The sequence below is a fragment of the Corynebacterium sp. HMSC28B08 genome, assembly GCF_001806865.1.
Classification (GTDB): Bacteria; Actinomycetota; Actinomycetes; order Mycobacteriales; family Mycobacteriaceae; genus Corynebacterium; species Corynebacterium auriscanis.
This window is the reverse complement of sequence record NZ_KV786153.1, coordinates 1-57671: the sequence shown is the minus strand read 5'-3', so window position 1 is coordinate 57671 and position 57671 is coordinate 1. Positions and strand designations below refer to the sequence as shown.

Sequence of the window (57671 nt, the reverse complement as noted above, 5' to 3'; positions counted from 1 at the left end):
GGATTATCGGGCGCGATCACTCAATCCCTCACCAGAAACGGCCTGGCCAGCCCAGATATTTTAGGCGTGACCGCCGGGGCTTCAGCCGCCGCGGTCACCGTCATCATCGTGGGTCCCACTACGGGCGTGCTGGGGTGGCTCTCGGGTGCGGGAATCCCCGTCGTAGCATTCTGCGGCGCCACCGCGTCCGCGGCTGTCGTATGGTTCTTGTCATTTCGAGGTGGGCGCCCCGACCCCGCCCGGTTGGTCGTCATTGGCCTTTTGCTCACGGCGATGCTGGGCGCATACATCAATTTCCTCATGGTGCGCGCCAAACTGTTGGATGCCGCCGCCGCGCAATTCTGGCTGACCGGATCCCTGACGAACTCCACGTGGGCACGCACATGGCCCGCTGTCATCGTGGCCCTCGTCGCCATCCCGGTCGCATGGTGGTTGGCGTTCCAGTTTCGTGCATTGTTGCTGGGCACCGAACTAGCCCAGAGCCTAGGCCAACGGACGCGTGCCACCCAGTTGGTAGCTTTGGGCGTCGCTATAATCCTTGCAGCCGTGGCCGTTGCGGCGGCGGGGCCGATAGGGTTCGTAGCGTTCGCAGCTCCTCATGTGGCGCGATTGTTGGCGGGCACGTCTGCCCCGCCACTGGTCACGAGCATGCTGACTGGCGCCGTATTGTTACTCGCGGCGGACCTTTTCGTGCGCACAGTCACGCCCACCGATATTCCCGTTGGTCTTATCACCAGTTTCTGCGGGGGTCTATTCCTCATGTTCCTGCTCATACAACGGCGGCGAAAGGAGGTCCTGGCATGAGCGCCCTATCCGTGGCGATGCTGGCCCCTTCACACACGTACTCAGTGACGCGCAGGGAAGTGAGTGTGCTGTGGCATCTTTACCCGTGGCGATGCTGGCCCCTTCACGCACGCACTCGGTTACATGTAGTGAAGTGAGTGTGCTGTGAATGTTACTTCTGGGCCGACGCCCCCTCTATCCACCCACGAACTCTCCGTAGGCTATGGCCATGCCGGGTTGGTGTTGCAAGACATCAACGTGCAGATTCCAGCCGGGAAAACCACGGCCATCGTCGGGGCAAACGGCTGCGGAAAGTCCACGCTGTTGAAGACCCTCGCGGGGTTGATCAAACCTACAGGTGGCTGCGTACAGCTGAGTGGGACATCGATCTCACGGTACTCACGCCGGCAGGTCGCCCAAACATTGGCCTACCTGCCGCAATCTGCTGTCGTCCCTGATGGGGTAACGGTACGAGACCTTGTGGCCAGGGGTCGGCACCCCCACCAGTCGTGGCTGCGTCAGTGGTCTCCGACTGACGACGCAGTGGTAGAGCGCGCCATGCAACACGCGGGATGCGCGGGCTTGGCGGACCGGTTGGTGGCGAAGCTTTCCGGTGGTCAGCGACAACGCGCGTGGCTGGGGTTGGTCCTCGCACAGGGTGCGCAGACTTTGCTATTGGACGAACCGACAACGTTTTTGGACCTTCCCGCTGCGCTTGAGGTGCTAAGGACGGTGAAGATGCTGACGGCCGCAGGGCAGGGTACTTTTCCTGATAGTCCGATCCTCGGTGGCGATCCCACGGAGGCGCCCGCTACGGCCCGGACCGTCGTCATGGTGCTGCACGATATCAACCTAGCGGCGCGGTTTGCTGACCACATGATCTGCCTTGGCAGCCACGTGCATTCCCCAGCTTCCCGCATCATCGCTGAAGGGGCGCCTGCACAGATCATCACCCCGGAGCTGTTGAATGATGTCTTTGGGCTGCGGGCCCGCGTGATTCCCGATCCTGTTACCGGTGGCCCACTGGTCGTTCCGGAGGAATAGGCAAATCTCCGCCTACGCCGCTCCTGCGCCGGCTCCCCTTCGCCGCCCCTGGATACAGAAATACCCGCCACCTACCGACATGTTGTCGGCGGACGGCGGGTTTTCAATCCGGCGGGTTTACACCGGAGCCCAAAAGCTTCCGTGACTAATTAGTCGTTGGAGCCCTGGGTCTTGAATGGGAAGCCCAGCTCACGCAGCAGTGCGCGGCCTTCGTCGTCGTTCGAAGCGGTCGTAACAACCGTGATGTTCATACCACGTGGACGATCGATCTTATCCACGTCGATTTCGTAGAACATGGTCTGCTCAGACAGACCGAAGGTGTAGTTACCGTGGCCGTCGAACTGGCGATCGGACAGACCGCGGAAGTCGCGAATACGTGGCAGAGCAACGGTCAGCAGGCGATCCAAGAATTCCCACATACGGTCGCCACGCAGGGTAACGCGTGCACCGATTGGCATGCCTTCACGCAGCTTGAAGTTAGCGATGGCCTTCTTCGCGGTACGGATCTGTGGCTTCTGACCGGTGATGAGGGTCAGGTCGTTGATGGCACCGTTGATCAGCTTGGAATCACGAGCAGCGTCGCCGACACCCATGTTGACCACAATCTTGGTCACACCGGGGATCTGCATAACGTTGTCGTAGTTGAACTCGGTGTTCAGCTTCTCGCGAATGTCCTCACGGTAGCGAGTCTTCAGGCGTGGGGTGTAGTTTTCGCTCATCGTTAGATGTCCTTCCCGTTGCGCTTGGAGACGCGGATCTTCTTGCCGTTTTCGTCGAAACGGTAGCCGATACGGGTCGGATTACCATCGGAATCCACAACCATCACGTTGGATACGTGGATTGGGGCTTCCTGGGTGACAATGCCGCCGGATTCTGCGCCGCGCTCTGGAGCAGAGTTTGCAACGTGCTTCTTAATGGGATTTACGCCCTCAACGAGGACCTTGTCCTGCTTCGGGAAAGCCTGGATGACCTTGCCCGTAGCGCCCTTGTCTGGGCCCGAGATAACCAGTACGGTATCGCCCTTGCGGATCTTCATTTAGAGCACCTCCGGAGCGAGAGAAATGATCTTCATGAACTTCTTGTCACGAAGTTCACGAGCCACTGGGCCGAAGATACGGGTACCACGTGGATCGTTGTCGTTTGCCTTGATGATGACAGCTGCGTTCTCGTCGAATGCAATGTAGGAACCATCTGGACGACGAGTTTCCTTCTTGGCGCGAACGATGACGGCCTTGACGATGTCGCCCGACTTTACGGTGCCACCTGGGGTAGCTTCCTTTACCGTGGCAACAACGATGTCACCGATACCAGCGGAGCGCCGAACAGAGCCTCCGAGCACGCGGATGACCAGGATTTCCCGGGCACCGGTGTTATCGGCAACTCGCAGGCGCGATTCTTGCTGAATCACTATGAGTCTCCTTGTTTGACCTAGTTAAGTTTCACGTGCGTGGGATTACCGACCCTCGCGCACACGGTCCGTTGACCTGCAATTCCATCTACCCAGCGCACCTCAGTAAGAACACGTAAGCCGAAGCAGACGGTGGGAGCGCTCATTGAATTAACGGCGGTTCCACGCAGGCAACTTGGTAATTATTCCATGCCCTGGGGTGGCCTTCCAAATCCGGCATTCACCGCCACATGGCCACACCGCAGCAGGACAACACAGCGGCAGGACAACACACCAGCTTGGCGACAACGCAGTGACTCGGCGACGACACAGTGACTTGGCAACACAGCGAAAGACACACTCCGACTGATGCAGCTGTGGGGCACGCGGCACAACACCGGAGCGGTCGAGCCGCACGTTCTGCTAGCGGGCCACCTTCTCGGATTCGCAATTCCGATGAATATATATATGACTTATGTCACACTTTTGACGGATTGTCTTACAATTTGCTTTTTTACCCGCTAGATTAAAACACGTCCGAGGCACTACCCCGCTTCGAACAACCTGAAGCACATAGTGCTGGCATAGCCCCTCTCTCGCGAACCCAATGATTAGGCTACGCCAGCATTCACATCACGATCGATCTTCATCGCTTCGATGTCGACACCCCTCCCGAAAGGATCACCATGGCTACTAAGAAGAACCTGGTTGCAGTTGCTGCAGCCACCGCTCTGGCACTGACCGCTACCCCTACCGCTTTCGCAGCAGACGCTGCTGAAGCTCCAGCTACCACCTCTTCTTCTGCTTCCTCCTCTTCCCAGGATGACGCAGCTACCACCGAAGAGGGCGCAACCGGCTCCTCCAACACCGAGGCACCTGCAGGCTCCTCCGAAGAGCAGAAGGCTGAGCTGAAGGGCTCCTCCGACAAGTTCTTCGGCTGGGACGAAAACACCAGTGGCCTGGACAAGTTCAAGACCATCTTCAACACGATCGTGAGCATCGTCAAGACCATCTTGGGCATCCCTTCCCTGGGTTCCTCCAACTAATTTAAGGTTATTAGCTCACGCTGAGGAGCTAACTACTTTTGTTGAACACCAAACCGCCGTCGCAGGTTCGCAGCCCGCGCCGGCGGTTTTGCTTTCTTCCCACACGCCAGCACCACACCCACTCCCCTTTTTTTCTCGACGCCACTCCGCACCCCACCCCACAACGCTCCGATGGGGCGCTCAAGATCCCCGAGAACGCAATCAGAAAATGAATCCACTCCAGCAGGTCGGGATTGCTATTGATGGTTTCCCCGTCTACCCCACCACGGTACGGCACACGGTAGCTCCACGGCAGACGCTGAAGACTTCGGTCAACGACCGGATTTTTAATGCTCTATCATTATCTCGCCCCGATTACTCCTACTTAGTTTTTAGTGAATGTTAATTGAATTAGAAGCATGATCTTCGTCACTGGGGGTGTGATCTGTTGATAATCGTGCTAGATTATCTTTCGTACCTAGGCCGTGGATGACTAAACGCCACGTGCCACCACGTTTCATTCACTTCAGAGGATTAATATGAAGAAGACTCTCTTGGCTCTGGCCACCGCTTCCACCGTTGCATTCGCAGGCACCTCCGTTGCCGTAGCTGAAAACGAGGATCCAACCCCCGGCTCCGCGTCTGCCGCTCTTTCCGGCAAGAAGGACGAGGCTCCAAACACCGAGGCTCCAAACACCGAGAGCTCCGACACCTCCAGCTCTGACGAGTTGTTCGGCTGGGATGAGACCGTTAAGCCCTTGCAAAAGCTCGAGCAAATCGCGAAAGCGTTCGGCATCATCGTAACTGTCGTTGGTGGAATCGCCACGCTGATCGCTAGCTTCCAGAAGATCGCAGATTCCTTCAAGAAGTAAGCGCTTCTGCGACCCACGTCGTGGCCCCAGCACTCTTTAAAGCGCTGACACCCGAAACTCGCTAGGCACACATGCTGCTCTAGCGGGTTTTTCATATTTCTAAGCTCTCACCTCAGGGTTAAACGACCAATTAGGGGTTTTATCGTTGAACCCTCACTTCATTCCAACGAAGGGGTTTCATTCCAGGGTAGGTAAGGGTAAGCTAACCATCGCTATGAATGTTGCCACACCGCAGGTCAGCAAACTGACCGTCTCCCCCACCCGGCGGAACGCCTTCACCGACCACCAGCTGGTCGATCCCCCGCAAGCCGCGGGGCATGAGCTGTTCCGAGCCACCATTCACGAGATCACGTCTCCATCACACCGGTTGCGCCGCATCACGCTCCACTCCCCCTCCTTCGCGACGTATCAACTCTCCGGTCCTGACGAGTTCTTCGGCCTCCTCATGCCACAACCCGGCACCCCGTTACACCTCCCACAGCAAACTAAGGGCGAAAACCTTCGCGCCGCAGTGGCCGAGATACCCGCGGAGATCCGGCCCAACCTGCGTTGGTACACAGTACGGCAGTTCGATCCCCTGAACTGCACACTGACTTTCGACATCGTGACACACGGTATCACCCTGGAAGACCTCGAGGTCGGGCACGACATTGGCCCTGGGCTGCGCTGGTGCCTGACAGCCCAGGTGGGTTCAGAAGTTGGACTATGGACCGCGCACGGACTGTGGCATCGCGCCGCTCCGGCGCAGACTCTTATCGCCGACCCCTCAGCGCTGCCATCACTGCGTGCGATCTTGGAATACACCCAGACCTTTGCCCCGAAACAGCTGCGCGACATGCACGTTATCGCAGTTGCTGAAACCGCCGAAGATATTGAGCCACATCTGCTTTCGGAATGGCAGGAAAAACTAGGGAGCGTGGAACTGCTGTTTTGCCCGGTCGCCGAGTTCACCTCGCAGACCGTGCGGTTACTGGAGCGCATCGATGCCCTCGAGCATCCCGCTCGGTTCTCCCAGTACGTCTGGGTTGCCGGTGAGGGTGACCTATGCAAGAACGTCCGCCGCCACTGTGTTTCCACATGGAAGCTTGAGACCTCCGCCGTGCAGTGGTGTCCATACTGGTTCCTGGGGAAAGCACGACCTTAGCGACCAACCACCCCCTGCATTGGGGGTGTTTTTATAACTAAGCCATCCGAACACACGCCACATAACCGCAGGACACAGACCCCTATAGGGATTCTTAGGATACCCTCGACTTTCTTTTATATTAGGTAAGCCTACCCTTGCTACGCTGCGGGACATGCTCAATTCAACTCACGAGTCAACCCACGTCGGGCCAACCCAGGAAGGCCCACCGGCCGCCCCCGGGCATTCCCGCGGCACAATCCCCGAACGCATCAGCTTCACAGATGACCTCGTCGGAATGTCACCCACGCGCCTTGGCGACGTGCTCGCTGCAGCCTCACACGTAGCCACGGACTACCTCACCGAGGAACACGGTCCCTGCAGTGCCACCCCGGTGAAGCAACTCGAGGCCGCAGTCCACAACATTGACCTCACAAACCCGCTCGGCTCCTTCCGCGCAAGCATCGCGGAACTGCGCACACTCTGGCTCGACCACGCAGTCTGGTACCACCACCCGCGCTACATCGCCCATCTCAACTGCCCCATTTCCTCAACTGCCGTGGCCGGGGAAACGATTGCCAGCGCAGTCAATACAGCGGTGGAGTCGTGGGATCAGGCCTCATCCGCGGCGCTCATCGAGCAGAAAATCATCCACTGGTTGTGTGAAAACCTCCGCTGGAAGGTCACGGGCATCCACGGAGTGTTCACCTCCGGCGGAACTCAATCGAATCTCCAAGCACTGCTCGTTGCCCGTAACAAGGCGCTGGCAGCCCACGGGTATGACACGCTTTCCCGCCTGTGCATCCTGCACACGGCCGACACGCACTATTCAGTGGCCAGGGCAGCCAACATCCTGGGCCTTCACCCCGCCACCGGATCACGAGTGGTGGGCACGGATCCCCACCATCGGATGTCACCCGCTGCACTAGAAGAAGCCATCGCTGAGTGTTCCCGCGACGGCTTAGTTCCCATGGCGGTGGTTGCCACCGCCGGCACAACGGACCTCGGTGCCATCGACCCTCTTGATGACCTCGCCAGCATCACCCGTAAACATGCCCTGCACCTGCATGTGGATGCCGCCTACGGAGGTGCCATGCTGGTCTCCCCCACCCAAAGGCACCGCCTGGAGGGAATCGAATCTGCCGATAGCATCACCGTGGATTTCCACAAGACCTACTTCCAACCCGTGGCGTGCTCTGCCATGTTGCTGCGCACCCCGGAGGATTTCCGCCACATTTCGTGGCACGCGGACTACCTCAATCCGCAGGGCTCCGGCGAGCTCAACCTCGCCGACTTCTCCCTGCAGACAACCCGCCGCTTTGATGCGCTGAAACTCTGGCTTACCTTGCGCACACACGGAGCCGAAGCGATCGGCACTGCCTTCGACACGTGCTGCAAGATCACCCGCGACTCGGCCGCACTGATCGAGAACAACCCCCACCTCGAACTACTGGAACACCCGCAGCTCACCACGCTCGTTTTCCGTCCGACACACCCCGATGCCCCCTCCCCGCAACACATCAAGCGAGTGCTGCACAACCGAGGAGAAGCCGTCATTGCCACCACGGTCATAGACGGTGACAGCTGGTTGAAGTTCACCATCTTGGACCCAACTCTTTCCACCAACGACATCCAGCTCATCCTCGACCTCATCGTGGGTTGCGCCACCTCGGCTGCTGCCAACCCAACCGGTGGCACCCCAGCTGTCGACAACTCAACAATGGAGGCTCCAACTCATGCCTAATTCCCTGTCCCAACCGCAGTCTGCATCCCACGCACAGCCCAAGCCCCAACCACGGCCTGCATCCCACGCACAACCCACGTCTCAACCACGGCCCACATCGCAGCCAGAACCTGCATCCCAACCCGACCCTCGCCCATCCCATCCCGCACCCCAGCAGGTGGATGTCCTCGCGATCGGCGCGGGCCCTTTCAATCTGGGTTTCGCGGCCCTCGCCCAGCCCCTCGTGGAGTCCGGGGAGCTCAGCCTCGCCGTGTTCGATAAGCGGGACGGATTCTGCTGGCACCCAGGCATGATGCTGCCCACGGCAACCATCCAAGTGCCGTTCATGGCCGACCTCGTCACGATGGCCGATCCCACCAGCCCGTATAGCTTCTTGAATTACTGCAAGCAGCAGGGCCGTATACACCACTTCTTCATTAAGGAAGATTTCTATCCTCTCCGCGCGGAGTATTCTGACTACTGCGCGTGGGTCGCCAGGCAGCTGGGCACCCTGCACTGGAAACACTGCGTAGATCACGTGGATCAACTCGCAGATGGCACCTTCGCCGTCACCTATTCTCACCCCGGCGGTACGGGCCAGATTCACGCCCGGCACCTCGTGATCGGTGTGGGCACGGAACCCTTCGTACCCGACGATCTCGCCGCCGCGCTCAACGCACCTAACGTCCTGCACTCCGCAGATTATCTGCATCGCAAGCAGCAGGTTCTTTCGGCCAACTCCATCACCATCATCGGCTCCGGCCAATCCGCTGCGGAAATCTACTTGGACCTTATCGAAGAGCGAGCCCAGCAGGGCAAGCGCCTGGACTGGTTCACCCGCTCCCCGCGCTTCTTCCCCATGGAATACACCAAGCTCACCCTGGAAATGACCAGCCCGGATTACGCCCGTTACTTCCACGCGCTACCGGAGGCCACCCGCGATCGTACGAATCGCGAACAACGCAGCCTCTATAAGGGCATCTCGGGTGACACGATCAACGAGATCTACGACACTCTCTATCGCCTCTCCCGCACGGGTGACCTGCCCTCGACTCTGCGCGCGGGATGCGCGGTGGCGTGGGCTCCCGGCGCGGAACCTACGGACGGGTCCACCGGGGTTCATCGGCTGCGAGTAGAACACACGGAGTCCGGCTCCACCGGTGTACACGCTTCCGATGCTCTCATTCTGGCCACCGGATATCGCGCTCCCACAATTCCCTCTTTCCTCTCCTCTGTGCACGGCTCACTCAATGTCGATACTGCTGGTCGTTGTGCGGTGGGCACTGATTTCTCTATTAACGACGCCGGCACGGTTCACGTTCAGAACGCGGAAGAACACACTCACTCATTGATTTCTCCGGACCTCGGCATGGGCCCGTGGCGTAACTCAATCATCTTGGCCAGCATCACCGGTCGTGAGGTTTATCCGATAGAAAAGGACATCGCGTTTCAAACGTTCGGAGGTGAGGGCCTGTGATGCGGGGAATCCTCACACCTCACGGTCGCATTACGATCGCGCCTGTGCGGATACCGCGTGATGTGGCGCTGTTGCACAGCTGGCTTACATCACCACACGCTGCTTACTGGGGTTCGCTGAATGCGAGTGTTGACGAGGTAGGCCGGGAGTACCGGCGCATCGCAGACGCCGCACACGAGGCAGCATGGTTGCTGCACCTCAATGACGAACCCGTGGCGTTGGTTGAGACGTATGATCCCGCCGAGGTCGTTGTGAATGATGTTCCGGGTGTTGGCCATGTGGCCGGAGACATGGGCATGCACATTCTCGTGGCGCCGCCAGGCACAGAGCCCCGCCCCGGTTTCACGAACTCGATCTTTGCAGCAACGATGCGTTGGTTATTCGATGAGCGCGGTGCTCAACGGGTTGTGGTTGAACCGGATGCGGGCAACCACAAGATCCTGGCCAAAAATGCCCTGGCTGGTTTTGTGGACATCCCTGGGTTAGAACACACGCCGTTGACCCTCGGGGGCGAGGAAAAGATTGCCCGCATTCAGCACTGCCACGCTCTGCGATTTCGGGCGTCGGAACTGGCCAGTCATGCGGTGGCCGAGCACGCGGTGGCGGCGACACCCGCCGAACACCTCACCTCCGCAGCCATGGAGGAAGCCAACCGCCAGCTCCTCGCCAAGGCCATCCGTGAGTTTGTCCACGAGCGCCTACTCACCGCCACCTGCATGGACAGTACGTCGGACGATCCCGGTGCGCCAACCCATGAGGTCCGATTCGGCTCCCGTGTGATTGCATTCCGTGCCACCCCGCACCGGCTGGAGCACCTCAGTATCGATCCATCCAGCCTCCGCTGCGCGGATTCCTCCGCCCTTCCGATGCTGCCCGACCTTCTGGCCGAGGCGAGCGAGGAACTGCGCATCGCCCCGGAGTTCTTACATATTTACCTCGAAGAAGTGCAGGCCACCTTGGCTGCCCGCGGTCGGGTGTTGCACCGTGAACGCCCCACGGCCCGCCAGCTCAGTGGCCGTGATCTTCCGGAACACATGAGCCCGCAGATCCAAGCCGACCATCTGCAGTTCGTGGAAGCATCCATGGTGGACGGGCACCCCAGTTTCATCGCCAACTCCGGCCGAGGCGGCATGAGCGAGGGCGATCTCAACTCCTGGGCCCCGGAGCTCTCAACCGCGGGGCCTCTGGTGTGGCTGGCGGCCCACAAGTCCTCCTGTGTCCACGCTCTCAGCCACGACCTACCCCAGGAAGACTGGCGGTTCTGGGAGCAACAGTTGGGCGCTAACATGTGGGAACGCTTCCGCACCACAGTGGGAAAGGCGGGCGGCGACCCCGCGGACTACCTACCGATCCCCATCCACCCGTGGCAATGGAATCACAGCATGACCACAACCTTTGCCAGCGATATCGCCAGCGGAAGGCTTCTCTTTGTGGGCACCAGCGATGATCTCTACCGCCCGCAGCAGTCCCTGCGCACGTTCTTTAATCACTCCCGCCCCTTGCAGCCCTATGTGAAAACTGCAGTTGCGGTGCGGAACATGGGTTTCCTGCGTGGCCTGTCCTCCACCTACATGGAATCCACACCGGCGATCAATGACTGGCTGCAACACACGATCGGCACCAGTTCCGAGTTTGTGGACCACGGCGTGCTGCTGCTCCGGGAAATCGCCACCGTGGGATACGTGGCCGACGTCTACCACCGCAGCCAACCCCTAACGGGTTCGAAGCCCAGCGAACACATGAAGATGGCGGCGGGGTTGTGGCGCGAATCGCCCATCGGTTCATTGGAATCGACGGAGCTGGCTGTCACACTGGCATCGGTCCTCCACGTCGACGCGGAAGGAAACACCCTCGTTGGCGAATGGATCCAACAAGCGGGCACGGACGCCCGCACGTGGCTGCGCCACCTACTCGATGTCTATCTCTGGCCGGCCATTCACGCCCTAGCCAGCCACAATATTGTGTTCATGCCCCACGGGGAGAACATCATTCTCCGTCTGCGACAGGGCCTGCCGGTGGGGTCATTCTTCAAGGATCTCGGGGAAGAAGTTGCGGTGGTGCATCGGGAACAAGACCTGCCCGACGAGATCTCCCGGATCCAGGCCGACCACGGTGATATCGATGACGCACAACGCGCCCTCTCGATCCACACGGACATCCTCGATGGCGTGCTGCGCCACCTCGCCGCCCTCATGGCGGACCACAACTTACTGACGGACGCCGAGTTCTGGCAAACCGCGCGTACCTGCGTTGAGGACTACGAGACCAGCCACCCGGGCACTCTCGATCGGCTGCCCCTGCTCAGCGAGACATTCCGCCACTCTTGCCTGAACCGTCTACAGTTGCGCAATCCCCTGACAATGGTGGATCTGGGCGACCAAAACTCTTCGCTGATCTACGCGGGGGATATAGCAAACCCCCTGTCCGAGTAGCGGGGCACAACCCGCTACCGGCCCCAGCCCCAGCTACACCACCGACCGTGGCACCCCCAGCTACACCACCGACCGTGGCACGATGATCGGTGCTGCCCCTTGCGGGTCTTCCCACACCTCGGCCCGTAAACCGTAGGCTTCGGCCAAGACCGGCTCCGTCAGAGCCTGCCGCGGTGTGCCTTCCGCTATGAGTTGCCCGTCTTTCATCACGGCCACTTGGTCGCTAAACATTCCGGCGAGCGTGAGGTCATGCAGCACCATCACCACGGTCTTTCCCTGCTCCGCTAACTGGCGCACCAGCGTGAGCACCTCAATCGCATGCGCGGGGTCCAAAAACGTGGTTGGTTCATCCAACAAGACCGCCGGAGTATCTTGCGCCAGCACCATCGCCAACCACACGCGTTGACGTTGACCACCGGAGAGTTCCGCCACGTCGCGGTCTACCAGCGCCGCCGTATCCGTCTGTTCCAAGGCCTTCCGAATGATTTCTTTATCCGACGCCAACGCGGCCCCCCACATTCGCCTTCGATAAGGGTGGCGCCCTCTTTCCACTAGCTCCCCAACAGTCAACCCGGGAGGACTAACTGGATGCTGTGGCAACAGTGCCACAGTCTGCGCTGCTTCGCGTGCCCTCAGAGTGTGAATGTCGATCTCGCCATAGAGAACACGACCAGACGTGGGAGTAAGCAATCGCGACATGGCTTTGAGAAGCGTGGATTTTCCGCAGCCATTGGGGCCCAGCAACGTGGTAACGCACCCCTGTGGTGCAGTGAGGGACACATCCTTCACAATCGTGGGACCATCGCCGTACCCAGCGGTGATGTGTTCTATCGAGACGTTCATTTAACGAACTCCTTTCAGGCCACTACGGCGGGCAGCATTCCAGACAAGCCAGACCAGCGCGGGCCCACCGACAATGGCAGTGACCAAGCCCACCGGGGCGGTAATCGGCAACAAACCCGCGATGATCGCGCAGACCGTCATGAGTGCAGCTCCTGCTGTGGCAGATACCAGTGGAGAGGGTGTCGGGGTGCTGGCGGCGATTCTGGCCATCTGCGGTGCAAGAAGGGCGACGAATCCGATGGGGCCAACGACCGAAACCACGACCGCGACCATCCCCGTTGATGCGATAAGAATCAACATTCGAGTCCTACGGACATTGATCCCCAGGCTGGTCGAGGTGGCGTCGCCATGAGCCAGCAAGGGAAGATCGCGGGCGAACAACACGCCGAGAATAAGGCTGGGGACCAGTCCCAGGAACAAGGGAAGGAGAGCTTCCGTTCGAACGAAACCTGTTGATCCGGCCAGCCATGTCTGGGCATCGGCAGCGCGGGTGATGTCGGCTTTCAGAAGCAGATAATGCACGATGGACTGGGTGAGGAAGGATAGAGCCAGACCCACAATAATAACGCGCTGGGAAGTGCCGAAACCGCCGAGTATCAGCAACAACACCACGATCACCCCGGCCCCGACCAGTGCCAGTGCCGCACGCCACCACATCGTCGGGATGGCCTCGCTCCACTCTGGACGGGCCACGACCGTGCCGGCCACGACGAAGACCGCCGCGCCCCCAGAAACACCGAGGATATCGGGACTGGCCAAGGGATTGCGGGACATGGTTTGCGTCCATGCGCCAGCGAGTCCCAACGCCGCGCCGACCACGACCGTGGCAACCGCCACAGGTAGGCGCAAGTCCCACACGACGTTCACCGCTTGTCGCTCCCCACCACCAGTGAGAATCTCCACGACCTGCATGGGAGTCAGCGATAGTTCACCGATCCCCAGGAGGACGAAGAAGCTCAACAATGCGAGGAGTGCGAAACCCGCGGCGGTGAGCCATACGCGCCGGACGCGCCGCCACCGCTGTACCTGCAAGGGGTCGGCGGGATTATGGCTAGTTGGGCTAGTTGGGCTAGTGGGGTCGGCGGGGTCCGCAGGGCTGGCCGGGTAAGCGGGGTCCGCAGGATTGGTCGGGTAAGTGGGGTCCGCGGGGTCCGCGGGATTGGCCGGGTAAGCGGGGGCCACGGGATTATGGCTAGTCGGGTAAGCGGGGGCCGCAGGGTTCTTCGGTTCTGTCGAGCCCATGGCCTCTGTGGGGTTTGTATTAGCGGAACTCATACGGTCATGCCCTCCTGCAGCAGTGCCTTGGAGCGACGTGGCGAACGCACCGCGGCGATCATCAACGGTGCTCCGACGATGGCTAAGACAATCGCCATCTCCAGTTCATTTGGTTGCAGGACGAACCGACCCACGATATCAGCAAATAGCACCGTCGCTGCTCCCGCTAGCGCTGTCGGCGCCAACATACGACTCAGCGCAGGGCCCGTAAAACGTCTAACGATATGAGGCACCGCGAATCCCACAAACGTCACCAACCCCACAGTGGCCGTTGCCGTACCTGCCAAGACAATGACCGCCAGCGCCGCAAGGCTGCGCGCGCGTTCTGGAGATGTTCCCAGGCTCTGCGCGGTCTCTTCACCCATCGCCAACACGTCCAAGGAGCGAGCCACGATCACTGCGATCACGCAGCCCGCGGCGCAACCCACCGTGGCCAAGGCAACATCCTGCATCCCTCGACCTGCGGTAGAACCCACAGTCCAGCGGCGTAGCCCTTCCAACGTGTCCGAGGAATACAAACTCAGCAAGTGTGTGGCAGCTTGCAGCGCGAACGTCACGCCCACTCCCACGAGCACCAAGGTCAGCGGATCGCGCGAAACGCGGGACACGATCAGCACAATCGCCGACGCGAGCGCCGCCCCGACGATGCCCCACACCGCGCGTTCTCCTATGGAATTCGCTACGCCCGCCGTCAGCGCTACCGCCACAGCGAAACCTGCGCCCGCGTTCACACCTATGATGCCGGGATCGGCCAGTGGGTTCCGGGTCCAGCTCTGAGCCACTGCGCCAGCAACTGACAGCGACGCGCCAACTACGAGTGCCAAGAGAGTTCGGGGTACGCGTAAATCCCAAATGATGCCGTGATCTTGTTGGTTCACAACGGAGTTGCTCCCCGATGCATTGGGCCCCTCAAGGAGTATCGCGGTGGTCTGGGAAAGAGAAAAGGAACGGGCGCCCAAGTACACGGAGGCCAAGGCGCACAACACCACGCACACACCGGCACAGAGCGTGAACACTTTGGTGCGGGTTACTGAGGACATGAGACTCTCTACAGGGATGGTAGGGGCACACTGCAAGTGTCTTTGCAGTTAGAGGGCAGAGTTGAATTCCTTCACTGCCCACGGGATAGTCACTGGGTTCGGCATGCTCATAGCGTTACCCACATCCTCGGATAGCCAGCGCACCTTGTTTTCCCGCACTACGTCCAGGGCACTAAAGGTCGGATCTTTTCGCAGGGCATCCGCTGCGCCCTTGTAATCCAAGACAAAGAGGTAATCAACGGCGTTGAGCTGGTCGTAGTTTTCGGGAGCAATATCACGATAGAACTCGCCCTTGTTGCCTTCGAGATCTGCCGGGATTTCAAACCCTAAGTTTTTTATGAACTGACCACGTCCATCGCCCGAGGTGTAAAGACCAATTTTGCCCTGGTAAGGCATGACGATTGCAGCTTTCTTACCCTTGAGCTCCGGATGCTCAGCTACGAAATCATCAAAGGACTTCTGAGTGTCTTTGATGAGCTTGTCACCCTCGCTCTCCTTGTCCACGGCATCGGCGATCTGCTCGACCTGATCCTGCCACGGAATTTGCCAATCCTTAGCCCCCTCGGGCTTCACGGTGGTGGGCGCGATGTCCTCAAGGGACTTCTTTGCCTGCGCATCCACGGCTTGGTTCACCGCGATGATCTTATCGGGATCAGCAGCACTAATCTTCTCTAGAACCTCCGAGGTGAAACCGGAGGCAGTGTTGAATACCTTGGCAGGCTTTTCTCCCTTGAGCAGGTCTTCAGCCCATGGACCCACGCCAGAGTCCGCTACATCTCCCTCTGCACCCCACGGCGCGAGGAGTACTGGCTGAATGCCTAGAGCCAGCAGTGTATCCGAGTCGCCTAGACCGACACTGGCGATGCGTTCTTGACTCTTGCCACCAGCCTCGGTGGAGGCATTGTCCTCAGCACGAGAGCAGCCAGCCAACAGTAGCGCCGACGTAGTTAACAGCGCGCCGGTGATGCGAGCCCAGCGGCGGGGGGTGGATCGGTGGGTCATATGTGAATCTCCTTGAAATATGGCGGTCTGAATAGACGCACGGACTGCAGGCGTCGATAAAAAAGCCGAAGAACGACAGCAGACGCCCACAAAAGGGGTACGACCGCACACACTACCAAGGTAAGGCTACGCTTACAATAGTTAGGGTGACCTCAAAAAGAAAACCCCACCCACTCGGCGGAAACGCCAAGTAGATGGGGGGTCAATCTGGTCACAAGGTCTCCCTCGCGAACCAGAGGAACCTAGCGAGCCTTCTCCAGAATTTCGACGAGGCGGAAGTGCTTCGTCTTGGACAATGGACGGGTTTCTTCGATCAGAACGCGGTCGCCAACACCAGCGGTGTCGTTCTCGTCGTGAACCTTCACGCGAGAGTTGGTGCGCATGATCTTGCCATACAGGGCATGCTGCTTGCGGTCCTCGAGTTCGACGACGATCGTCTTGCTCATCTTGACGGACACGACATAGCCCACGCGATTCTTACGTGCGCCCTTTTCCTTCTTAGTCAAGGTTGCCTCACTCATGCTGCGTCACCACCTGGGTTGGTAGACAGCCCGAGCTCGCGCTCGCGCAAAACGGTGTAGATGCGGGCGATGTCACGCTTTACTACACCCAAACGACGGTTGTTAGACAGCTGGCCGGTCGCAGCCTGGAAGCGAAGGTTGAACAGCTCTTCCTTCGACTCACGCAGACGGGTGGTCAGCTCTTCATTCGTGAGCTCACGGAGCTCAGATGCCGGAATTCCGGTAGCCATTAGAACTGATCCTCCTTCTTTACGATACGAACCTTGCAAGGCAGCTTGTTGCCAGCGCGGCGCAGAGCTTCGAGAGCGATCTCCTCATTGGGGTAGGACATCTCGAACAGGATGCGACCTGGCTTGACGTTAGCAACCCACTTCTCGACTGGACCCTTACCGGAACCCATACGAACACCGAGTGGCTTCTGGGTCAGTGGGCGGTCAGGGAAGATGTTGATCCATACCTTGCCACCACGCTTAACGTGACGGTTAATGGCAATACGAGCGGACTCGATCTGACGGTTGGTGATGTACGTCGGTTCCAGGGCCTGCAGGCCGTAGTCACCGAACGTCACGCGGTTGCCGCCCTTGGACACGCCGCTGCGGTGCGGACGGTGCTGGCGACGGAACTTAACGCGCTTAGGGATAAGCATTAGCTTTAGCCCTCCTGCTTCTTCTCGGCGCGCTGGCGACGTGCACCACCGCGGCGTGGACGCTCACGGCGACCGCCACGTGGGCGATCGTCGCGTGCGTTCATCAGGGACTCACGACGGCCACCGACAACGTCACCCTTGTAGATCCACACCTTGACGCCAATGCGTCCGAAGGTGGTGTGGGCCTCGTAGGTGCCGTAATCGATCTCGGCGCGCAGGGTGTGCAGTGGAACGCGACCCTCGTGGTAACGCTCGGTGCGACCCATTTCTGCGCCGCCGAGGCGGCCGGAACATACGACCTTGATGCCCTTGACCTGTGGCTGGCGCATTGCACCCTGGATAGCCTTGCGCATAGCACGACGGAAGGCTACACGGTTGGTCAGCTGCTCAGCGATGGACTGTGCCACCAGCTGTGCATTGGCGTCGATGTTCTTAACTTCAAGAATGTTCAGCTGAACCTGCTTACCGGTGAGCTTCTCGAGCTGACCGCGGATGCGGTCGGCCTCGGAACCACGACGACCGATTACGATGCCCGGACGGGCGGTGTGGATGTCCACGCGGACACGGTCGTGGGTGCGCTCGATGACAACGTCGGCAATGCCGGCGCGGTCAAGACCCTTGGACAGGAAGTCGCGGATCTTGATGTCCTCGGCGAGGTAGTCAGCGTACTGCTTGTCGGCGTACCAGCGGGAGCGCCACTCGGAAGTGATACCCAGCCGGAGGCCGTGGGGGTGGATTTTCTGGCCCACTACTGAGCACTTCCCTTCTGGCTCTCGACGACCACGGTGATGTGGCTGGTGCGCTTGCGGACGTGGAAAGCACGACCCTGAGCGCGCGGACGGAAACGACGCATGGTTGGTCCCTCGTCGGCGTAAGCCTCGGAGATAACCAGGGAGCGACGGTCCAGGCCGTAGTTGTTCTCTGCGTTAGCTGCTGCGGATGCAACAACCTTGTAAACCGGCTCAGAAGCAGCCTGCGGGGCGTACTTCAGGATAGCCAGCGCGTCGTCAACGGACTTGCCGCGGACCAAGTCGATCACGCGACGTGCCTTCATTGGGGTGACGCGCACGAAACGCGCGGTTGCGCGTGCGGAATTCACGGTGTCAGTCATGATTATCGACGACCCTTCTTGTCGTCCTTCACGTGACCCTTAAAGGTCTTCGTGGGGGCGAACTCGCCTAGCTTGTGTCCGACCATGGAATCATCGATGAACACTGGCACGTGCTTGCGACCGTCGTGGACGGCGAAAGTGTGGCCAATGAAATCAGGCAGAATGGTCGAGCGACGGGACCAGGTCTTGATGACCTGCTTGGTGCCCTTCTCGTTCTGAGCGTCCACCTTCGCGAGGAGGTGTTCGTCGACGAATGGGCCCTTCTTGAGGCTACGTGGCATTCTCTACTACCTCCTCTTAGCGCTTCTTGTTCTTGTTGGTGCGACGACGGCGAACGATCATCTTGTCGCTTGGACGGTTGGGCTTACGGGTGCGGCCTTCCTTCTGGCCCCATGGGGACACAGGGTGACGACCACCAGAGGTACGACCCTCACCACCACCGTGTGGGTGATCAACAGGGTTCATCACGACACCACGGACGGTTGGGCGAACACCCTTCCAGCGCATACGGCCGGCCTTGCCCCAGCGGATGTTGATCTGATCCTGGTTGCCAACCTCACCAACGGTGGCGCGGCAACGGATGTCAACACGGCGGATTTCGGAAGACGGCATACGCAGAACTGCGTACTTACCTTCCTTACCCAGCAGCTGGATGGAGGCACCGGCGGAACGGGCCATCTTAGCGCCGCCGCCTGGCTTCAGCTCCACAGCGTGGATAACGGTACCGGCTGGGATGTTACGCAGAGGCAGGTTGTTACCCACCTTGATGTCCGCGTTTGGACCGGACTCAACAACGGTGCCCTGCGTCAAACCACGAGGTGCGATGATGTAGCGCTTCTCACCGTCGAAGTAGTGCAGCAAGGCGATGTTTGCAGTGCGGTTCGGGTCGTACTCGATGTGAGCAACCTTTGCCAGGACGCCGTCCTTGTCGCTACGACGGAAGTCGATAACGCGGTAACGACGCTTGTGACCGCCACCCTTGTGGCGGGTGGTGATGTGGCCGTGAACGTTACGGCCGCCGGTCTTCGACAGCGGGCGCAGCAGAGACTTCTCAGGAGTCGAACGGGTGATCTCGTTGAACTCGGAGACAGAACTCTGGCGGCGACCCGGCGTAGTCGGCTTGTACTTACGAATAGCCATACTTTTGCTTCCTCTTTACCTTTCGGTCTCTTCTGCCCTTAGGCAGCAGAACCACCGAAGATGTCGATCGGATCGCTGCCGGCGACCAGGGTCACCATGGCGCGCTTGGTTGCCTTGCGACGGCCGTAGCCGGTGCGGGTGCGCTTGCGCTTGCCCTCGCGATTGAGGGTGTTCACGCTTGCAACCTTGACGCCAAAGATCTGCTCGACGGCAATCTTGATTTGGGTCTTGTTGGATGCTGGGTTAACCAGGAACGTGTAAACGTTCTGCTCCATCAGGCCGTAGGACTTCTCAGACACTACTGGAGCCAGGATGATGTCACGTGGATCTGCGACGGTGCTCACTTTGCCTCCTCCTTGGTGTTCTGAGCGGCGGTGATGAACGCGTTCAATGCCTCCACGGAGAACACAACATCGTCTGCATTGAGAACGTCGTAAGTGTTCAGCTGGTCGGTAACCAGGGTGTGGACATTTGGCAGGTTACGCACGGACTTGCGGGAGTTAATATCCTCGCGACCGAGAACCACAAGCACAGACTTGCGGTCGGTCAGACGCTCCAAAAATCCGCGTGCAGCCTTGGTGGATGGGGTCTGGCCTGGAACCAGATCCTCAACCACGTGAATGCGAGCGTGACGTGCGCGGTCAGATAGCGCGCCACGCAGTGCAGCAGCCTTCATCTTCTTAGGGGTGCGCTGGGAGTAGTCGCGTGGCTGAGGTCCGTGAACCGTGCCACCACCGGTGAAGTGTGGTGCACGAATGGAACCCTGACGAGCACGACCAGTGCCCTTCTGGCGATAAGGCTTACGGCCACCACCGCGAACCTCGCCGCGGGTCTTGGTGGCGTGGGTGCCCTGACGCTTGGCTGCGAGCTGAGCGGTAACCACCTGGTGCATCAGTGCGACGCTAACCTCGGCGTCGAAGATGGCAGCAGGCAGCTCTACAGAGCCGTTGGTCTTACCGTCAGCGGTGTGGACATCAAGCTTTAGATTGCTCATGCGTGTGCACCGCCCTTCACTGCGGTCTTCACAACGACGATGCCGCCGTTGTTACCTGGTACTGCGCCCTTAACGAGCAGCAGGTTGGATTCTGCATCTACCTTGGCAACCTTCAGGTTCTGCAGGGTAACGCGTGCGTTGCCCATACGGCCTGCCATGCGCTTGCCCTTAAAGATACGACCTGGGGTGGCACATGCACCGATACCACCGACGCGGCGGTGTGCAGCCTGGTTACCGTGGGAAGCACCCTGGCCAGCGAAGCCGTGGCGCTTCATAGCGCCGGCATAGCCGTGGCCCTTGGTGATGCCGGTTACGTCAACGAACTTCACGTCGTTGAAGATCTCGACGGTGACGTCCTGGCCTACCTCGTAAGCGGAGGAATCCTCAACGCGGATCTCCGTAACGTGGCGACGAGGGGTCACGCCAGCCTTCTTGAAGTGACCAGCAGCAGGCTTGTTTACCTTGCGTGGGTCGATCTCGCCGAAAGCGATCTGGACGGCGTCGTAGCCGTCGGTTTCCTTGGTGCGCACCTGGGTAACGACACATGGCCCAGCCTCGACGACGGTGACCGGAACAACCCGGTTCTCATCATCGAAGATCTGGGTCATGCCGAGCTTCTTGCCCAGGATGCCCTTGATCTCAATATCACTCATAATTTTTCTCCGCTGCCTTCAGTGTCAGACTCTTGTCCTGGCCTACTGAATGTTGACGTCGACGCTGGCCGGAAGGTCGATGCGCATGAGGGCATCAACGGTCTTCGGGGTTGGGTCGAGAATGTCGATCAGACGCTTATGCGTACGCATCTCGAAGTGCTCGCGCGAGTCCTTGTACTTGTGCGGCGAACGGATGACGCAGTAAACGTTCTTTTCAGTTGGCAAAGGCACCGGGCCAACGACACGGGCGCCGGTACGGGTGACCGTTTCAACGATCTTCTTGGCAGAAGCGTCGATTGCCTCGTGATCATAGGCCTTCAGCCTGATGCGGATCTTTTGTCCCGCCACGCTTGTCCTCTTCCTAGCGCGCCCGCGGCTCTTCCTTTCGGAAGCTCCGTCGTTCGGGCTCACACGCCTTATATCTTGTCTTAACGCTGTCCGGCCGTGGGGCCTGGTCCAGTCGCCAGTTCGCTTATGGTGTCTTACATTCTCTTGTTCACGTGCCGTTGTGAAAGACACGGCTTCGTGAACAATCGAGAAAATGCAGGTTCCACCTGGTGCCCACCTCCCCCTTGGTTGGGTAAGGCGTGTACCTCGCTTCGGAAGGGGCCTATTGAGCCACGGGTTATATTGTCGCGAGAGTTATTCCCTGCGTTTTCCTGTGCAACCCACCCGGATCATAACTAATCCACTGTAAGCTCACCGGACCCGTGGAGGTCCTTCGTTTACTGCCGCTGTTCATTTACCATGTCCCACTCCGGCACCCGCGGTGAGGCGTGTTGGCCTTTTCCGCGCAAAGTACCGCACAGCAAAGCTGCCTCGCTTCTTGAATCCGCGAGGTGTTCACTGACGATGGATCATGCTCACTTCACCAGCGATGTCTTCTTGACTCACATAACGTCTAGTTGGGTTGCAGATTTCGAGAATCTGCCCAATCTAGAACGAGGTTAAGCCTCATTCATCGTGTTAAAGCAACGTCAAGTATCTAACCACAGAATCCACGGGTCTCCAAATCTCCGATCTGCTCCATGCAGACCCCATCGACACACCCCACAGTTAGCCACGCTTCGTGGGGGGCTGCAGATTAGAATCACCCCCTAAACTTACAAAAGGCGCAAGAGAAGCTGAAGTTGGGCCCAATTGCAGTCAAAAGTGGCGCAGGGCCGGTTGGAACTGGCGTCGGCAAACGGAAAAAAGAAGGTGGAACCATGAAAGACCAGCGCTCCCGCCCCGACGTGCGAGACGCCCGGCGCCCCGTGATTCATTGGCGCCCATTACCTTCGCCTGACCGCCCGCAGCCAGACGCAAGTGGGAACAGCCAGAATTCGGTTCGACACACGCACCAGCGACATCCGTTGCCCGCGCCAACTCGGCCAGTAGCGAACACACCGGGGAACCTGAGTGCGCGGAAGCAAAGAGCCGGGGTGGACCCTCGGCGAGAAGCAAGGGCTACGAACAGAAGTGACGCGCAGAGACCTCGAGGCAGGACCGATGTCCGGCGACCCGCAAAGACCGCGGCGGCTACACCACTACAAGACCGATTTAAGTTGGCCTGGAAGAATTCGATCGCGTTTCGCGTTGTGCTCGCTGCCCTTGTGGCGCTTGTGGTTTTCTCTTTATGGCCCGACTCAGATGAAGGCGATATTCCCGCCGGGCTAGAGAGCAACGAGGTGAGGGCAGAGAAGTCCCCCGCGATCGCACCGGCAGCAGCCAAGGAGATCGTTGTGCCGCGGATTGGATTGCGGGCCGAATTCGAAGATGGTTCATGCCGCGTCAAGGACAACGCGATCAACCCCGACACATTAGATAGAGCCTGCACGTACACGTCTAATGACCGCCCATATTCCCTGCCTGGCACGGACGCTTCAGACATCGTGGTAGTGGCTGGACACACCGGGGCGGGCATACACGCCGTTTTCAACAAACTGTATGACGGGCGAGCGAACCGCCACACCATTTCCGTTGGCGACAAGATGTATCTACGTACCGCGAATTCCGGCGACAACTGGTTGGTATATTCCGCGACCGATTTACATGAACCGAAGAAGGAGGGACTTGCCGAAGACTCGGCAATTTGGGGCGACGGGCCTCGCCCAGGCCGGTTGTTAACCATCAGCTGCATTCAGCCGGCTAACCCCTTGGCCTCCTCGGTTCGTAACGCGGTCATTGGATGGCAGTTCCAAGGAGTGTCGCATTCGACCAGAACATCGGAGTCACCTTAGATATTAATAAAGCACTTTGTCTTTCAAAACCACACAATTTTGGGGGTAAATTTGTTCGCTTTGCTGCAAATGTGACAGTTGTGACTGACGTGAAGAATGAAACGCATGTTAACGTCTGCTGAAGTAAGCCGTTCAAACGGCACACCGACTCACTCAGAGGAGACAGTATGAAGCGTTTTCACCAAACTCTAACTGCGGCCGCAGTAGCCACCGCTCTCGCATTCGGCGGCATCTCCGTCGCCAACGCTCAGGATCTGCCAGCAACCATCGAGCTCGATGGCACTGTCTACACCAAGCAGGAAGACGGCAGCTATGTCTACACACCAGAATTCGGCGGCAAGTCTGTAACCCTCCCGGCCGAAAAAGTTGACGAGATTATCAAAAAGCAGGCTCCAGTTGAGCAGCCAAACATGAACAATCCTGCGACGAAGACGGACACCACGGGCCACGTGTGGTACCAACACATGCAGGACAAGTCCTTCTACGTCAAGGATGCCGCTTTGGTGAACGAGGCCATCACCGATGAGATGCGCGATGCATACAAGAAGGCATTTGAAAACGCTGCCGCCCCAGAGACAGCACCTGAAAAGTCTCCGGAGCAGAACAGCCCTGCACTCCCCGCAACCAAGAAGGATTCCAGCGGACACGAGTGGTACCAGCACATGCAGGACAAGTCCCTCTACGTCAACGATGCCGCTCTGGTGAACGCGGACATCACCGATGAGATGCGCACTGCATATGCCCAGGCCTTTCCTGAACAATCACAGGAAGAAGCGCAGAAGCCTGAGTTTGACAAAAAACAACTGGCGTGGCTGGTGCTTCCTGCTGTACTCACCATTGGTGGCGTACTGTGGTACCTCAGCCAAGACGGCAAGACCTACGTGAAGGACAAGTACCGCGCTAATCAGGCCCCAACGCCTGAGGAAAAAGCCGCGTCCGAGAATATGCTGGCCGAACACAAGGATGAGGTCATTGCTCAGGGTGGCAAGCTTGATGAGAACGCGGCCGCCAATGGTGGTGCCGCTGATGCCGCAACCAAGGAAACCGGGCGTGGCATGCTTGCACAAACCGGTTCCAACACCGCCGCTCGCGGTCTCGCAGCTTTGGCTATCACTGTGATGATTGCAGCTGCAGCAGTGGTGTCCCGTCGCAAGCTGTTCGCTTAGATCGTTCCCGCAGGCCAGCTACTGCACCACGACCCCCTCCCTACCGTCAAGCGGTACTGGGAGGGGTTTTCTCAGTTATCAGTGCCACGGAGCTAGCCCAAGTACAGCGGTGCTAGCCCAAAGGCCGCAGTGCCCGCCCTAGTGCAGCCGTGGAGCCGAGTGCCGCAGTGCTAGCCCAAGTGCAGCCGTGGAGCCAAGTGTCGCAGTGCCAGCCCAAGTGCAGCGGTGCTAGCCCAAGGGCCGCAGTGCCAGCCCAAGTGCAGCGGTAGAGCCGAGGGTGGCTCGCCAATTCCACGTATCGCATGTGGGGTCTCGGGGGACCGCTCGGGCATCTTCCGTCATAAAGTAGACTCGCGGAGTAGTAGAACGCATCGCATCCTGCCTAGATTGGTAGAGCTGTCCTTAAGGAAACAAGTTGACCGACTACCGCCATGACCCCGAGTACCTGCGACAACGACGAGCCATCATTAGAGCGCACCACCCCGATGCCGGAGGCTCCGATGCGGACCTTATCGCCGCGTTGAATGCATTGGACGATCAATGGGACAGACGCGCACGCATTCGCCGGCAGGTGGAAGAATACCGCCCTGACTTCATTCCCGAGCACGCTGCGGAACAAGCCCTGGCCGTAGCGGAACAAGCCGTCAACCTTGTTGGATCACTCGCCAATCGCGCGGGCAAGGTCGCGGGGAACGTAGGGCACACGATCTACGGGCGCCTGCCCCGTGAGTTTCTGCGTGGCTATCGTCAAAACAATAGCGACAAGAAGGAAAACTAGAGCGCAGCCCGAAATACCGCAAGCAGCATTGTCGGTCAGGTTCGAAGCCGGTAGCCCAGCGCGCCTCCGCGAATCCCAACCCTTCAGCATTAATTGTCCGGCGATAGTGCGCGCTCACGCGCTCGGTTACTACCCGTTGGCTCACGCGCTCGGTTGTTTCCAGTTGGCTCACGCGCTCGGTTACTACCCGTTGGCTCACGCGCTCGGCTGTTTCCAGTTGGCTCACGCGTTGCGCACAAAACTCGTAACACGACGGCACCATCTGATATAGCAAAAACCCGGACGCCCCCTGACAGGAACCTCCGGGTTTATTCGGCTCTCGCTTTAGCTTTAGGAAAGTTCAGCGAATGAAACCGAATTCCATCTACTCGGCAAGGGCCGAGCACATGAATTTACTTGGTGATCTTGGTAACGCGACCAGCGCCAACGGTGCGGCCACCCTCACGGATAGCGAAGCGCAGGCCCTCGTCCATAGCCACTGGCTGGATCAGGGTAACGCTCATGTCGACGTTGTCGCCAGGCATAACCATGTCGGTGCCCTCTGGCAGCTTCACAACACCGGTAACGTCGGTGGTGCGGAAGTAGAACTGAGGGCGGTAGTTGTCGAAGAATGGGGTGTGGCGGCCACCCTCGTCCTTGGACAGAACGTAGACAGAGCCCTCGAACTCGGTGTGAGGGGTGTACTCGCCTGGCTTAGCGACGATCTGGCCACGCTCAACGTCCTCACGCTTCAGACCACGCAGCAGCAGCGCAGCGTTGTCGCCAGCCTCTGCGGTGTCCAGCAGCTTGTTGAACATCTCGATGGAGGTAACGGTGGTCTTCTGGGACTTCTCGCGGATACCCAGGATCTCAACTTCGTCGTTGAGGTTCAGAACGCCACGCTCAACACGGCCGGTAACAACGGTACCACGGCCGGTGATGGTGAAGATGTCCTCGATTGGCATCAGGAATGGACGATCGGTCTCACGGACTGGATCTGGGATGGAGTCGTCACAAGCCTGCATGAGCTCAACGATCTTCTCAGCCCACTCTGCGTCGCCCTCGAGAGCCTTCAGTGCGGAGATGTGAACGACAGGAGCTTCCTCATCGTAGTCCTGCTCGCCCAGCAGCTCGCGGACCTCCATCTCAACGAGCTCCAGCAGCTCCTCATCGTCAACCATGTCGCACTTGTTCAGTGCAACGAGGATGTAAGGAACGCCAACCTGACGAGCCAGCAGAACGTGCTCGCGGGTCTGAGGCATTGGGCCGTCGGTAGCAGCCACAACCAGGATCGCGCCGTCCATCTGGGCAGCACCGGTGATCATGTTCTTGATGTAGTCAGCGTGGCCTGGAGCGTCGACGTGAGCGTAGTGACGCTTCTCGGTCTCGTACTCAACGTGGGAGATGTTAATCGTAATACCACGCTCCCGCTCCTCCGGCGCCTTGTCGATGGCGTCGAAAGCGAAGGACTTGTTAGCCTCTGGGAACTTGTCAGCCAGTACCTTGGTGATGGCGGCAGTGGTGGTGGTCTTGCCGTGGTCGACGTGACCAATGGTGCCGATGTTTACGTGCGGCTTGGAACGCTCGAACTTAGCCTTCGCCACTTTGTGTCCTCCTGGACTGCTCGGTGGCTACGACTTTCGCAGCCACATATCTTTTTGTTTCCAACCGAATCACGCCCCCACTTCTGTTGTGGAGCATGAGTTCCGGTCAGTTTTTCTTTCTTGCCGGTTACAGTCTTTTAGCGCGCCCAGCGATCCTCTAATCGAGAGGAGTAAAGCCGACTAAGGCGCAAACTGGGTAACGGCCAGCACACCGCATCCTACGCGATCTGGCTCTAATCAGAAAATTAACGCTTACCCATATTCGGGTGCATTTTCCAATTTGGCCGATTTGCGTGCTCTTTTGAGTTTGGATACGCCGTGCTGACCCCTACCCGGCCACACGTATGCGCGGCGGGAAGGGAGGCTAGATCGAGCTGTTTCAATAACTGCCCGATTTAGCGTGGGGAGCTAGCAGACCGAGGGTTTACTTAACCTCGCCACCGGTACGCTCAGCGATGATCTCAGCGGAAACGTTCGAAGGAACTTCACCGTAAGAATCGAAGATCATGGAGAAGTTCGCACGGCCTGCGGTACGGGAACGCAGGTCACCGATGTAGCCGAACATCTCAGACAGAGGAACCTTTGCCTTAACCAGCTTCGCGCCGGCGCGGTCATCCATGGACTGGATCTGACCACGGCGAGAGTTGATGTCGCCGATGACGTCGCCCATGTACTCCTCTGGGGTGATGACCTCAACGGCCATCAGTGGCTCCAGCAGAACTGGCTTAGCCTTTGCAACGGCTTCCTTCAGTGCCTGAGAACCGGCGAGCTTGAAGGCCATTTCAGAGGAGTCAACCTCGTGGTATGCACCGTCAAGCAGGGTTGCCTTGATGTTCACCAGTGGGAAGCCGGCTAGGTAACCGTACTGCATTGCGTCCTGGATACCCGCATCAACGGATGGGATGTACTCCTTAGGAACGCGGCCACCGGTGACCTCGTTAACGAACTCGTAGGTCTCGTCGGAGCCCTCTTCTGGCTCGTAAGGCTCCAGTGCGATAATCACGCGCGCGAACTGACCGGAACCACCGGTCTGCTTCTTGTGGGTGTATTCCAGCTTCTCAACTGGCTTACGGATGGTCTCGCGGTAGGCAACCTGTGGCGCACCAACGTTTGCCTCGACCTTGAACTCACGGCGCATGCGGTCAACCAGCACGTCCAGGTGAAGCTCGCCCATGCCGCCAATAACGGTCTGGCCGGTCTCGTCATCCAGCTTCACGGTGAAGGTTGGGTCCTCTTCCGCGAGCTTCTGGATTGCCGTGCCCAGCTTCTCCTGGTCAGACTTGGTCTTTGGCTCGATGGCCACTTCGATCACCGGGTCTGGGAAGTCCATGGACTCCAAGATCACTGGGTTCTGGGTGTCACACAGGGTGTCACCGGTGGTGGTGTCCTTGAGACCAATGAAGGCGTAGATGTGACCAGCGGAAGCCTTATCCACTGGCTGCTCCTTGTTGGAGTGCATCTGGAACAGCTTACCGACGCGCTCCTTCTTATCCTTGGTGGAGTTGGTGACCTGGGCACCAGACTCAACAGATCCGGAGTACACGCGTACGTAGGTCAGCTTGCCGAAGAATGGGTGTACGGCAACCTTGAAGGCCAGAGCGGAGAATGGCTCATCCTTGGATGGCTTACGCAGCATCTCCTTTTCTGCGTCCTTTGGATCGTGGCCCTTGATAGAACCAACGTCCATTGGGTTAGGCAGGAAGGAAATAACTGCGTCCAGCATTGGCTGGATACCCTTGTTCTTGTAAGCGGAGCCACAGTACACTGGGTAAACTTCGGAGTTCACAACCAGCTTGCGGATCTGAGCCTTCAGCTCGTCAACGGTAATTTCCTCACCAGCGAAGTAACGCTCCATGAGCTCTTCATCGGACTCTGCAACGGTCTCGATGAGCTTCTCGCGGTACTCCTCAGCCTTTTCCTGCAGGTCAGCTGGGATCTCTTCGACGGTAGCCTCGGTTCCGATCTCAGTGACACCGCGCCACGTCAGTGCCTTCATTTCCAGCAGGTCAACAACACCGTCGAAGTTGTCCTCTGCACCGATTGGCAGCTGCATAACCAATGGCTTTGCACCCAGGCGGTCGATGATGGTGTCTATGGTGAAGAAGAAGTCAGCACCCAGCTTGTCCATCTTGTTAACGAAGCAGATGCGTGGGACGTCGTACTTCGTTGCCTGGCGCCATACCTGCTCGGACTGCGGTTCCACGCCTTCTTTGGCGTCGAATACGGCAACAGCACCGTCTAAAACACGCAGGGAGCGCTCCACCTCAACGGTGAAGTCCACGTGGCCTGGGGTATCGATGATGTTGATCTGGTTTTCTTTCCAGAAGCAGGTGGTGGCCGCGGAGGTAATGGTGATACCGCGTTCTTTCTCCTGCTCCATCCAGTCCATGGTCGACGCACCATCGTGGGTTTCACCGATCTTGCGGTTAATACCGGTGTAGAACAGGATGCGTTCGGTGGTAGTCGTCTTACCGGCATCGATGTGTGCCATGATGCCGATATTGCGAACCTTCTTCAGGTCAGTTAGCGCTTCAAGTGCCACTGGGGAATCCGCTCATTTCGTTTGCTTGAGCAACCCGGGCTTCGTTTCGAAACTCCGAAACGATGCCGCAAAGGTCGCGGGCTTTTACGTACTTTTTCTATTGTGCCAGCAAGTCGGCTATTTGTCGTTGCAAGATAGCTCACTTTTTACGTGGTTTTTTATTTCTCGACGCCACGCTGGCCCGGGCGCAACCCACCAACGGAATTTGTTGTTTCATTCAACTATTGGTCAGGCTGCAGTTTTTGCCCAGAAAGGGCAATAGCCCCACTACTTTACGCTGCGAGGGAACGTGAAGCAGTAGGGCACATCCGCGTTTTACCAGCGGTAGTGAGCGAAGGCGCGGTTGGCCTCGGCCATCTTGTGAACGTCCTCACGGCGCTTCACAGAAGCACCGAGGCCGTTGGATGCATCGAGGATCTCGTTTGCGAGACGCTCAATCATGGTGTTCTCACGACGCTGACGGGTGAAGGTCACCAACCAGCGCAGAGCCAGGGTGGTGGAGCGGCCTGGACGAACATCAACAGGAACCTGGTAGGTAGCGCCACCGACACGACGGGAGCGAACCTCGAGTGCAGGCTTGATGTTGTCGAGAGCCTTCTTCAGGGTGAGTACCGGATCGGTACCGGTCTTCTCGCGGCACTGCTCCAGGGCACCGTAGACGATGCGCTCGGCGGTGGACTTCTTACCATCGAGCAGAACCTTGTTCACCAGCTGAGAGACGATTACATCGCCGTATACTGGATCATTTTCGAGGGGGCGGGAAGGTGCTGGACCCTTACGAGGCATGTTTTACTTCTCCTTCTTCGCGCCGTAGCGGGAACGAGCCTGCTTACGATCCTTAACGCCCTGAGTATCCAGGGTTCCACGGACAATTTTGTAACGCACACCAGGGAGGTCCTTCACACGACCACCACGCACGAGCACCATGGAGTGCTCCTGGAGGTTGTGGCCCTCACCTGGAATGTAAGCAGAAACCTCGATACCGGAGGTCAGACGAACACGGGCAACCTTACGGAGCGCGGAGTTCGGCTTCTTTGGGGTGGTGGTGTACACACGGGTGCACACGCCACGACGCTGTGGGGAACCCTTCAGCGCAGCGGTAGCCACCTTCTGAGACTTATCATGACGGCCCTTACGGACCAGCTGCTGAATAGTTGGCATTTATGAACTTTCCTGTTGTTCGTTTCGGTGCAGACTCCAGCGGGTTGCGCCTCGTGACGACAACGAGGCTTTTCCCTTGAGCTCCGCCGATCCTTTGCAGTGCGCCATCATGAATACCCACGATGAGGGATCCATGTTTTGGAGACAACAAAAAATAGGGGCTCTTTCCCGGGGCCTCTTCCGCTTCGTATCACCCTGCGCACTCAACACAAGGATCTTTGCGTTATCCATCACTGCGTAGGAACGTTTGCCACAGCAAGTGACTTACATCCTTAAAAGCACTCAATGATAGAAATGCAATCTACAAGAGCAGATATTAGCGCCTAGCGCGTTCACATCCAAATCGCTACTGACGCAACCACCGAGCACCGCCAACTATCGGGGACTAGCGCTTCTTTTTACCAAACAGTCCACCCAAAGACTTGGTGTAGCTCAACCCACTGCCATTCCGAAAGGAGATCGTGTTGCTGCCATTAGCGCGGCGCGTGATGCGAGCCGGCCCGATCTTGACGGAACCGCCCACACCACCTGTGGACGTGTTAACGCGGAACGGCCCGATCTTTTTTGAGTTGCGAAAGAAAATTCCCATACGCGCAGTCTATCTGCTACGGCAGACACAGTGACTGAAATGGTGGGTGCCCGAAGTCTACGCACAGCGTTTGCCTTAGCTACTCCCCCACACGTCGCCCTCCGCCTCACGCCTCAGTGTTGACACCAGCATGTGCCCGCAGCCTTAGTAAACCCGCCCTAGCTACTACCCCACACGTCGCCCTGCCCGGTGCATCGAATCTGATCAGCCGGAACCAATTTGGGATCTAACGCATGACGAACCAAGTCCACTCCCCGCGGGGAGTACGACATAGTCATGTGATCGGAATGGTCCTCTACGCACCCGTCTTGCATGGTGATGTTTCGAACCGTTGCACCTCGCCCTGCGGTCAAAAACGTGGCGTCGTACGGCGTAGAGATTTCGTCGTATTTCGTCCCGATAATGGTGTATTCAACACCCGGCTGTGTTTCGCCACCTTCATTCAGTTTCCGAATGAACTCTGAACCATACTCCTGCTGGTAACCCGCAACACCGCCGAACCACTGACGGAATTCGGCGTAACCGTCGGTAAAAGCCTGGTTGTTCGATCCGGCCGCCTTGCTACCCGTCCAAAACGCCTGGTTGTCCGATCCGGCCGCCTTGCTACCCGCCCCAGGTGCCTGGTTGTCCGATCCGGCCGCCTTGCTACTCGCCCCAGGTGCCTGCTTATCCGAACCAGCCCCGTACGGGCGTGGCTCACCCGCAGCCTGCTCGCGCTCAACTGCCTGAGGTTCATTCCCGCCCTTCTTCTGCGGGTACTTTCCGCCCAGCTGCGTGCCATGGTTCGTCGCACCAAGCGTGATGATTTTACCGATCTTGTTCTTCTTCGGATCGGTCGCGTCCACTCCCCCACCGAATTTCGCGTAGTAGCGCGCCATGACCCCGCCCTGAGAATGCCCAACCAAGTCAACTTGCTTAGCGCCAGTCGCCCCCAGCACCGCGTCGACTACTTGCGCTAACTGCCCCGCCGATACATCAACGGGCGCCACGCCGAACGTGTTTGGGAACAGCGAGCCCACCCCGCCCTTGTTCCAAATATGCGCGCGCCCCAAGTTCGGAGCGAACACGCAATATCCATCTTTCTTCAACTGTGGTGCCATACCGGACCAGTTGACGTAGGCGTTCTCCCATGTGCCGTGAATAAGGATCACCGGGTTTGGGTGCTCCGCAGAAGGTTTACAGGTCCAATCATTGGTACCCACCGGTGCTAACCGGGGCTGAGCCAACGTCTGCATAAACGCGCCCATGAACGTCTCTGCGCCCGGGCCGGTCGTAGTCGTGGTGCGAGTGGCCTCAAAACTAGGAGATCCCACCGCCGCACGGGTTGCAGCTACCTGCGCCGTTTCGGCGTTGGCACCTGCCATTTGGGCCGACGCCACGCTCCCCGCGCCCGCAAATCCCATAAGTGCACTACAGACGATTGCTGCTGAGCGGATGATTATCCCTTTATTCATAGCGTTTAAGTTACACGGTCTACGCGTGGCCACGGTGCTGGCGATGCAAAACGCCCCCACCTCCCTTCCCAAATCGGGATCAGGGGTGAGGGCGTTTGCCCTTGGTTCTCAAGTCACAGGCTTAGGGGGACAGATGTTGTGGGGCACAAGCCCCACTCATGCCCCCCCACGGACTGCGAACCTGGGGTTCCATGTCGCCCAGCGGAACCGCGGACTTAGAGTTCCATGTCGTCCAGCGGAACCGCAGACCTGGGGTTCCATGTCGCCCAGCGAGAACCGCGGACTTAGAGTTGCATGTCGTCCAGCAGAACCGTGGACTTAGAGTTCCATGTCGTCCAGTGGAACCGCAGCTCCGGTGAATTCTCCGTAGCCTTCGTCGCCGTAGAAACCGTCACCGAAGGTGGAGGGCAGGGAGTAAGCCGCTGCACGTGCCTCTTCGGTTGGCTCCACAGAAATGTTGCGGTAGCGAGCAATACCCGTACCAGCCGGGATCAGCTTACCGATGATCACGTTCTCCTTAAGACCAATCAGCTTATCGGAACGCTTGTTGATAGCGGCATCCGTAAGAACACGAGTGGTCTCCTGGAAGGACGCTGCGGACAGCCACGACTCGGTTGCCAGAGAGGCCTTGGTGATACCCATGATCTCAGCGCGAACCTCGACTGGGCGACCGCCGGACTTGACGGCCTCCTTGGAAGCTGCCACGGCATCCGCGTGCTCCACCAGGGAACCCGGCAGGAACTCGGTGGAACCCGAGTCGATGACTGTCACGCGGCGCAGCATCTGGCGAACGATGATCTCGATGTGCTTGTCGTGAATAGCCACACCCTGATCACGGTAGACCTTCTGGACTTCGTTAATCAGGTGCTGCTGCACGCCACGACGGCCGAGAACACGCAGAACCTCGTGGGGATCTGCTGCGCCCTTCAGCAGCTGTTGGCCCATCTTGACACGATCGCCCTCGCGGATTGGACGCTCTACGCCACCCGTGCCCAAAGTTGCCAGGCCCTGGCGCTTGGACAGCTTCTCGTACACGACCTCGTCGGAACCGTCATCTGGGACGATCGTGAGGGTGTAGAACGCATCGTCGTCCTCGATCTTCACGCGACCATCTACGGAAGCGATCGGGGACTTTGCCTTCGGTACACGTGCTTCGAACAGCTCCTGCACGCGTGGCAAACCACCCGTAATATCGCCACCGACGCCACCAAGGTGGAACGTACGCATTGTCAGCTGGGTACCAGGCTCACCAATGGACTGTGCAGCCACAATGCCCACAGCCTCGCCGATCTCAACCTTCTTACCGGTTGCCATCGAACGGCCGTAGCAAGTGGAGCACACGCCCGTGGCCGTCGCACAGGTCATGACAGAACGAACCTTGACGTTCTCCACACCCGCATCGATGAGCGCCTTCAGCTCGAGCTCGCCAACAACCTTGCCGGCCTCGAGCTTGACGTTGCCCTCGGAATCCTTGGCGTCGGCCGCCAAGTAGCGACCCAGTACGGAGGTCTCCACGAAGTCTGCGGCGACGAACTGACCCGTGGGCTTGCCCTCGCCATCGAGGATTGGCGTGGTGACGTCCATGACGACACCCTGAGAGGTGCCACAGTCGTCCTCGCGAACGATGACGTCCTGTGCCACGTCCACCAGACGACGGGTCAGGTAACCCGAGTCGGCGGTACGCAGAGCGGTATCGGCCAGGCCCTTACGAGAACCGTGGGAGTTGTTGAAGTACTCCAGCACGGACAGGCCTTCACGGAAGGAGGTCTTCACTGGACGGGTGATGTACTCACCACGAGAGTTAGTAACCATGCCCTTCATGCCGGCCAGGGTCCAGATCTGGCGCATGTTACCGGCAGCACCGGACTTCACGATCATCGGGATCGGGTTGTCATCCGGGTACAGGTCCTCCACCGACTGACCCACAAAGTCCGTTGCTTCCTTCCACAGGTCAACTAGGGACTGGTAGCGCTCGGCTTCATTGATCTTGCCTCGTGCCAGCTTCTTCTCGATAACACGAGCCTTGGCCTCGTACTCGTCTAGGACTTCCTGCTTGTTCGGCAGAACCAACACGTCGTGCATGGTGATGGTCACGCCGGAGCGGGTTGCCCAGTAGAAACCGGCATCCTTGAGCTTGTCCACGGTCTGCGCAACCGTGATCATTGGGTACTTCGCCGCCAAGTCGTTAATGACCGTAGCCTGTGGCTTCTTGGCCATAACACCCTCAACGTATGGGTAGTTCCATGGCAGCAACTCGTTGAACAGCACGCGGCCCAGGGTTGTCTTAGCCAACCAGGTCTCACCGCGCTGCCAACCGTCTGGGAACAGTTCTGCTTCAACCTCAGCCGTTGGGCGCAGGTGGTTGATTCGAACGTGAATCGGCGCCTGCAGGCCCAAGGTACCGCGGTCGTACGCCATGATGGCTTCGGCCAGGGAAGAGTAAACACCCTTTGCTGGGCCGTCCTCGGTAGCTGGCTGGTAAGCACCCTGCCCACCGAACTCGTCCTCACTCTTGACCAGGGTCAGGTAGTACAGGCCCGTCACCATGTCCAGACGAGGCATAGCCAGCGGCTTACCGGATGCTGGGGACAAAATGTTGTTGGAAGCCAGCATCAGGATGCGAGCCTCAGCTTGTGCCTCAGCGGACAGTGGCAGGTGCACTGCCATCTGGTCACCGTCGAAGTCGGCGTTGAAGGCCTCACATGCCAGTGGGTGCAGCTGAATAGCCTTACCTTCAACCAAGATTGGCTCGAACGCCTGGATACCCAGGCGGTGCAGAGTTGGTGCACGGTTCAACATCACTGGGTGCTCTGCGATGGCCTCTTCCAGAACGTCCCACACCTCGGAGCGTTGACGCTCCACCATGCGCTTAGCGGACTTGATGTTCTGGGCGTAGCTCTTTTCCACCAGACGTTTCATAACGAATGGCTTGAACAGCTCCAAAGCCATCAGCTTTGGCAAACCACACTGGTGCAGCTTCAGCTGCGGACCAACGATAATCACGGAACGACCGGAGTAGTCCACGCGCTTACCCAGCAGGTTCTGACGGAAACGTCCTTGCTTACCCTTCAGCAAGTCAGAAAGGGACTTCAGCGGACGATTACCTGGGCCAGTGACCGGACGTCCGCGACGGCCGTTGTCGAACAGCGCGTCAACGGATTCCTGCAGCATGCGCTTCTCGTTGTTCACGATGATCTCAGGAGCGCCGAGATCCAGCATGCGCTTCAGGCGATTGTTGCGGTTGATAACGCGGCGATACAGGTCGTTGAGGTCGGATGTGGCGAAGCGACCACCGTCGAGCTGCACCATCGGGCGCAGCTCCGGAGGGATCACTGGGATGCAGTCCAGAACCATGCCAGCGGGATCGTTACCGGAGCGCAAGAAGGCTGCAACAACCTTCAGGCGCTTCAGGGCCCGGAGCTTCTTTTGGCCCTTGCCATCGCGGATGATCTCACGGAGAGACTCGGCCTCGGCTTCCAGGTCAAAGTTGCGGATCAGAGTCTGAATGGACTCAGCACCCATGCCACCAGTGAAGTAATCCTCGTAGCGGTCCTGCAGCTCGGTGTAGATGTTCTCATCGACGATCATCTGCTTTGGAGCCAGCTTGACGAAGGTGTTCCAGATCTCGTCTAGGCGGTCGAGCTCGCGGTCGGCACGCTCACGGATGTGTCGCATCTCGCGCTCTGCAGCGGTCTGGATCTTGCGCTTGGCATCGGCCTTCAGACCGGCGGCCTCTGCCTCAGCCAAATCCTGCTCGAGGGTCTCGGAACGCTCGGCCAGTTCCGCATCGCGGTCGGCCTCGACTTCCTTCTTCTCCAGCATCATCTCGGCTTCGAGGGTGGACTGGTCGTTGTGACGGCCCTCTTCGTCCACGGAGGTGATGATGTTCGCTGCGAAGTAGATGATCTTTTCCAGATCCTTCGGAGCGAGGTCCAACAGGTAACCCAGGCGGGATGGAACGCCCTTGAAGTACCAAATGTGCGTTACGGGAGCAGCCAACTCAATGTGCCCCATGCGCTCACGGCGCACCTTGGACTTGGTGACTTCCACACCACAGCGCTCACAGATGATGCCCTTGTAGCGGACACGCTTGTACTTACCACAAGCACACTCCCAGTCGCGGGTAGGACCGAAGATGCGCTCGCAGAACAGACCGTCCTTCTCTGGCTTGAGAGTACGGTAGTTAATCGTTTCGGGCTTCTTTACCTCACCACGGGACCAACGACGGATGTCGTCTGCCGTAGCCAGGCCGATGCGAAGCTCGTCGAAGAAGTTGACGTCCAGCACGTGAACTTCCTTTCCCCTCCTGATGCGGAGGGCCTTGGATGATGAACGAAGGTCAGTTTGTTGAGGTCTTCAGGTCCCTAGCTGACATCCATGTCAGCGTCTGGACGCTCGTCACGAGACAAGTTGATGCCGAGGGCCGCATTTGCGTTTTCCAGCTCGTCATCATCGTCAGAGGACAGCTCCATTGGGGTGCCGTCGGCGGCCAGCACCTCTACGTTCAGGCAGAGGGACTGCAGCTCCTTGAGCAGCACCTTGAAGGACTCCGGGATGCCTGGGTCGGGGATGTTGTCACCCTTGACGATGGCCTCGTAGACCTTCACACGACCAACAACGTCGTCGGACTTAATAGTCAGAAGCTCCTGGAGGGTGTAAGCAGCGCCGTAGGCCTGCATTGCCCACACCTCCATCTCACCGAAGCGCTGGCCACCGAACTGCGCCTTACCCCCCAGTGGCTGCTGGGTAATCATGGAGTAAGGACCGGTGGAACGAGCGTGAATCTTCTCGTCAACCAGGTGGTGCAGCTTCAGCATGTACATGTAACCCACGGAGACTGGGTACGGGAATGGCTCGCCAGAGCGACCGTCCATCAGCTGTGCCTTGCCGAAGTCATCCACAAGGCGGATGCCGTCGCGGTTTGGACGGGAAGAGCGCAGCAGACCGGACAGTTCCGCGTTGGAAGCACCGTCGAACACAGGAGTTGCGGTCAACGAATCCGATGGGACGTCGTACAGCTCGGATGGCAGGGTCTCCAGCATCTTCTGGATCTTTGGATCCTGCGAGTCCGTGTCGACCTTCCAACCGGCCTTCGCCAGCCAGCCCAGGTGCACTTCCAGCACCTGACCGATGTTCATACGACGAGGCACACCGTGGGTATTCAAGATAATGTCGATTGGCGTGCCATCCGGCAGGAAAGGCATGTCCTCAGCAGGCAGAATCTTGCCCACAACACCCTTATTACCGTGACGTCCGGCCAACTTATCGCCGTCCTGGATCTTACGCTTCTGGGCGACGTACACCCGGACCATCTCATTCACGCCCGGAGCCAAATCGTCATCGTCTTCACGTGAGAAGACACGGACGCCGATAACCTTACCGGTTTCACCGTGCGGCACCTTCATGGACGTATCACGGACCTCGCGGGCCTTCTCGCCGAAGATTGCGCGTAGCAAGCGCTCTTCCGGGGTCAGCTCAGTCTCACCCTTCGGGGTGACCTTACCCACCAAGATGTCACCATCACGAACATCGGCGCCGATGCGGATGATGCCACGTTCGTCGAGATCGGCCAACACGTCCTCGCCCACATTAGGAATATCGCGAGTGATTTCCTCTGGTCCCAACTTGGTATCGCGAGCATCGATCTCGTGCTCTTCGATGTGGATGGACGTTAGGACATCTTCCTCAACCATGCGCTGGTTCAAGATGATGGCGTCCTCGTAGTTGTGACCCTCCCATGGCATGAATGCCACCAGTAGGTTCTTACCCAGAGCCATCTCGCCTTCGGCAGTGCCTGGGCCATCTGCCAGCACCTGGCCGGCCTCCACGCGATCGCCCTCATTAACCAGTGGCTTCTGGTTGTAGCTCGTGCCCTGGTTCGTGCGCTCGAACTTACGGAGCATGAAGGTATCGCGGATACCCTCATCATCCATCACGGTGATGTAGTCAGCGGAAACGTACTCCACTACACCGGCCTTCGGCGCGATGATCATATCGCCGGCGTCGTACGCCGCGCGCAGCTCCATACCGGTGCCCACAAAAGGAGCCTCGGAGCGCAACAGCGGAACAGCCTGGCGCTGCATGTTCGCACCCATCAATGCACGGTTAGCGTCGTCGTGCTCGAGGAATGGAATCATTGCCGTCGCCACGGAAACCATCTGTCGTGGCGAAACGTCCATGTAATCCACCTCGGCGACGGGGACGACCTCCACATCGCCACCACGGAGGCGAACCTCAATAGTTTCCTCGGTGAAGCGGTGATTCTCGTCGAACGGTGTGTTCGCCTGAGCGATGACGTGGCGATCTTCCTCGTCTGCGGTGAAGTAGTGCACTTCGTCGGTGATCTGACCATCAATCACGCGGCGGTATGGCGTCTCAATGAAACCAAAGGGGTTCACCCGAGCGTAGGAGGAAAGGGAACCGATCAGACCAATGTTCGGTCCCTCGGGTGTCTCAATTGGGCACATACGACCATAGTGCGATGGGTGAACGTCGCGGACTTCCAGGCCAGCGCGCTCACGAGACAAACCACCCGGACCCAGCGCGGACAAGCGACGCTTGTGGGTCAGGCCAGACAGGGAGTTGTTCTGATCCAAGAACTGCGACAGCTGGGAAGTTCCGAAGAACTCGCGGATCGCAGCGGAGACTGGGCGCACATTAATCAGGGACGTAGGAGTGATAGACTCCGCATCCTGCGTGGTCATGCGCTCACGAACAACGCGCTCCATACGGGACAGGCCAACACGAACCTGGTTCTGAATCAGCTCACCGACGGTACGCAGGCGACGGTTACCGAAGTGGTCAATGTCGTCAGTACCAATGGGGATCTCCACACCCTCAGGAGAGGTCATGGTCTTCTCGCCAGCGTGCAGGCGCACCAAGTACTCAATGGTAGTGAGGATGTCTTCCTCAGTGAGGGTCATATTGCCCTCGTTATCGCCACCGAGGCCCAGCTTGCGGTTGACCTTGTAGCGGCCCACCTTCGCCAGGTCGTAACGCTTTGCCTTGAAGAAGGAATTCTCCAGCAGTGCCTGGGCGGAGTCGCGAGTTGGCGACTCACCTGGGCGCTGCTTGCGGTAGATCTCCAGCAAAGCCTCGTCAGTGTTGTCCACACCATCCTTTTCCAGGGTGGACATCATGATCTCGGAGAAACCGAACCGGTCGGTGATCTCCTGGGTGGTCAGACCCAGAGCCTTCAGCAAAACCGTGACCGGCTGACGGCGCTTGCGGTCAATGCGTACACCAACGGTGTCGCGCTTGTCCACGTCGAATTCCAACCACGCACCGCGGGAAGGGATGACCTTCACACCGTGCAAAGGACGCTCGGTAGACGCGTCGATCGAGGCGTCAAAGTAAACACCAGGAGAACGAACGAGCTGGGATACAACTACGCGCTCGGTACCGTTAATAATGAACGTGCCCTTGTCGGTCATCATCGGGAAATCACCGATGAAGACGGTCTGGGACTTAATCTCACCGGACATCGCATTGGTGAATTCGGCGGTCACATACAGTGGCGCCGCGTAGTTGATGTCCTTATCTTTCGCTTCGTCAATCGTGCTCTTCACGTCTTCAAAGCGTGGCTCGGAGAGCGTCAGGCTCATGTTTTCCGAGTAATCTTCAATTGGGGAAAGTTCCTCGAGGATGTCCTCAAGTCCGCTAGTGATGCGGACGTCTTCCCCTGCCTCTGCCTGGGCACGGGCACGCCACTCAGGCGAACCGATGAGCCAAGCGAAGGACTCTCGTTGGAGGTCGAGAAGGCCAGGAACCTCAATTGGAGAATCAATCTTCGCAAAGGAATAACGCTGCGAAGCTCCAGGAATTCCAGCCACTGTGCTTGTCTGGCGGGAGACTGCCAAGATGGGTCCTTCCAGCACTGCGGGCGATCAACTTCCGGGCCACGCGGCGGAGTTCGCTGCGGTAGTGGAAGCCGCCCACATTTGTGTACGGTCTTGTGATGGTCGTTTAAGCGGATAAGAGCACCCAATGGGATCCGTAATGAGGGAATGACTAACGGACCTTGTCAAACTGACTTTTTGCAACCTGTTCAGGCGCTTCGTGTCAAATTTGGCAAAGCCTCAAAGTTGATGAAAAATCATCGCGTGTCCCACTCAGTACAGAGCATCGGATACAAAATCCAGCGCAACGAATTATCCTATAGGAAATGGACACACTTGTCCAGCGATTTCCTACACCCCCACGTGCCACCCGTCAAGCATTTCACCGCGGGTGGTTTTGATTGCGTGTCGGGCTAGCACCGTCTTCCGCGCGACCAACGCAACCCGCAAGCATTTTATTCTACGCCCGCCGCTTCTTCCGTCGCCCAGGCCACAAGACAACCACGAGCGACGCTGCAGACACAATAGCACCGGCAACCATCAACGCAACTCCCCATTTTTGCGTTTCGCGCTTTCCACTGGTCAGGAGCGCTTGTGCCAGCATCGCCTGCTCTACGGGTTCATTAGTTTTGCCGTGGAACCGCAACAGCTCGCCAACCTCTTCTCCCCTATCAGTCAGGTAGACGTCGTCGATCTTCTCTTCCACGCCCACCAACAATCCGGAACGTGGCTCCACCGTGATCTCGCGCCAGCCGCCGTGGGTCAGGTAGCCCTTGACCTGTTTCCCATCTTTCATGAGGGTCGTCTCGTGGCGCACCCCTGGGTATAACTTGGCTACATTGGTCGGTTCAATCGTCTGCCGGAAGACGTATAGCTCAGTCTCTCGCCCCTGGTCATTGGTGCGGTTGACTGTCCCTTGGAACTCGGCGGGAATGGCCTTGCGCAGGGTCTGATCGAAATACGGGTAACTTTGCTTCTGCGTATCCTGCGGGAACTTCGCCCAATATCCTTCGATGGGCGACTCTGTCGGCGGAGTTGCAGGCGTGTCTGCCACCTTGGCATCGCCTTTCGCCTCACCGGTACGCCGGTCCATGGTGAAGCTCCACACCTCGGCGCTAAGCAAGCTCTCTAGGTCGTCTGCTACGTCCATGCGCGAACTACTAACTCCCACTCGGGCCGACGCCTCGCTCTCCGTGGCTGGCTCCCCCAGCAGCAGATTGAACTGTCGATTGACTGGCGCTGTCACAGACTTTGTGGCGTCGGGGGCCTGAAAGCCCGGGCCGACGGTGGCGGCGGGGTCTTTGAGAAAGAGTGTAGTGGCCGCCAAGGTCAGCGGGACTGGTTTGTCCTTGGAGACCTGCCCGGGCAGCAACCAGCCGGCCACGAAAAGAGCACAACCGACAAATAGGGTAAAGGCCGCAAGTAACCGAGCTTTCATAGTCATGCGCTCTATCGTATGGGTTTATTGGGGCGAACGGGAAAATCCGATAGAAATCACAATAAAGAAAACTCCCCTCGGGGTTCGGTACAACCGAACTCACCCGTTGGGGAGTCACAAGGTAAGGGAGGGGCTCGGGGCTACCCCCGGTCCGCACACTCCTACTCAAGCAGGATTTACTTGAGGGAAACCTTTGCGCCAGCTTCTTCCAGCTTGGTCTTAGCAGCCTCAGCGTCGTCCTTGGAAGCGCCCTCGAGGATAGCCTTTGGAGCACCCTCAACGAGCTCCTTAGCTTCCTTCAGACCCAGGCCGGAAACGATCTCGCGGACAACCTTAATAACGCCGATCTTCTTAGCGCCTGCGTCCTCGAGAACGACGTCGAACTCGTCCTTCTCTTCCTCAGCAGCGCCACCAGCAGCGCCTGGAGCAGCAGCAACAGCAGCAACTGGAGCAGCAGCGGAAACGTCGAAGGTCTCCTCGAACAGCTTGACGAACTCAGAGAGCTCGATCAGGGTCATTTCCTTGAAAGCCTCGATGAGCTCATCGTTGGTGAACTTAGCCATGATGGCATCCTTTCATTGGTTTGCCGGCTTTCAATCGGACTTTGCACGATTGGCTTCGCCGCCGGCGATGTGGTTTTAAACGTTTTGTTGTGCCACTGCGCACACGTTGGCAGTGGCGGGGAGCTTACTAGTCCTTCTTTTCCTGCAGGGCGCCAGCCAAGCGGGCGACCTGAGATGCAGGAGCGTTGAACAGACCAGCAGCCTTTGCCAAGGAACCCTGCATGGCACCGGCCAGCTTGGCCAGCGTGGTCTCGCGGTTATCCATGTCTGCCAAGGCCTCAACCTGAGCAGCAGACAGCGCGTTACCGTCCATGTAGCCACCCTTGATCACGAAGTTCTTGTGATCCTTGCCGAAGTCCTTCATGGCCTTCGCAGCGTCCACGGCTTCACCGTGGACAAATGCGATAGCGGTAGGACCAGTCAGCAGGGACTCATCGAACTCAACGCCGGCTTCACGAGCAGCCAGCTTGATCATGGTGTTCTTGGCGACGGAGTAGGTGACATCCGCACCCAGTGCACGACGCAGCGTGGTGGTCTCTGCAACGGACAGGCCACGGTACTCAGTCAGCAACGTGGTGTCTGCCTTCGCGAAACGCTCCTTGAGCTCTGCCAGTGCAGCGGTGTTCTTCGGGTTAGCCATACTCTCGCCTCCTTCCTGATGTTTGCGGTGTACGTCTTTGTACGTAGCACCGCCGATCTTGGTGAAGGCAACACATCACTAACGACTAAGCGCCCCGTACCCGCAGGGGCACAGGGCGCTTAAGTCCGGTTTCTCCTTGGGATCTTCCGCTTGGTAGCGGGCCCGCGCTCGTTGTATAAGCGCTATTACAAGGGAACCAACTTAACGTCTCTCGTGTTACCTGCGTGGGCCGTCATCATGAGATGATGAACCTTCAATCTCGACTAGCCACAGCTTTCGTGCGATTCCCTGGGAACCACACTGCACGGTGGCGCCGAAATGACCGACGGTCTTCGGTGAAAACTTGAACGTTGATTCAAACTTCCTTGGAGGACATTACACCGGCAGGGTGCAGTGCTCCAAATCGCGTTGGACCAGCGCTGGCTCCATCCCGCTAGGGGCCGGCATGACAACTGCACCAGCTATCAGGACGGCAGCGCAACCACTGCCTCGGCCCCCACCCTGGACACCCCGCTAGGCGCCGGCATGACAACCGCACCAGTTATCAGGCCGGCAGCGCAACCACTGCCTCGGCCCCCACCCTGGACACCCCGCTAGGCGCCGGCAGACAAAACAGACAAAACAGACTAAACAGACTAAACACACTAGGCACTCGGCCAGCTGCACCTCAACGCAGCATGTCAGCCTACGTCCAGCCTTGCTCCTCGTCCTCGTTCTCATACACCGCTTCCGCGCGTCGCTCCTCGGCCAGTTCGCGTTCTAGGTCGGCTTGCAGCATCGCCAGCTTCATCTCACGCATATTGCGGGCCGCCATAAGGAAGAACAATCCGCCACCCAGCAGCGCCATCAGTCCCACACCCATGGTGAATCCGCCACCGAACCCACCGGCAGTCAAGCTGCTCGCCAGTTGTTGGATCTTTGACTGATCCTGCTTTGCGGCGTTCGCTGAGCCGCCGCCTGCACCGCCTGCTGCCTTGTTTCCTTTACCCTCACCGTGCTTACCGCTGAAGCCTAGGGCCTTGATGCCACCGGCTTGGTCTCCTGTTCCCTCGGCGCCGTCCCCCGCCAGCACGTCCTCAGCCGCCATTTCAAGGAGATCATCGGCGCCGTTCGCACCGTCCTCACCAACGCCTGCATCACCAGCGCCGCCACCCACGGCATTGCCACCTCCAATGTCGCCACCAGTATCAACTGCACCACCACCATTCAGGTCGCCCGCAGCAGCACCGTTCGAGTTGTCGCCACCGGTATTACCACCGGCTGCTTTCTTCTCACCTTCAGCGCCATCCCCGCCCCCGGTAGTTCCACCATTAACGTGAGCATCCGGATTCTTGGTCCGGTCAATGATCGCACCGGCCACACGATCAGCTTGTTTCTTTCGTTCTTTGTCCTTGGCAGCATCCGCAGCAGAATCGCCCCGGTTATCACCGTCGTTGCGCCGCGCATCGGTGTGGTCGTCCCCGCGCAGGCTCTCAGTCAGCGCAATGATGTTCTTCACCACCGCCGGTAGATACTGAGCTAGACGAAGCACATCCACATTCAGCTTCTTAAACACGCGGATCAAGCCCTCGACGAGGGTTTCATCATCACGAGTCAATCCCTCGGATCGCGAGTCATCGCCATTGTTTGTGGAGTTACCCTCCCCACGATCTCCCTCTTCAGCGCGACCATTGGTACCAGCGCCGTCGTTACTTTCGCCACCGTTTCCGGATCCACTATTTCCGGTGCCGTCAGCATTCTCAGCATCCGCGCTGTCCGCGCTCATCCCGTCCGTTGGATCCCCCATCCCAACATCCGAGTCGGAATTCGGTTGCGCGCTTGCAACCGGCGCGACAATACTCAGCGCACTCCGCCCCTCCCGAACAGTTTGGGCATCCCCTGCTTCCCCCGCATCCCTCCCACTCGGTGAACCCAGGACAACCGGACCAATGAATGCCCCACCGGCAAGCAGCATCACTGCGGCAACGCTACCGGCCACCCGCGTGCGTAGCGTTTTCTGGCGAGGTCGGGCAGCGCGTGGCGTCGAAAATAAAGAACGCACCGACGACCCAAAAAAAGCCAGCAAAAAACAAGCCGTGACAACCAGAACAATCGTCGCCCCGGTGGGGATATCCCAAGCCCACGACAGGTACACGCCCACCACAGAGGCCACAGCACCAATCGCGGCAGAAAGCACCATCATTACGGGCAAGCGATCAGTGACTAGCCGCGCGGTAGCAGCGGGAGTGACGAGCAGCGCCAGAACCAAAATATTGCCCACGGTACGGACGGACATCACCACAGCCGCGGTGACCGCCAAGTACAACAGCAGGTCGAACGCAAAAACACGAATATTCTGGGCAGCGGCCGTTTCGCGATCCAAGCTGACCGCGATCAGCTGATTATGGAACACCGTGAGCAACACCAAAACCGCTGCGCCCACGACGGCGACCATAACGATGTCCTCCGTAGCGACACCCGTGATGGAACCGAACAGGAAACTCGTGAGCGACGCGGTATAACCCTGCACCTTCGAAATCACCACCAGGCCGGCAGCGAACGCGGCCGCGAAGAAAATACCGATGATCGTGTCCTCTTTGATGCGACGGCGCTGCGAGAACACGGCGATGAGCACCGCCACAACAATGCCCGCCACTGCCCCGCCCACAACCACGGAGGCCTGCAAGGCAAAGGCGATGGCCAAACCGGGGAAAACGGCGTGCGCGACAGCATCGCCGATGAAAGCCATCCCGCGCAGAACCACGTGTGCGCCGACCACGCCGCACACCATGGCGCTCAGCACCGCTACCAGCAGCGCCTTCGGCAAGAAGGCCAAGGCGGGATTCGTCAGGTCCTGGAAAAACTGCGTCAGGGAGATCACGCTTTAGCTCCTTCGTAGTTGAGGTGGGCGGGGTGCACATCCGCACCGTTTCCTGGGGTTTCTTTATTCTCGACGCCACGCTGCAGCCCCAGGGAGCTCAACAATGGGCTATCGGATCGCACGCCGAAGGTGCGCGTCCATGGTTCGGGATCGTTCAGTTCCACCGGAGCGCCGGTGGCGATCACGGAGCCGTTGAGCAACGTGATGCGGTCGCAGATGTGGACGGCCTGAGGCAGATCGTGCGTGATCATCAACGTGGACATGCCCTGATCCTGGTGTAGTTGTGCAAGCACCTCGCAGAGCAACTCGATGCTGGGGAAGTCCATTCCGGTGAATGGTTCATCCAGCAGCAGTAGTGAGGGTTTGGTGGCCAGTGCGCGGGCGACCAGCACGCGCTGTCGCTGACCTCCGGACAGTTGGCCAATCGGACGATCGGCGAGGTCCGCAAGATGCACCCGATCCAGAGCTTCAGCAGCTGCGCGATGATCGGCGACGGAGGCGCGGCGGAACAACCCGCGTTTGCCAGTCTGGCCGTTGAGCACGCAGTTATACACGCTGATGGGGTAATCCCAGGCGAACTCGTGGCGCTGGGGCACGTACCCGATCTGGGCACGGGCCGCCCGACCGGACAGCATCGGAACGTTGAGGGCTGGCTGGGCGGGTGGGCCGGCTGAGGCAGCGTGGTTGGTTTGAGTAGCGTGATTGGTTCGAGCAGGGTGGTCACCCCGAGCAACACCCTGAGCAGCAACCCGTGCACCCGCTGCAACCTCGACTGTTCCCGCCTTGCGCGGGATCAACCCCAACACAGCACGCAGCAACGTGGTTTTGCCCGCACCATTCGGCCCCAGCAATCCCATGAGCTCGCCACCACGGACCTCAAGATTTATCCCGTGCAGTACGTCGCGCCCCGCTAGGCGTACGTCCATGTCCCGGATCCGAAGAATAGGCTCCCCGCCACGGGCGACATGCCCTGAATCGTCTTCGTTATTAGTCATCGTCATCCTCACCGTCGACAGGATTGCCCTCGCGGCCGCGTTCTGCCCACTGCCCGCGGGCCTCCCGGGCCTCTCGGGTCGCACGCAGTTCCCGCAACTGATTTTCCGCCTCCCGGCGCGCGGAACGGCCTGCGCGCATCATCACCAAGCCCCCGATGACCATGAGTGCCAGCAGACCGCCAACTCCCACCAGCACCCACACCACGGGATCAATACCTTCGGACTGTTCGGACGATTCCCCAGCCGCGGAATTCCCTGCGGTATCCGCCGAGTGAGAGTTTCCGCCCTGGGAGGAATTGGAATCAGCGCCCGGCGTGGCGTCGTCGGCAGAGGCCACCGTAGGAACCTGGCCTTGCCAACCGGCACTGAGCGCCTCCTGCGCGTCCACTCCCACCGCGAATGTCACCACCTTGGTGCCGGAGACATCCTTGCCATCGCTCGTTTTCGCGTTAATTCCCAGTGCCACGCGGTGTACACCCGGTTCGGTGAAAACCCAGTTGGCGTGCGCGTGCGTGTTGAGGTCCACGAACATCCCCTGCGGTATAGGTTCGGCAGTGTTGAAAATTTTCTGGGGTTTTGCGAAGCCACCCGATTGCAAGAACATCGTCAACTGCCCCGGCCCTTGATGGCCCAGCAACTGCATGGTCACACCCCGGCTCACGCCCTTGACCAGCGCAGGAGATTGCGTGTTCCAACCTAGCCACGGCACACCCTGCTTTTCGGTCTGTGGCAGCACGTACACCTGCTGGCCGGCGCGCGCACCCGTGAAGTCGTAGTCCCCACCGTCCGGCAATTGCTGCTTGGAGTTATCCCCCACCACAAATGCCACGTCCTCAAGGTGGCGCCACACGGGTTGTTCCTGCGCATCGTCGCGCAGCATCATCGTCATCCCGCCCTCGGTCTCGCTATCCAGGCGCACGCCCAAATCCGCGTGTCCTTTGGTGAACGCATGTTTTTCTCCCCGCGGGGCGAAGCGCTCGTCGTCTTTCACCGTTTGTTGCAGTGCTGGGTCGGTGTGGCTATTTTGGTCCGACGCCTCTCCGCCCTGCGCCACCAGCATGGCTCCTGGGGCGCTGGTGGCTGGTGGCAACGCGAGTGCCGGCGAGGCTGCGCTACCCAGTGCACTGCTTAAACCGAGGGCCAGGCAGCCCGCGGTCGCGATCACCTTACGCGCGGTGGGGGTCATCCGTGCAGCTGCAGAGTTGTTAACCATAGTTTTTCTTTCGTGTCCGTTCATCGTGTGTGTTTTTGTCCCGCTACGTCGTCAGCTGGGGCGTATGCGCGTTACTTGCCACTCAAACAGGTGGTGAAATTGTCCGCGTTTGCCCGCATGAGCTGTTCGTAACTGGCCACCTGTGGGTCGAATGCATCGCCACGGATCGTGCAGACCTGCACTCCGAGGTTCTCCGCAATCTGTTGGAGGTCCCGCGCCTGCCCAGCCAGGGACGGTTCTAGGAACACGGCGGGAACGTTGAGCCCTTCCAAGGTGCGGGTTAGCGCGATCACATCGCGTGCGCTGGGTTCCACGGCTGGGTTGGGGGAAATAAATCCGCCGATCTTCATCCCGTAGGCGTCCGCCAGATAGGCGTATCCGTCATGGGCGGTCACCAGGTGCCGGTGCTGTTTGGGCACAGTGTCCACCGCACGTTGCATGTCTTGATCTAACCGGCGCAGGCGAGCTAGGTAGTCATCGGTGTTGCGCCGATATTCCCGTGTTCCGCCTGGGTCCACGGCAATGAGCTCATCGCGGATGACCTTGACCATCGCCATTGCGTTTCGCACGTTGTGCCACAGGTGCGGATCCAACTCGCCATGCACGTGCTTGCCCAGCACGGCCTGCGGCAGCATGTATGTTTCCGATCCTGGGTTGCCCAAGAACCGAAATGCGGGTGATGGTGGAATCTGCTGCAACGCCTTTGCTGGCACTACCACCACTGCTCTATCGGCGGGGGTATCCTTTCGATCGTCGCGCAGACTTATTGACTTTTTATCCACACCCACGGCCACATCGACATGTCCATGGTCCAGGAACTCGGGTTCTTTGCCCGCAGGAACGCTGGACCGGGCCGCTTCTTCGGGTGGCACTCCCACCGCGAAGGTCACAGTCTGTTCGGCCACGCGCTGTGGGAGTTGTCCCGCAGCCGTGATGGCCGAGGCTTCGAAGTGCACGCGGTATACACCTGGCTTGTTGAAAGCCCAGCTCATGTGTGTATGTGCATCCACGGGCAACGTGGTGGAATCCCCCTCGTACCCGCGGGCGGCATTGAACCCATCGGCGGAGTTGAAGAAGATTTCCGGAGTGCCGAACGTGCCGGTAACATACGCGGCCGCGTCACCTGGCCCTTCCACGTTAGTGACGGCCAGCTGGACTTCCCCATCGGATCCGGTCGAACCGTTGGAGATTGACCGCAAGCCCAACCACACGGTATCCAACGCTAGGTTTTCTACCAACGGGATGACGGTGGCACCGCGGGTAGTTGCTTCTTCCGCAACGGGGACCACTGGGGTTCCAGGGAGCGAGCTTTTGTGCAGCGCCCGCAGCACCGGCTGAGGTTCAAGCAACAAACCGTTGCTGAACGCCACATCTGCGTTGGCAATATTGCGCACATCGCGCAGCGTTAGCTCGTGGGTATGCGGATCCGCGTTTGACGGGATCAGGCCCGTGACCCGAGCGCGGGTGCCCGCGACATTGCGGGCCAGGTCGGTCACTATCGGCGTGGTGGTGACCACGTCGACGATCCCGTCGTCCCGTGAAGGCACTCCGGCCAGCGTGCCAGCACCGCTGGCTGAACCTCGTGTTGTGCCGTCCATAGCCGCCGGCGAGGATGCACATGCGGACGTCAACCACACGGCCCCGACTACCACCGCAGCGCCTATAGCCCTGCGGTAGGCGCGTAAGGATGTGGACTTAGCGGCGTGCATATACGCGCAGCATGGCCTGGCTAGAACGCAGGTAGTAGACGATACCTGCGCCCAGCGCCGTGATACCAAGACCAACCACCAGCAGTGACAACGTACCCGATGTCATACCGGTATTTGCCAGGGAATTCGCACCCGATCCCGCGCCATCTGCACCTGATCCAGCTGCCCCTAGACCGTCGGCACCCGCGCCGCCCATTCCACCGGCTGCACCTGCCGCGCCAGTTCCACCATCGCAGTTGCCACTGGTGGTGACATCAGCACCGAAGTCGAAGTGGCCTGCGTTCGCGTTGCCTGCCCCGCCGACATTGAAGGTCAACACGGCTGGTGCGGATACTTTTTTGCCGGTTTTCAGCACAGCAGTCTGGGTGATCCCAACCTTGTATGTTCCCGGCTTATCGAAAACCCAGTTGGGGTGAACGTGGCTGTTGCGTGGAACGGTGTGTGAACCACTGGCCTGGCCGCCGGATGCTTGGAACCATTTAGTTCCCACGATCTGTCCCAAGTTGCCCTGTTCGTACACGAACATATTGCCTGGGCCACTGAAGCTAGTCAGGCTGAAGGCCACATCACCCGTTGTCTGCGCAAGCAAGTCAGGGTGCATGGTGTTTGCACCCAGCCACGGCACATCGTTTTGCTGGGTGGACCCAATCATCCATACGGTTCCACGGTTAATCGGTCCCAAAGCCTGGGGAACCTCTGCCTTAGCAGCACCGCCCAGACCGAAAACTAACGAGCTGGGGCTGCGCCACGTTGGTGGGGACTGACGATCGTCCTTAATTCGCGCGCGCAGGGCAGGTTCACCCTTCTTGCACTGTGGTGCCGAACCCTTCGCGCTACTCACACCTTGGACAATTCCACCGCCCCCCTTGGTTGAAGTGCCCCGGGTTGGTGTCCCACGGCTTGGGCCATTCGTGGAAGCTCCAGCAGACGATGCGGAGCGGCTCCCCGTGCCGGGAGTTTTACCACTCAACCCACCGTTACCTGCAGTGCCACCGTTTTGGTTGTTACCGCTTCCGCCGTTGTTTCCGATTCCACCGGACACATCATCAGCGCCTGGATTGGAATCCCCGCTAGACGGTGGCTTTGGATGCTGGCCTATCCCCTCACCACAGGAAACGCCATCGCCTTCCACGGTCCAGTAGTAGTTCTTCGCTGCGGAGGTAGCACCGTTATCCGCCTTGGCCTGCACTTGCATGGTGTAACGCCCTGGTTTGGTAAAAGCCCAGTTGGCATGCACGTGTGAGGGGCTCGGCACGCTAATCTTTGCGCCGGACTGTACTTGATAGTTACCGGTCATCGGTTTCAGTTCACCGAGGTTGGCGTTCTGCCACAGGTACACTTCGCCGGGCCCTTGCAAGCTGGCAATGTGGATGTCCACCGCTTTCGCGCCGCTACCGCGTACGTCGCTGGTATCCCAACCGGGCCAGATCGTCTGGCTGCCATCAGAACCCTGCGGCAGGTAATAGGAGCCTTGCCCGATGAAGTCCACCTTAGCCGTGCCCTTTTCCCACGCTTTTTCGGTGACGCAGAGTTCCACACTGCTGGGTTCGCGTTTCACGTGCTGGCCCGTGGCATCTTCTTTCAGTTGCAGAACCAATCCCTGATCATCGGCGGACACGTTGAACGCATCTATGTGCCCATTTTTCAATACGGTCGGGGATTCCTGTGCATTGGCCGTGGCCGGGCCGAACCCTTCGGGTCCCACACCCTCTAGACCGAATGATCCAGCCATTCCAAGGGCAGTCAGGCACAGTACGGATGTCGTCGCGAGAGTAGCGCGGCGGGCGGACAGTTTTCTCTTTTGGGCCATCTAGATAATCCTCTTCGGCTTACGTCATCGCAGTGCCATGAACAGAAGTCAACATCACCGATGCTGGGCAAGTGGTCAAACCCCGCAGCACTGAAAGCTAACTCCTCAATTTGGCATCATTTTCAGTAGAGGATATACCGTAGGTTAATTAATGACAATTATTACCGATACCCCCGTTTCCCCCGCAAAATCTTCCCTCTGCACTACCGTAAAAAGGTATGAGCGATAACGGCACTACCTTGAACCACCCCACCACGCACAGTGGAGAGGACGCGGCGAAACTGCATGCCAATGTGCGCACCAGCCACGCATTCATCACTGCATTCCTCCGTTCCCTACGAAACCCCACATGGCAGCCCGCGGGCACCAACCTGTGGGAACAGACCAAGGATTACTACCCAAAGGCGTTAGACGAATGGGAGAAGGGCGTCCGAACAGAAAGGCCAACACTTCCCGTTGTCCTAATCCACGGCACCTGGTTAAACGCGTACAACTCCTGGTCCTTGTTAGCCCCGCAACTACAAGAAGCAGGGCACAAGGTGTTTGCCATGAACTACGGGCGGGACACATCCGCGTGGGCAGGTAGAGCAAAGGCAGTCCATGCATCGGCGCCGCTACGGGAAGGCCAAAAGGACGTAGCGGAATTCATCGACCGGGTGCTAAAGCATACGGGTGCGCCCCAAGTGGATTTAGTTGGTCACTCCCAGGGCGTAGCTCAAGCCCGGCTGTACCTCAGCGACAGCGGCGGGGCCAACGCAGATGATCCAGCTAAGAACAAGGTGCGCCGACTGATCGGCTTGGGCGGTTCTAACCACGGCACCACCATGAGCGGTATTGCGCCTCTGGCGGAAAAACTCATGGGGAAAAACGGCCGGCTCAAGTTCACGCAAAAAGTGCTGGGCGGAGCGGCAGTAGACCAAACAATTGGTTCTGAATTTATGAAGCACCTCAACCGCAACGGGGACACTATGCCCGGGGTTGACTACCTAATGATCTGTTCGCGTTTCGATCAGGTGGTCACGCCGTGGCGAACCCAGCAGCTCGAGGCGGGCCCGGGCGCGACCGTAAAAAATATTCTGATCCAGACCGGTAATGTCAAAGACTTTTCGGATCACCTGGCAATCCTGTACTCCCCGGGCGTATTGGACCTCATCCAGGAGGCCCTAGACCCAGGCGACCCCGGGACCTACCGTCGCAACCACCCACCCATCAAGGCCGCAGTCATCCCCGGTCTGGGACGGGTGCAACTACGGCGGAGGCGTTAAAAACCCTGCCCCATCATTCGGCACGCGACATGGACGCATAGCAAAAGCACCGAGAAAGAATCCTCATCAAGGACCGATCTCGGTGCTTTTAATATTCCCGTTCGTGGCCCGAGAATCTTCGGGCCACTTAGAACCACATCACGATAGGTGGGTTACAACCCAACCGGCATCGCGTGGAAGGCAGACCTTAGGCCTCTTCCGCGTAGTTCTTGATCACAGTGTTGTCCACTGGCACGCCTGGGCCAGAAGTGGAGGACAAGGTGACCTTCTTCAGGTAACGCCCCTTGGAAGAAGCAGGCTTAATACGCAGCAGCTCATCGATGAGAGCTCCGTAGTTCTCAGCCAGCTGCTTCTCAGAGAAAGAAGCCTTACCGATGATGGCGTGCAGGTTAGAAGCCTTATCAACGCGGAAGGAAATCTTACCGCCCTTGATCTCGGACACAGCCTTGGCAACGTCAGGGGTAACGGTACCGGTCTTAGGGTTTGGCATCAGGCCACGTGGACCCAAAACGCGGGCTACACGACCAACCTTAGCCATCTGGTCTGGGGTAGCGATGGCGGCGTCGAAGTCGGTCCAGCCACCCTGGATCTTCTCGATCAGTTCAGCGGTACCAACGAAGTCAGCGCCAGCCTCTTCGGCAGCGGTGGCGTTTGGACCCTCGGCGAATACAACAACGCGGACGGTCTTACCGGTGCCGTTGGGCAGAGAAACGGTGCCACGAACCAACTGGTCAGCCTTGCGTGGATCAACACCCAAGCGGATAGCAACGTCAACGGTTGCGTCGTAGTTCTTGGAGGAGGTCTCCTTGACCAGCTTGGCAGCCTCAAGTGGGCTGTACAGGCGGGACTTGTCAACCTTTTCCGCTGCGGCGCGGAATGCCTTAGAAGTCTTGCTCATAATGTTCTTCCAATCTTTTGATGGAGGTTGTGGTGCTCGGGCCAGCAAGCGGCCCTGCCACTCTTTCTATTCCTAACGCTGACTGCGCTCGGGCGAAGCGGGAACCTTTCGGCCCTGCCACTCTTTCTCATTTTTTTACTGACGCCCCTCGCCATCCCCCGCCACGGCAGGAACCGGGCCCTAGCCATGTTCGGCTGCGGTGAAAAGCGAGGGGCGTCGAGAAAGAAATCCTTAAGCTGGTGCGCCTTCAACGGTGATGCCCATGGAGCGAGCAGTACCGGCGATGATGCGTGCGCCCATCTCCACGTCGTTAGCGGAGAGGTCTTCCTTCTTGGTCTCAGCGATCTCCTTGCACTGTTCCCACGTCACAGAACCGACCTTGTCAGTGTGAGGAACGCCGGAGCCCTTCTGCAGGCCAGCGGCCTTCAGCAGCAGCTTAGCTGCTGGCGGGGTCTTCAACTTGAAGTCGAAGGAGCGGTCTTCGTAGACCGTGATCTCAACAGGAACGATGTTGCCGCGCTGGGATTCCGTGGCAGCGTTGTAAGCCTTGGTGAACTCGACGATATTAACGCCATGAGCACCCAGAGCAGGACCAACTGGAGGAGCAGGAGTAGCCTGACCCGCCTGGATCTGCAGCTTGATGAGACCCGTGACCTTCTTCTTGGCCATGATGAAACCTCTTTCTGTTATCGGTAACTGTGCCGTCCGCGAGGGCAAAAGTTTAGGCTCACCACTCCACGGTTGGAACGTGAGCCCACGCTAGCTACCGACCGGATGCCGGATTAACTAAGACCGGCCACCGGAAAATGTACACATTAGCGGACCGGTCAAGCTTAGTTGAGCTTTTCCACCTGATCAAATTCCAGTTCCACCGGGGTTTCACGGCCAAAGATGGACACCATGGCCTTGAGGCGATTAGCGGTGGTATCGATCTCGGAGATCGTGGCGGAAACAGAGGCAAATGGGCCGGAAAGGATGGTGACCGACTCGCCCACTTCGTAATCCACCACAACAGCTTCGCTGGCCGGCTTTGGAGGGGTAGCCACACCGGTGGAGGATACATCCACCGCGCCTGCCTGCTCTGCGCCTTCCTCGGCGGCAGCGGGCTTTGCGGTCTCCGGTGGCAGCAAGAACTTGGCAACCTCGCGAATCTTCACGGGAGTTGGCTTGCCCTCGTTACCAACGAAGCTTGTAACGCCCGGGGTATCACGGACGACAGACCAAGCCGCGTCTTCCAGTTCCATGCGGACCAGAACATAGCCCGGCAGCAACTTACGCTTGACCTGCTTACGCTTGCCATCGCGCAGCTCGGTGACCTCCTCGATGGGCACCACAACTTCGTGGATGTGCTCGTCCACACCAAGGGTCTGCGCGCGCATCTCCAGGTTGGTCTTCACCTTGTTCTCGTAACCGGAGTAGCACTGCACGATGTACCATTCGCCCGGCAGTTTCTTCATGGAACGCATGAACTCACGCAGGCGGGTTTTGTAGGCCTGCATAGCTGCGTCTTCGAGCTCCTGCTCGGAATCGGACTTTGCTTCTTCCGCGGGCGTGCCCTCGGTGGCGGCATTGTCGGTGGCGGCATTGTCGGTGGCGGCACTTTCGGCGCCTGCGGTTGCGGCGTCTGCCTGATCTGTGGCGTCGGCTGCGGACGATGGGGCGCCGGAATCAGTAGAAGTGCGGTGAGCCTCGGCAGCCTCGGCGACAGCCTGCTGCACGTCCTCTTGGGCAGCGGCGGCTAGGCTCTCGGCAGTGATGTCTTTGTCAGTGGACAATTGAATTCCTCTCCTTGGCAGGCGCTGACCTGTTGCGATCCAGGTTTGATGCGCTCAGGTGCGTTCCGCAATTAACAATCAGCAATTAAAAATCCGCCTTCCCTAGGGGTGAAGGCGGTTGCGATGATGCCAGTCTAGCACGGCGGGGGCGGAGAATTTCAACTAGCGGAAACTCTGGCGTGCCACCGAAAACCGTGGTGGCTAAAACTGAGCCACTAGTAACTAGGCTGTCGGCGAGGTTTAACGGAAGATAGCGCCCATTAGCAGGCTGGTGAGGTAATCCACGCCACCGACCAAGGCGGTAAGCAGAACCAAAAAGACCAGCACAACGATGGTGTACGTCACCATCTCCTTGCCAGTAGGCCAGATGACCTTGCTCATCTCGCGAACAACGCCACGGAAAAAGTCAACGATGGCGGAGAAAGGGTTCTTGCGGGTCTTAACGACCTCTGGGGCTCGGGAGGAGGAGTTCGCACGCGCCGTGGTGGCCTGGCCGACTTTTTGGCGTTTACCAGTTGGGCGGAGGCCAGCACCGTCGCCGGATCCGGCAGCGGGAGTCTTGATACTCTCGTCGCTCACGTGGAACTCTCCTTAGGGTCCTACAAGAAATATGCAGGGGCGACAGGACTCGAACCTGCAACCTGCGGTTTTGGAGACCGCTGCTCTGCCAATTGAGCCACGCCCCTATTCGGATTGATTATCTGCGTTAACAGCCTACGCGATGTCGGCTATATGTGCGGACTTTCGTCTCCTCAAGGTGTTGCCACACCCACACTTGGCGATCAGTTGCTGGTTGGCTTTGGCAGGCCACCAGAATTCTTTGGCTCGACGCCACGCTGTGATCGCCTTGGGTTTCACAACAGGGAACGAGTGTATCAGCTCCACGATTCAGCACCAAATAGCAATGAAGCACGGGATGAGTGAGGGCGGGGTGTGGGGTGCAGAAGGGCAGGGGCGCGCGGCGAGCAAGAGGCGAGGTGTGCGGTGCAGAAGGGCAGGGAGCAGGCCTACGTCACCCGTGCCATGGCCGACCCCGAAAGTACGGTGCACAAGGGCCGGGAGTAGGCCTACGCCACCCGTGCCATGGCCGACCCCGAAAGTACGGTGCACAAGGGCCGGGGCGCGGGGCGAGCAAGAGGCAGGGTGTGGGGCGAGCAAGAGGCGGGGCGCACAGTGCACAGGGGCAAGTCGCGCGGCGAGCAAGAGGCACCAGCAAGAGGCACCAGGAGAGAAGACCCGAACGCACGAAAACCCCCCGCAGGCGAACCTGGGAGGGTTTTCATGTGGTAGCGGTGCCGGGACTCGATCCCGGGACCTCACGATTATGAGTCGTGCGCTCTAACCAGCTGAGCTACACCGCCACAGTCATTTTCTAACCACCGGCCACCAGCCTTATGGGGTTATCCACTGACGTGGCGACGCTGGAAAAATGACAGAGCCCCCTGACGGAATCGAACCGTCGACCTTTTCCTTACCATGGAAACGCTCTGCCGACTGAGCTAAGGGGGCAAAACTTCGTTACTACAACGACCCACACACTATGCCCGTATCGACCCTGTGCCTGTATCGCTCGAAGCCTGAGTTAGCATAACCAGAACCGCCACGAGTTAACAAATCGCCTGCTAGACACCCAGAATCGCTTCCCAAACTCACCGTTATTAACGTTTTGCAGGCAAGAGCAAGCGAGACTAGAACCTGTCCGGCTAGGGCTAACCCGACGGGGAATTGTGAGGCTGAGGCTAAGCGCGGCGAAAAATAATGAGGCCGAGGCTAAGCACGGCGGGGAATAATGAGGCCGAGACTAAGCACGGCGGGGAATCGTCCTGTTGGCTAGCGACTCATCATGTTTTTGTGACGCGTGACCTGGCGAGAAGCCTGTCTGTCCGAACACATTTCTTGCCTCTTAGCCCCGCTTTTGCTGCTGAACCCCTTTTCAGCTACTTACCCCTGCTGAGCTCGTCGATCTCGGCGCACTTCCAACGCTCCCGGTAACGAGCGACGTAGGAGCGAAGTACCCACCGTCCACGCACCAGCTCACACCCCACCACCCACGCACTAGTCCACACCCCACCGCCCACGCA

General features: G+C 58.9%; 49 protein-coding genes, 3 tRNA genes and 1 pseudogene (1 of these 53 running past the window's edge). 12 read left to right on the top strand and 41 right to left on the bottom strand.

Features of this window, described 5'->3' with window-relative positions; genetic code table 11:
• A protein-coding gene (locus tag HMPREF3098_RS01900; protein WP_070433781.1) for a FecCD family ABC transporter permease crosses the window boundary here: on the top strand, positions 1-804 show its 3' portion. Its footprint begins 297 nt before the window's first position; only the last 804 of its 1101 coding nucleotides appear in the window; its start codon lies off the left edge, out of view; the stop codon is at positions 802-804.
• A 144-nt stretch (positions 805-948) separates the two neighbouring features.
• Positions 949-1827: an ABC transporter ATP-binding protein gene (locus HMPREF3098_RS01895; protein WP_070433780.1), complete on the top strand. Its 879-nt coding sequence runs from the start codon at positions 949-951 to the stop codon at positions 1825-1827.
• Positions 1828-1976: 149 nt separating this feature from the next.
• Here HMPREF3098_RS01895 and rplE read toward each other — a convergent pair whose 3' ends face one another.
• The 3 genes from rplE to rplN are packed head-to-tail and all read right to left on the bottom strand — an operon-like array spanning position 1977 to position 3235.
• Positions 1977-2546, bottom strand: a complete 570-nt coding sequence (gene rplE, locus HMPREF3098_RS01890) for a 50S ribosomal protein L5 (RefSeq protein ID WP_035113629.1) — start codon at positions 2544-2546, stop codon at positions 1977-1979.
• A gap of 2 nt (positions 2547-2548) precedes the next feature.
• The gene (gene rplX / locus HMPREF3098_RS01885; RefSeq protein ID WP_035113628.1) at positions 2549-2863 is read right to left on the bottom strand and encodes a 50S ribosomal protein L24; all 315 of its coding nucleotides are present in this window, start codon (positions 2861-2863) and stop codon (positions 2549-2551) included.
• Positions 2864-3235: a 50S ribosomal protein L14 gene (rplN, locus tag HMPREF3098_RS01880; RefSeq protein ID WP_035113627.1), complete on the bottom strand. Its 372-nt coding sequence runs from the start codon at positions 3233-3235 to the stop codon at positions 2864-2866.
• A gap of 665 nt (positions 3236-3900) precedes the next feature.
• On the opposite strand from rplN, the gene HMPREF3098_RS01875 reads away from it, so the two are divergent.
• From HMPREF3098_RS01875 to HMPREF3098_RS01850, 6 genes are all read left to right on the top strand, one after another.
• Entirely contained in the window at positions 3901-4260 is a 360-nt protein-coding gene (locus HMPREF3098_RS01875; RefSeq protein ID WP_035113626.1) for a hypothetical protein, read from the top strand.
• Between the two features lie 518 nt (positions 4261-4778).
• Positions 4779-5111 (top strand): hypothetical protein, encoded by a 333-nt coding sequence (locus HMPREF3098_RS01870; protein ID WP_070433779.1) that lies wholly within the window; start codon positions 4779-4781, stop codon positions 5109-5111.
• Between the two features lie 214 nt (positions 5112-5325).
• Positions 5326-6255, top strand: coding sequence for a siderophore-interacting protein (locus HMPREF3098_RS01865; RefSeq protein ID WP_210385918.1), 930 nt, complete (start codon positions 5326-5328; stop codon positions 6253-6255).
• Positions 6256-6409: 154 nt separating this feature from the next.
• Entirely contained in the window at positions 6410-7978 is a 1569-nt protein-coding gene (locus HMPREF3098_RS01860) for a pyridoxal phosphate-dependent decarboxylase family protein (RefSeq protein WP_070433778.1), read from the top strand.
• On the top strand, positions 7971-9434 hold the full coding sequence (locus HMPREF3098_RS01855; protein ID WP_083283931.1) for a SidA/IucD/PvdA family monooxygenase: 1464 nt from the start codon (positions 7971-7973) through the stop codon (positions 9432-9434). The genes HMPREF3098_RS01860 and HMPREF3098_RS01855 overlap by 8 nt, the downstream gene beginning before the upstream one ends.
• Positions 9434-11866, top strand: a complete 2433-nt coding sequence (locus HMPREF3098_RS01850) for a GNAT family N-acetyltransferase (protein ID WP_070433777.1) — start codon at positions 9434-9436, stop codon at positions 11864-11866. Before HMPREF3098_RS01855 ends, HMPREF3098_RS01850 begins: the two co-directional genes overlap by 1 nt.
• A 60-nt stretch (positions 11867-11926) precedes the next feature.
• Here HMPREF3098_RS01850 and HMPREF3098_RS01845 read toward each other — a convergent pair whose 3' ends face one another.
• The 15 genes from HMPREF3098_RS01845 to rpsJ all read right to left on the bottom strand — a co-directional run bounded on the left by HMPREF3098_RS01845 (position 11927) and on the right by rpsJ (position 21439).
• The gene (locus tag HMPREF3098_RS01845) at positions 11927-12709 is read right to left on the bottom strand and encodes an ABC transporter ATP-binding protein (RefSeq protein WP_070433776.1); all 783 of its coding nucleotides are present in this window, start codon (positions 12707-12709) and stop codon (positions 11927-11929) included.
• The gene (locus HMPREF3098_RS01840) at positions 12710-13984 is read right to left on the bottom strand and encodes a FecCD family ABC transporter permease (RefSeq protein ID WP_371440934.1); all 1275 of its coding nucleotides are present in this window, start codon (positions 13982-13984) and stop codon (positions 12710-12712) included.
• Entirely contained in the window at positions 13981-15024 is a 1044-nt protein-coding gene (locus HMPREF3098_RS01835) for a FecCD family ABC transporter permease (protein WP_070433775.1), read from the bottom strand. The genes HMPREF3098_RS01840 and HMPREF3098_RS01835 overlap by 4 nt, the downstream gene beginning before the upstream one ends.
• A 48-nt stretch (positions 15025-15072) precedes the next feature.
• Positions 15073-16026 (bottom strand): ABC transporter substrate-binding protein, encoded by a 954-nt coding sequence (locus HMPREF3098_RS01830; RefSeq protein ID WP_070433774.1) that lies wholly within the window; start codon positions 16024-16026, stop codon positions 15073-15075.
• 242 nt (positions 16027-16268) lie between these two features.
• The gene (rpsQ, locus tag HMPREF3098_RS01825; RefSeq protein ID WP_035113621.1) at positions 16269-16547 is read right to left on the bottom strand and encodes a 30S ribosomal protein S17; all 279 of its coding nucleotides are present in this window, start codon (positions 16545-16547) and stop codon (positions 16269-16271) included.
• Positions 16544-16777: a 50S ribosomal protein L29 gene (gene rpmC / locus HMPREF3098_RS01820; RefSeq protein ID WP_013889219.1), complete on the bottom strand. Its 234-nt coding sequence runs from the start codon at positions 16775-16777 to the stop codon at positions 16544-16546. Before rpmC ends, rpsQ begins: the two co-directional genes overlap by 4 nt.
• A complete protein-coding gene (rplP, locus tag HMPREF3098_RS01815; protein WP_020441956.1) occupies positions 16777-17193 on the bottom strand; it encodes a 50S ribosomal protein L16 in 417 nt (138 codons plus the stop codon). Before rplP ends, rpmC begins: the two co-directional genes overlap by 1 nt.
• 5 nt (positions 17194-17198) lie before the next feature.
• Entirely contained in the window at positions 17199-17942 is a 744-nt protein-coding gene (rpsC, locus tag HMPREF3098_RS01810) for a 30S ribosomal protein S3 (protein WP_013889221.1), read from the bottom strand.
• Complete coding sequence (gene rplV / locus HMPREF3098_RS01805; RefSeq protein WP_013889222.1) at positions 17942-18304, bottom strand: 50S ribosomal protein L22; 363 nt, start codon at positions 18302-18304, stop codon at positions 17942-17944. The genes rpsC and rplV overlap by 1 nt, the downstream gene beginning before the upstream one ends.
• Positions 18305-18306: 2 nt before the next feature.
• The gene (gene rpsS / locus HMPREF3098_RS01800; RefSeq protein WP_010269028.1) at positions 18307-18585 is read right to left on the bottom strand and encodes a 30S ribosomal protein S19; all 279 of its coding nucleotides are present in this window, start codon (positions 18583-18585) and stop codon (positions 18307-18309) included.
• Positions 18586-18601: 16 nt separating this feature from the next.
• Positions 18602-19444, bottom strand: coding sequence for a 50S ribosomal protein L2 (rplB, locus tag HMPREF3098_RS01795; RefSeq protein WP_035113619.1), 843 nt, complete (start codon positions 19442-19444; stop codon positions 18602-18604).
• A 38-nt stretch (positions 19445-19482) separates the two neighbouring features.
• The gene (gene rplW, locus HMPREF3098_RS01790) at positions 19483-19788 is read right to left on the bottom strand and encodes a 50S ribosomal protein L23 (protein ID WP_013889224.1); all 306 of its coding nucleotides are present in this window, start codon (positions 19786-19788) and stop codon (positions 19483-19485) included.
• A complete protein-coding gene (gene rplD, locus HMPREF3098_RS01785; RefSeq protein WP_070433773.1) occupies positions 19785-20438 on the bottom strand; it encodes a 50S ribosomal protein L4 in 654 nt (217 codons plus the stop codon). The genes rplW and rplD overlap by 4 nt, the downstream gene beginning before the upstream one ends.
• Positions 20435-21091, bottom strand: coding sequence for a 50S ribosomal protein L3 (gene rplC, locus HMPREF3098_RS01780; RefSeq protein WP_070433772.1), 657 nt, complete (start codon positions 21089-21091; stop codon positions 20435-20437). The genes rplD and rplC overlap by 4 nt, the downstream gene beginning before the upstream one ends.
• A 42-nt stretch (positions 21092-21133) precedes the next feature.
• The gene (gene rpsJ, locus HMPREF3098_RS01775; RefSeq protein WP_010120790.1) at positions 21134-21439 is read right to left on the bottom strand and encodes a 30S ribosomal protein S10; all 306 of its coding nucleotides are present in this window, start codon (positions 21437-21439) and stop codon (positions 21134-21136) included.
• A gap of 1199 nt (positions 21440-22638) precedes the next feature.
• Between rpsJ and HMPREF3098_RS01770 the strand changes: the two genes are divergently transcribed.
• The 3 genes from HMPREF3098_RS01770 (at position 22639) to HMPREF3098_RS01760 (ending at position 25257) form a co-directional block, all read left to right on the top strand.
• The gene (locus HMPREF3098_RS01770) at positions 22639-23313 is read left to right on the top strand and encodes a sortase (protein WP_246815807.1); all 675 of its coding nucleotides are present in this window, start codon (positions 22639-22641) and stop codon (positions 23311-23313) included.
• A 167-nt stretch (positions 23314-23480) separates the two neighbouring features.
• The gene (locus HMPREF3098_RS01765; RefSeq protein ID WP_070433771.1) at positions 23481-24479 is read left to right on the top strand and encodes a hypothetical protein; all 999 of its coding nucleotides are present in this window, start codon (positions 23481-23483) and stop codon (positions 24477-24479) included.
• Positions 24480-24894: 415 nt separating this feature from the next.
• A complete protein-coding gene (locus tag HMPREF3098_RS01760) occupies positions 24895-25257 on the top strand; it encodes a hypothetical protein (RefSeq protein WP_070433770.1) in 363 nt (120 codons plus the stop codon).
• 392 nt (positions 25258-25649) lie between these two features.
• On the opposite strand, the gene tuf is transcribed toward HMPREF3098_RS01760, so the two are convergent.
• The 16 genes and pseudogenes from tuf to HMPREF3098_RS01680 form a co-directional block, all read right to left on the bottom strand.
• Positions 25650-26840, bottom strand: coding sequence for an elongation factor Tu (tuf, locus tag HMPREF3098_RS01755; protein ID WP_035113608.1), 1191 nt, complete (start codon positions 26838-26840; stop codon positions 25650-25652).
• A gap of 424 nt (positions 26841-27264) precedes the next feature.
• Positions 27265-29382, bottom strand: a complete 2118-nt coding sequence (gene fusA / locus HMPREF3098_RS01750) for an elongation factor G (protein ID WP_070433769.1) — start codon at positions 29380-29382, stop codon at positions 27265-27267.
• Between the two features lie 315 nt (positions 29383-29697).
• On the bottom strand, positions 29698-30168 hold the full coding sequence (rpsG, locus tag HMPREF3098_RS01745; protein ID WP_013889247.1) for a 30S ribosomal protein S7: 471 nt from the start codon (positions 30166-30168) through the stop codon (positions 29698-29700).
• Positions 30169-30171: 3 nt separating this feature from the next.
• A complete protein-coding gene (gene rpsL, locus HMPREF3098_RS01740) occupies positions 30172-30543 on the bottom strand; it encodes a 30S ribosomal protein S12 (RefSeq protein WP_013889246.1) in 372 nt (123 codons plus the stop codon).
• Between the two features lie 385 nt (positions 30544-30928).
• Positions 30929-31132 carry a DUF4236 domain-containing protein gene (locus HMPREF3098_RS01735; RefSeq protein ID WP_070433768.1) on the bottom strand — a complete coding sequence of 68 codons (204 nt, stop codon included), beginning with the start codon at positions 31130-31132 and terminating at the stop codon, positions 30929-30931.
• 158 nt (positions 31133-31290) lie between these two features.
• Positions 31291-32586, bottom strand: a complete 1296-nt coding sequence (locus HMPREF3098_RS11765) for an alpha/beta fold hydrolase (protein ID WP_246815806.1) — start codon at positions 32584-32586, stop codon at positions 31291-31293.
• Between the two features lie 318 nt (positions 32587-32904).
• Positions 32905-36873, bottom strand: coding sequence for a DNA-directed RNA polymerase subunit beta' (locus HMPREF3098_RS01725; protein ID WP_070433766.1), 3969 nt, complete (start codon positions 36871-36873; stop codon positions 32905-32907).
• Positions 36874-36950: 77 nt separating this feature from the next.
• Positions 36951-40463, bottom strand: coding sequence for a DNA-directed RNA polymerase subunit beta (locus HMPREF3098_RS01720; RefSeq protein ID WP_035113589.1), 3513 nt, complete (start codon positions 40461-40463; stop codon positions 36951-36953).
• A 421-nt stretch (positions 40464-40884) separates the two neighbouring features.
• Entirely contained in the window at positions 40885-41868 is a 984-nt protein-coding gene (locus HMPREF3098_RS01715; RefSeq protein ID WP_070433765.1) for a cell envelope lipid trafficking protein PgfA, read from the bottom strand.
• A gap of 170 nt (positions 41869-42038) precedes the next feature.
• Complete coding sequence (rplL, locus tag HMPREF3098_RS01710) at positions 42039-42425, bottom strand: 50S ribosomal protein L7/L12 (RefSeq protein WP_013889240.1); 387 nt, start codon at positions 42423-42425, stop codon at positions 42039-42041.
• A gap of 127 nt (positions 42426-42552) precedes the next feature.
• A complete protein-coding gene (rplJ, locus tag HMPREF3098_RS01705) occupies positions 42553-43065 on the bottom strand; it encodes a 50S ribosomal protein L10 (protein ID WP_035113587.1) in 513 nt (170 codons plus the stop codon).
• Between the two features lie 2044 nt (positions 43066-45109).
• Positions 45110-45925: pseudogene (locus tag HMPREF3098_RS11760) on the bottom strand (anchored repeat-type ABC transporter permease subunit); the annotation flags it as partial.
• Entirely contained in the window at positions 45922-46920 is a 999-nt protein-coding gene (locus HMPREF3098_RS10860) for an anchored repeat-type ABC transporter ATP-binding subunit (protein WP_083283927.1), read from the bottom strand. The pseudogene HMPREF3098_RS11760 and the gene HMPREF3098_RS10860, both read right to left, overlap by 4 nt.
• Positions 46913-48133, bottom strand: coding sequence for a choice-of-anchor M domain-containing protein (locus HMPREF3098_RS01690; RefSeq protein WP_246815805.1), 1221 nt, complete (start codon positions 48131-48133; stop codon positions 46913-46915). Before HMPREF3098_RS01690 ends, HMPREF3098_RS10860 begins: the two co-directional genes overlap by 8 nt.
• A gap of 71 nt (positions 48134-48204) precedes the next feature.
• The gene (locus tag HMPREF3098_RS01685; RefSeq protein WP_070433764.1) at positions 48205-49842 is read right to left on the bottom strand and encodes an anchored repeat ABC transporter, substrate-binding protein; all 1638 of its coding nucleotides are present in this window, start codon (positions 49840-49842) and stop codon (positions 48205-48207) included.
• The gene (locus HMPREF3098_RS01680; protein WP_070433763.1) at positions 49829-51652 is read right to left on the bottom strand and encodes a TIGR03773 family transporter-associated surface protein; all 1824 of its coding nucleotides are present in this window, start codon (positions 51650-51652) and stop codon (positions 49829-49831) included. Before HMPREF3098_RS01680 ends, HMPREF3098_RS01685 begins: the two co-directional genes overlap by 14 nt.
• A 218-nt stretch (positions 51653-51870) precedes the next feature.
• On the opposite strand from HMPREF3098_RS01680, the gene HMPREF3098_RS01675 reads away from it, so the two are divergent.
• Positions 51871-52917, top strand: a complete 1047-nt coding sequence (locus tag HMPREF3098_RS01675; RefSeq protein WP_070433762.1) for an esterase/lipase family protein — start codon at positions 51871-51873, stop codon at positions 52915-52917.
• Between the two features lie 187 nt (positions 52918-53104).
• On the opposite strand, the gene rplA is transcribed toward HMPREF3098_RS01675, so the two are convergent.
• The 7 genes from rplA to HMPREF3098_RS01640 form a co-directional block, all read right to left on the bottom strand.
• Positions 53105-53815, bottom strand: coding sequence for a 50S ribosomal protein L1 (gene rplA, locus HMPREF3098_RS01670; protein ID WP_035113584.1), 711 nt, complete (start codon positions 53813-53815; stop codon positions 53105-53107).
• Positions 53816-54046: 231 nt separating this feature from the next.
• Positions 54047-54484 carry a 50S ribosomal protein L11 gene (gene rplK / locus HMPREF3098_RS01665; RefSeq protein ID WP_035113583.1) on the bottom strand — a complete coding sequence of 146 codons (438 nt, stop codon included), beginning with the start codon at positions 54482-54484 and terminating at the stop codon, positions 54047-54049.
• 164 nt (positions 54485-54648) lie between these two features.
• On the bottom strand, positions 54649-55590 hold the full coding sequence (gene nusG / locus HMPREF3098_RS01660) for a transcription termination/antitermination protein NusG (protein WP_070433761.1): 942 nt from the start codon (positions 55588-55590) through the stop codon (positions 54649-54651).
• A gap of 240 nt (positions 55591-55830) precedes the next feature.
• Positions 55831-56169: a preprotein translocase subunit SecE gene (gene secE / locus HMPREF3098_RS01655; protein ID WP_035113581.1), complete on the bottom strand. Its 339-nt coding sequence runs from the start codon at positions 56167-56169 to the stop codon at positions 55831-55833.
• Positions 56170-56203: 34 nt separating this feature from the next.
• A tRNA-Trp gene (locus HMPREF3098_RS01650) sits at positions 56204-56276 on the bottom strand.
• Between the two features lie 598 nt (positions 56277-56874).
• A tRNA-Met gene (locus tag HMPREF3098_RS01645) sits at positions 56875-56951 on the bottom strand.
• 75 nt (positions 56952-57026) lie between these two features.
• Positions 57027-57099, bottom strand: a tRNA-Thr gene (locus HMPREF3098_RS01640).
• Positions 57100-57671: the final 572 nt, after the last annotated feature.

Coding starts and splice junctions, on each gene's coding strand:
- rplE (WP_035113629.1), bottom strand. CDS start 2,546: ATGAGCGAAAACTACACCCCACGCCTGAAGACTCGCTACCGTGAGGAC.
- rplX (WP_035113628.1), bottom strand. CDS start 2,863: ATGAAGATCCGCAAGGGCGATACCGTACTGGTTATCTCGGGCCCAGAC.
- HMPREF3098_RS01875 (WP_035113626.1), top strand. CDS start 3,901: ATGGCTACTAAGAAGAACCTGGTTGCAGTTGCTGCAGCCACCGCTCTG.
- HMPREF3098_RS01870 (WP_070433779.1), top strand. CDS start 4,779: ATGAAGAAGACTCTCTTGGCTCTGGCCACCGCTTCCACCGTTGCATTC.
- HMPREF3098_RS01865 (WP_210385918.1), top strand. CDS start 5,326: ATGAATGTTGCCACACCGCAGGTCAGCAAACTGACCGTCTCCCCCACC.
- HMPREF3098_RS01860 (WP_070433778.1), top strand. CDS start 6,410: ATGCTCAATTCAACTCACGAGTCAACCCACGTCGGGCCAACCCAGGAA.
- HMPREF3098_RS01855 (WP_083283931.1), top strand. CDS start 7,971: ATGCCTAATTCCCTGTCCCAACCGCAGTCTGCATCCCACGCACAGCCC.
- HMPREF3098_RS01850 (WP_070433777.1), top strand. CDS start 9,434: ATGCGGGGAATCCTCACACCTCACGGTCGCATTACGATCGCGCCTGTG.
- HMPREF3098_RS01845 (WP_070433776.1), bottom strand. CDS start 12,709: ATGAACGTCTCGATAGAACACATCACCGCTGGGTACGGCGATGGTCCC.
- HMPREF3098_RS01840 (WP_371440934.1), bottom strand. CDS start 13,984: ATGAGTTCCGCTAATACAAACCCCACAGAGGCCATGGGCTCGACAGAA.
- HMPREF3098_RS01835 (WP_070433775.1), bottom strand. CDS start 15,024: ATGTCCTCAGTAACCCGCACCAAAGTGTTCACGCTCTGTGCCGGTGTG.
- HMPREF3098_RS01830 (WP_070433774.1), bottom strand. CDS start 16,026: ATGACCCACCGATCCACCCCCCGCCGCTGGGCTCGCATCACCGGCGCG.
- rpsQ (WP_035113621.1), bottom strand. CDS start 16,547: ATGAGTGAGGCAACCTTGACTAAGAAGGAAAAGGGCGCACGTAAGAAT.
- rpmC (WP_013889219.1), bottom strand. CDS start 16,777: ATGGCTACCGGAATTCCGGCATCTGAGCTCCGTGAGCTCACGAATGAA.
- rplP (WP_020441956.1), bottom strand. CDS start 17,193: ATGCTTATCCCTAAGCGCGTTAAGTTCCGTCGCCAGCACCGTCCGCAC.
- rplV (WP_013889222.1), bottom strand. CDS start 18,304: ATGACTGACACCGTGAATTCCGCACGCGCAACCGCGCGTTTCGTGCGC.
- rpsS (WP_010269028.1), bottom strand. CDS start 18,585: ATGCCACGTAGCCTCAAGAAGGGCCCATTCGTCGACGAACACCTCCTC.
- rplB (WP_035113619.1), bottom strand. CDS start 19,444: ATGGCTATTCGTAAGTACAAGCCGACTACGCCGGGTCGCCGCCAGAGT.
- rplD (WP_070433773.1), bottom strand. CDS start 20,438: ATGAGCAATCTAAAGCTTGATGTCCACACCGCTGACGGTAAGACCAAC.
- rplC (WP_070433772.1), bottom strand. CDS start 21,091: ATGAGTGATATTGAGATCAAGGGCATCCTGGGCAAGAAGCTCGGCATG.
- HMPREF3098_RS01765 (WP_070433771.1), top strand. CDS start 23,481: ATGAAGCGTTTTCACCAAACTCTAACTGCGGCCGCAGTAGCCACCGCT.
- rpsG (WP_013889247.1), bottom strand. CDS start 30,168: ATGCCTCGTAAGGGTCCAGCACCTTCCCGCCCCCTCGAAAATGATCCA.
- rpsL (WP_013889246.1), bottom strand. CDS start 30,543: ATGCCAACTATTCAGCAGCTGGTCCGTAAGGGCCGTCATGATAAGTCT.
- HMPREF3098_RS01735 (WP_070433768.1), bottom strand. CDS start 31,132: ATGGGAATTTTCTTTCGCAACTCAAAAAAGATCGGGCCGTTCCGCGTT.
- HMPREF3098_RS11765 (WP_246815806.1), bottom strand. CDS start 32,586: ATGAATAAAGGGATAATCATCCGCTCAGCAGCAATCGTCTGTAGTGCA.
- HMPREF3098_RS01715 (WP_070433765.1), bottom strand. CDS start 41,868: ATGACTATGAAAGCTCGGTTACTTGCGGCCTTTACCCTATTTGTCGGT.
- rplL (WP_013889240.1), bottom strand. CDS start 42,425: ATGGCTAAGTTCACCAACGATGAGCTCATCGAGGCTTTCAAGGAAATG.
- rplJ (WP_035113587.1), bottom strand. CDS start 43,065: ATGGCTAACCCGAAGAACACCGCTGCACTGGCAGAGCTCAAGGAGCGT.
- HMPREF3098_RS10860 (WP_083283927.1), bottom strand. CDS start 46,920: ATGACTAATAACGAAGACGATTCAGGGCATGTCGCCCGTGGCGGGGAG.
- HMPREF3098_RS01690 (WP_246815805.1), bottom strand. CDS start 48,133: ATGGTTAACAACTCTGCAGCTGCACGGATGACCCCCACCGCGCGTAAG.
- HMPREF3098_RS01685 (WP_070433764.1), bottom strand. CDS start 49,842: ATGCACGCCGCTAAGTCCACATCCTTACGCGCCTACCGCAGGGCTATA.
- HMPREF3098_RS01680 (WP_070433763.1), bottom strand. CDS start 51,652: ATGGCCCAAAAGAGAAAACTGTCCGCCCGCCGCGCTACTCTCGCGACG.
- HMPREF3098_RS01675 (WP_070433762.1), top strand. CDS start 51,871: ATGAGCGATAACGGCACTACCTTGAACCACCCCACCACGCACAGTGGA.
- rplA (WP_035113584.1), bottom strand. CDS start 53,815: ATGAGCAAGACTTCTAAGGCATTCCGCGCCGCAGCGGAAAAGGTTGAC.
- rplK (WP_035113583.1), bottom strand. CDS start 54,484: ATGGCCAAGAAGAAGGTCACGGGTCTCATCAAGCTGCAGATCCAGGCG.